Source organism: Hymenobacter yonginensis (assembly GCF_027625995.1).
Lineage (GTDB): Bacteria > Bacteroidota > Bacteroidia > Cytophagales > Hymenobacteraceae > Hymenobacter > Hymenobacter yonginensis.
Map to the genome: position 1 here is coordinate 1,767,428 of NZ_CP115396.1, position 57,366 is coordinate 1,824,793.

Consider the following 57,366-nt stretch of genomic DNA (forward strand, 5'->3'; position numbering starts at 1 on the left):
GTGATGCTGGCCTATCTATTTGGGCGGCGCGCCTGGCTGCTGCTGCCGCTACTGGGCGCCAGCGTGGCCCTGGCCGACGTAATATCCAGTCGCCTGTTCAAGCCCTACTTCGCCCGCCTCCGCCCCTGCCACGACCCCGACCTGTCGGCTACGCTGAACCTGATCAACGGCTGCGGCGGGCAGTTCGGGTTTATGTCGTCGCACGCGGCCAACGCCTTTGCCCTCACCGTGTTTATGAATCTGGTACTGCCCCGGCGCTACCGCGTGGCTAAGTGGCTGCTGCTGGGCTGGGCGATGGTGGTGAGCTACAGCCGCATGTACCTGGCCGCACACTTCCCGTCGGACGTGCTGGCCGGCGCGATACTGGGCAGCCTGCTGGCCTGGGGCAGCGCCACGCTGTTCCGGCGGCTGGATGCGCGCCTGTTTCCGGCCCACAAACTTTCCGAGCCCACCCACTCCATTTCCGAGAAAGCACCAGTCGGCCGGTAGCGACTTAGGCGTACCCGGTAGCAGGCCTCAGCGGCTGGTTACGCCGACAAGCACGCCCAAGTCGCCGTCGGTCTGCGTCCAGCCCTGCGCCGGCAGATAGGCGCGGGATACGAAGCCATCCAGATACAGGGCGTTACGGCAGCCCTGCTGCTGAAAGTACCGCGCGAAATCGTAGAAGTTGACCGGCTCCCGCGACAGTACGCACAGCACCCGCCCATCGGGCAGCACCCCCACGCCGTTGCGGATCTGCCGGTTTGCGGAGCCGGCCCGGAACGCCGGGTGCAGCTGCCCATCCAGCACCAGCATCGGCCCCGACTGGGTGGCGTAGCGCACAGAACGCTGGCGAAGCAGCCGCGCAAAATCGGCCGTGCGGCACACGCCGGCCTGGTTATCGGGGGTGAGGTAGAAAACGCCGTTGGGCTTGAGGTAGAAGTTGCCGGCTCCGGCCCCGGTGTCCAGAGGCGTTATCAGCCGCCCGTTTTCGATGTAGAGCCCGAGCGGCGCGTTGCCGGGCCGAAACATACCGCCGTTCATGGCAAACTCCAGCGTATCGCCCCGGTCGGCCAGCCAGCGGCGCAGCCGGCCCAGGCTGCGTAGCGGCCGGCGTTGCTCGTCCAGCCAGAAGAGGCGCAGGTGCTGCCGGCTCAGGTCAACCCGGTAGCTGAGAAAGCGCCCGACCGGGTCACGGGGCTGCGGGCGGGCCATAAAAAAGGCTCCACCCGCTATTCCCAGCAACAGTCCGGCCAGTAGCAGCCGCAGGATTCTGACGTTCATGGGCAATGACCAAACTCGCAGCGGCGACCAGAAGATGCTGGGGTGGGCTGAGGCCTAGTAGGCAAGCGTCAGGTTCAGGACCGGAACGTGCACGGTCTGGCCCTGCCGATGCTCGTCAAAAGTAAGCGCTAGGCAATTGGCCGTCGCGGGCCCGAACGCCAGCTGCGGCTGGCCCGCCAACTGCTGCAGCAGCAAGTCAGCGGCCTCGTATTTCGCCAGCCCGAACGCAGCGTGGGTGAGGCGACGCAGACCGGCCGGGTGCTGCGTAGGCTCGGTGGTGGCGGCTTGGGGGCCTTTGAAGGGCAGCCGAAACGTCCAGGGCAGGCTGGGATTGTGGGCGTGGGGCAGCACCTCTATGGGCAGGCCCGCCGGAAAGTACACCGGCTGATACGCCAAAGCCGCCGTGAAAACTGGGTCTGTATCGGGGGTATTGCGCAAACACAGGCCGTAGGGCGAGGTGCCCGTGGTGGCGTAGCGGGCCCGCTCCCACAGCCGCGTAGGCTGCAGCAGTGGGCTCGTGATTTCCGCTTCGTCGTGCACCCACAGAATCTCCAAAAAGAAATTCTCGAAGTAAAACTTCCGGTTGGTGGTGCCCTGCCCGGGGTGCACGCGGCTGCTCCCTTCGATCAGGCCCAGGGCCCGCAACTCCTCGGCAACGGCGTGCGGCGAGTCGGAGAAGATGAAGAGGTGGTCAATTTCCATCACCGTAACAGGATTACAATGTAACCGACAAGCACACCAGCCCGGGCGCCTGGCCCGCCAGCCGGCAGTATGCGCCTACTTGCCCAGCAGCTTGGCCACGTACTTGCCCACAATGTCGAACTCCAGGTTCACGCGGTGGCCGGGCTGCAGGTCCTGGAAAGTGGTATGCTCGTAGGTATACGGGATAATGGCCACCGAAAAACCGTCGTCGGTGCTGTTGAAGCAAGTGAGGCTGGTGCCATTAATGCAGATGGAGCCTTTTTCCACGGTTACGCGGCCGGCGCCGGGCTCGTGGCGGAAGCGGTACAGCCAGCTACCGTTCTGGTCTTCCACGGCCTCGCACTCAGCCGTGAGGTCGACGTGGCCCTGCACGATGTGGCCGTCGAAGCGGCCGTTGGCGGCCAGGCAGCGCTCCAGGTTCACCCGGCGGCCGGGCGCCCAGGCGTTCAGGTTGGTTTTCTGCAGCGTCTCGTCGATGGCCGTTACCACGTGGGTGCCCGCCATGCCGTCTACGGCCACCACGGTCAGGCACACGCCGTCGTGGGCCACGCTCTGGTCGATTTTCAGCTCCTGCGCGAAGCCCGACTGCACGGTGAAGTGGATATTGGAGTTTTCGCGGCGCACGTCCGTGATGGTGCCGAGGGTTTCGATGATGCCGGTGAACATGAAGGAAGCGAAAGTCTGGTGATAAGGGAAGCGCGGCCGGATTAGTCGCGCAGTACGTCGTACAACTCGCCTTGCTGGTGCATGTTTACAAGTTTGCTGAGGGGCACCGCATATTGGTTGGGCTGATAGTTGTTGGCGTCGTGCGAATGCTGGTAGGCTTTGAAGCTGCCTTCGGCGGCCTTGCTTGGCGACACATACACGCTGTCGGGCACCACTTTCTGCACGCGCAGCAGCATTACGTTGCCTTTATCAGCCGTGTTCAGCACGTACACGTCGCCGACCTGGGGCTGGCGCAGGCGGGCCAGTTCCTCCTTGTCCTGCTCATCCTTGGGCTTGGACGTGAGGGCGGCCACTGCAAAGAACGCCACGGCCGCGCCTACCAGCATCAGGCCGATAAACTGCCACCACGGCCGGCCGGTCTGCTTTTGCAGATGTTTCGCCGACGGCAGCAGGCTGGCCGGAATGGCGCTTTCCGAGCCACTCTGCCGGCAGTTGGCGCAGACCACCTGCATCCGGCGCGAAACCGGAAACAGCGGCACGAAAAACAGGTGGGCGTAGCGGCTGAAAAACAGCAAGCTCAACGCTTCGTTGTTGGCACAGGCCGTGCATGCGTGGCCGGGCGTGGGGATGGTGCGCAGGTGCGACTCACGCGTTCCGAAAATGAAGATCATGCGCTATTAGATATAAGATTGAAAATCAAGCAACAGCAATAAAATTTAGTTTGCCGGTGTGCAGCCCATCCGACGTAATGCGGCGGGCCGGCCCGGCAGATGGCGGAGTGAACATACTGGTAAAAGGCAGCAGTATCGATATTCTGCTACTTACCGCGGCCTTCAATGATAATCTTGAGCGTGTAGAGCAGCACCCGGAAGTCCATGGCCAGGCTCATGTTTTCGATGTAGAGGATGTCGAACTTGAGGCGTTCGACCATCTGGGCCACGGTTTCGGCGTAGCCGTATTTCACTTGGCCGAGGCTGGTGAGGCCGGGCCGCACGCGGTGCAGGTGGCGGTAGTGGGGCGCAATCTGCACAATCTGGTCGATGAAGAACTGCCGCTCCGGCCGCGGCCCCACGATGCTCATGTCGCCCTTGATGACATTCCAGAACTGCGGCAGCTCATCGACCCGCACCTTGCGCATAAAGCGGCCCCAGGGCGTGATGCGCGGGTCGTGGTCGGAGCTGAGCGAAGGGCCCTGCTTCTCGGCGTCCACGTACATCGAGCGGAACTTGTAGATGCGGAACGGCTGGCCCAGCCGCCCGATGCGCTCCTGCGAGTAGAACACCGGCCCCGGCGAGGAGAGCTTCACCATGATGGCCGTGAACAGGTAGCCCGGCCAAGCCAGCAGCAAAAACACGCTCGACGCCACCACGTCAATCACCCGCTTGAGCACCTTCTGCCACACCGGCAGCAAATCCTGCTTGATTTCGATGAGGGGCGTGCCGAACACGTGGCTCACCTTCACCGAGCCCAGCAGCATCTGGTAGAGGTCGGGCAGGATGCTCACGCGGGCCGGCGTGCCTTCCAGCAGCGTCAGAATCTCCTCAATCACGCGGTGCTCACTGGGCTCGATGGCAATGACCACCTGCTCGATGCCGAGGGCCCGGATCAGGGCGGGCAGGCGGCGGTAGGAGCCGCGGGCGGGCAGCTCGGCGGCCAGGGCCTCGTCGATGGCGCCTTCCTCAATCGGCGTGAAGCCCACCACTTTCAGCCCCAGATGGCGGCCGGTGCGGCGCAGCTCCTGAAGCGTATCGAGGGCCAGGGCGTTGGAGCCCACCAGCAGCGTATTGAAGAAGATGGTGCCGTTGCGCACCAAGTGCTGCACGCTGCTCACGGCCCAGGTGCGCAGAATGGCCGTGAGGGTGAAGTGCAGCAGGAAGTAGGCCGAAATGGTTTTGTAGTACGAGCGGTAGTTCTGCACGCCCTCGTCATCAAGCAGCAGCACGAAGAAAATCACCAGCGCCCCCAGCACCGACACCCGCGCCAGCCGGATAATCTCGGCCAGCCGCGACTTGCGGAAAATGTCGCGGTACTCGCCGATCAGGGCGTAAAGCACAGTCCAGAAGGCGGCAATCATCAGGGCCGAGCCCGAGAGAAAGAACAGCGCGCCTTCCGTGAAGCGGTAGCCTTCGGTGATTTCCTGCAACAGGTACTTGCGCAGCAGAAAGAAGCACACCCAGGCCAGCAAGGCCGCCAGAAAGTCGGCGGCTATCAGCTTCAGTAGTTGGAAGGTGCGAATCAAGGGCAGCGCAATCAAGCCGGCCGCCAGGGCCGGCGCGTGATATTATGGGGGCGAATGGGTAGCTTCGCACCGGATTTAATGCCCTAAAGGGCCTGCACGGCCCGTTTTGGAGCCTCGCAAAGGTAGAGCAATAAACCAGAATCCATACAGCCTCTGTGGCGGGCAGCCTGGCCGCCCCCGGCGTCTGCCGTCCACCACAGGCCTGTCCTTCCCTCCCGTATGCACGCCGACACCTACCGACACCGCGGCCAGCGCCGCACCCTCGTGGAAGAGCTGCGCCGCAAAGGCATCCACCACGAGCGGGTGCTGGCCGCGGTGCTGGCCGTGCCGCGCCACGCCTTCTTCGAAACCGGCTTCGAGGCGCATGCCTACCAGGACAAGGCGTTTCCCATCGGCGAAGGCCAAACCATTTCGCAGCCCTACACCGTGGCCTACCAGACGGCCCTGCTCGACCCCACTCCCGAACACCGGGTGCTGGAGGTGGGCACCGGCTCGGGCTACCAGTGCTGCGTGCTGCTGGAGCTTACGCCCCACGTGTTCAGCATCGAGTACCAGCCGGTGCTGTTTGAGCGCACCTGCCGCCGCCTGGCCCACCTGCACCGCACGGCCCAGCTGTTCTGCGGCGACGGCTCGGTGGGCCTGCCCCAGCACGCGCCCTTCGACCGGATTCTGGTGACGGCCGGCTCCCCGACCCTGCCCCGCCCGCTGCTGCGGCAGCTGCGCGTGGGCGGCTGCCTGGTGATTCCGGTGGGCGACGCGCAGGTGCAGCGCATGGTGCGCGTGACGCGGGTGAGCGAGGAGGAATTCACGCGCGAGGAGTTCGAGGAGTTCCGGTTTGTGCCGCTGTTGGGCCAGGCCGGCTGGGCCAGCTAGGCGCCGTTTCAACCACCAAAAACTAAAGCCGCCTTTCTTTCCTGCCGGAGAGAAGGGCGGCTTTTTTTGTGGGGCGCGGGCGGCGGCGGCACGGCCTGCGAAATGGTTTTGCCCGCATCTTTTGCGGCCGTGTTGTAACTTGTCGGACCATCACTACGCAGCAGCCCAAAACCAGCTGTTGCGCACGCACTTACCCTACTTTCGCCGGCTTGCCGCCGGCCATTCCCGTCGTTATTTCTTCCACCTTTTTTCCTGTTCAATGCGAAACAGATCTTTACTCAAACTATTGCTGCTGCTAACCGGGCTGCTTGGCCAGCTAGGCGCCACGGCCCAGCAGCGCGGCACCCGCTACCCCGAGCAATACTATGGCTTCCGGTGTGCCTCCGACAGCCTGCAGCAGCTGGAATGGGCCCGCAACCCGGCCGCTGAGCGCGAATACCGCGCCTTTATCCGGAGCGTGGCCATGATGCCCGCCGCCGAGCAGGCCCGCCTGCTGGCCGCCCCCGACGTAACGGTGCCGGTGGTGGTGCACGTTATTCATTCGGGCACCGGCAACAACATCACCGAGGCGCAGGTGAACGATGCCATCCGCATCCTGAACGAGGACTTCAGCAAAACCAACCGCGACACGGCCGACGTGATTCCGGAGTTTCAGCCACTATATGCCAACGTGGGCTTCCGGTTCCGGCTGGCCAAGAAAGACCCCGACGGCAACTGCACTACCGGCATCACGCGCACCTACTCCACCCAAACCAACGTCGGCGATAACAACGTGAAGAACGTGATTCGCTGGGACCCCAACCGCTACCTCAACATCTGGGTGGTGGAAGTGGCCAACGGGGCCGGCGGCTACGCCTACCTGCCCTGCGCCGGCACCGCCCTCGACGGCATCGTGATTCGCAACGGGCAGTTTGGCAGCACGGGCCGCTCCTGCGGCAGCAACTTCTGCAACCGCTCGCTCACCCACGAAGTAGGCCACTACTTTGGCCTGCCCCACACCTGGGGCCCTTCCAACACGCCCGGCACCGCCTCCAACTGCGGCCTCGACGACGGCATTGCCGACACGCCCAACACGTCGGGCGTTTCTTCCGGCTGCCCTTCCACCACCTACCGCCCTTGCAACGCCGACGGTACCGGCAGCACCACGCCCAACAACAACCCCACCGGCATTCTGGCCAACGTGCAGAACTACATGGACTATGCCACCTGCGCCAAGATGTTCACGCTGGGCCAGAAAACGGTGATGCGCGCCTCGCTCACCCGCTTCTGCCGCTCCACGTTGGTATCGGCCCAGAACCTGCTGGATACCGGCACCAACGACGGCTATCAGGGCGGCATCTGCGCGCCAGTGGCCGCCTTCCGGCCTTCTACCAGCAGCGTGTGTGAAGGCGGCAGCATCACCTTCACCGACTACTCCTACAACTACAACTACGTGGCCGCCACCACCCAGTTCGACTGGCGCTTCACGGGTGGCACGCCGGCCACCAGCACGGCCCGCAACCCCGTGGTGACCTATCCCACGGCTGGCACCTACGACGCCACGCTCATCATCATCACCCCGAACGGGCGCGATACGCTGAAGCTGGATCGGGTAGTGCAGGTGCTGGGCGCCAACTCCGGCGAGCAGGCCCCACTGATTGAGTCGTTTGAAAATGCCGACTTCCCCAACAACTACGCCGGCACCCCGGTCCGCAACTGGACCATCACCTCCTCCATACCCGGCGCAAACCCCTTCAGCTGGCAGCGCGCCAACGGCACGGCAGCCACCGGCGTAGCCTACCTGCTGGCCCCCAACCCGTCGTTGCCGGATGGTACGTTGAGCACGCTCACTTCGCCCAACATCAACCTGAGCAGCATCGGCACCACCCCCACCTTGAGCTTTGAGCGTGCCTATGCCCGCCGCTCGGCCACCATCAACGACGTGCTGCGCATCTCGTTCAGCACCGACTGCGGGGCTACGTGGTCGGCACCGCTGACCTACAACGCTGCCGCCCTCGACACCAAGAACGGGGCCATCATCACCAACTTCGTGCCTACCAGCCGCGCCGATTGGCAGACCACGACCATTCCGCTGCCGCTGGCTTACCAGGGTGCTACCAAGTTCCTGGTGCGGTTTGAGGCAGTGAGCAACGTGGGCAACCGTATCTGCCTCGACAACGTGCGCCTGCTCGACCCGCAGGCCCCGCTGGCCAACCAGGAGGCCGAACTGGCCCGCCGCGGCATCAGCGTGTTCCCGAACCCGCTGACCGCTGAAACCGCCGTGCATTTCACCCTGACCACCGCCACCCGCGCCGCCGTACGCCTCACCGACATGCTGGGCCGCGAAGTAGCGCAGGTAGCTGCCAAAACCTACGGCACGGGCGCCCAGAGCATCCGCCTGCAAGGCGCGGCCGGCCAGCCGTTGACTTCCGGCGTGTACCTGGTGCACCTCACCCTCGGCGACCAGACCTTCACCACGAAGGTGCTGGTGAATTAGCCGGTTCCACTACCTTTTGAAGCCCCCGGTGCCAGTTGGCGCCGGGGGCTTTTTTTGATGCCTGTCAGCGCTGAATCGGCAGACTGATGACCGCGCCGGGTCTGTGCCTATCTTTGGGGCTTCATTCCTGATTCACTTTTTCCGCATGATGCGCAAACAGAAGCCCGTCAAAGACTCGTTCGTGATTATGACCGAGCTGGTGCTGCCCAACGACACCAACACGCTCAACAACCTGATGGGCGGCCGGATGATGCACCTGATGGACATTGCCGCCGCCATTGCCGCGCAGAAGCACTCCAACCGCATTGTCGTGACGGCCTCCGTCGACAACGTGTCGTTTCGGGAGGGCATCCGGCTGGGCAGCGTCGTGACGCTGCAGGCCCAGGTGACGCGGGCATTTGCCTCCAGCATGGAAGTGCACATTGATGTGTGGGCCGAGGACATTCCGAGCGGCACCCGCATCAAAAGCAACGAGGCCTTCTTCACCTTCGTGGCCGTCGACCAGTCGGGCCGCCCGATTGACGTGCCCGAGGCCCTGCCCGAAACGCCCGAGGAAATTGCCCTTTACGATGGCGCCCTGCGCCGCCGCCAGCTGCGCCTGGTGCTGGGCGGCCGCATGAAGCCCGAAGAAGCCACCGAGCTGAAGGCTTTGTTCGCCATGGAGTAGCCGGGCGGCGGGGCCATCCAGCCCCGCGCAGCTACCTGCGCCGTTTCCTGGACGCTTTCCCCTATCTTCCAACCTATGGATACTGCCGCTTCCCTCGCCTTCTTCCAGAACTTCTACACCGACGTGTCGCTGTACGTAGTGCCCGATTCGCAGCCCGCCGCGCCAGCGGAGTCGGCAGTTGCGCCGGCAGCGTCTGCGCTACCGCAGGCAGTGGCAGCGGCTGCGGCGCCCGTAGCAGCCAATCCAGCGCCGGCAGCGGCGGCTAAACCCACCGTTCAGGCAGCCCCGGCACTACCCGCCACGCCGCAACCAGCGCCGGTTGCGGCGGCAGTGCCTCCCACTCCAGCGCCACCAGTACCGGCCCCGGCACCCGCGCCGGTGGTGCCGCCCGTTAAGGTGCCGGTTGACGCGGGGCCGCTGTTCAACTCGTTCACGCTGGCCGAGCTGCCGGCCGCGCCGGTGGCGCCGCCTTCGCAGCCGGGCCGGGTGCAGCCCACGCCTACTCAGTCGCCGGTGGCGCACATTCCGTTTTCCACCATGGGCAGCAACCCCAACGGCCTGCTGATTCTGGTGCGGGTGTCGCCCGATGAGTTCCGGAAGCTGCCCCGCAACGTGTTCCTCAACAACATCCTCAAGGCCATCCGGCTGGTGATGGAAGACGTGGTGCTGGTGAACGTGGAGCACGAGAAGTTTCCGGTGGCGCTGTGCAGTTTGCGCCAGCATCTGGCCGCCCGGCAGTTTCTGGCCTTCGGCAAAAACCTGCTCGACGTGGCCGTATACACCACTCAGCCCTACGAGCCGGTGTTGCTTTACGGCGACACGGCCTTCCTCGGCGCCAGCGAAATTAAGATGCTGGAGTACGATGCTGGCCGCAAAAAGCAGCTCTGGCAGTCCATGCAACGGATGTTTCTGGGGTAACCGCCAGCCGCTGTCGTTTCAGCTACAAAGCCTCTTTGCCGCTCCCATGCGGCAAAGAGGCTTTTTTTATGTCAAACAACTGAATTACAACATATTATCAACTAAGAAAATATCATCTAAAAACAGGCTAATGCGCGTTAGCTCAGGAAAAAAGGCGGCGCTTTAGTTGAATGAGCCGGTGGTGTAGCCTAACTTACTGTTTCGCAACGACTTCGGGCAGCCTGCCCGCCTTCCGGTTATCTGCCTATGACTTCCGACACCGCCCAGGGCCTGTACCGCCCCGAATTCGAGCACGATGCCTGCGGGACTGGCTTCATCACCTACCTCAACGGCCGCAAAACCCACCAGACCGTCATCGACGCGCTGACCATGCTCGAAAACATGGAGCACCGCGGCGCCTGCGGCTGCGATACCGACTCCGGCGACGGGGCCGGCCTGCTCATTCAGATTCCGCACTGGTTTCTGCTGGAGGAGTGCACCGCCCTCAGCATCCGCCTGCCCGAGCCGGGCAGCTACGGCGTGGGCACGGCCTTTTTGCCCAAGGATGACAAGCTGCGCGCGGCCTGCCATACGGTGATAAACGGCGCGGCGGCGCGGCTGGGCTTTCCGCTGCTGGGCTACCGGCCGGTGCCGGTGAACCCGGCCGGTATCGGCCCCACGGCGCTGGCCGCCGAGCCGGTGATGGAGCAGGTGTTTTTCGGCCGGCCGGCCGGCATTGTCACCACCGAGGATTTTGAGCGCAAGCTCTACGTGCTGCGGCGGCTGATTTTCAAGACGGTGCGCGAGACCGTACCGGCCGCGATGGACGTGTTTTACTTCGCCTCGCTCTCCTGCAAAACCATCGTGTACAAGGGCCAGCTCACCACCTACCAGGTGCGCGGCTACTTCCCTGATTTGAGCGACGAGCGGGTGGTGTCGGCCTTCGGGCTGGTGCACTCGCGGTTTTCGACCAACACCTTCCCGAGCTGGAAGCTGGCCCAGCCTTTCCGCTTCCTGGCGCATAATGGTGAAATAAACACCCTGCGCGGGAATCTGAACTGGTTTTACGCGGGGCTGCGCAACTACGTGTCGCCCTACTTCTCGGCCGAGGAGATGGACATGCTGCTGCCGGTGGTCGATGCCGGGCAGTCGGACTCGGCCTGCCTCGACAACGTGGTGGAAATCCTGCTGCACTCGGGCCGGCCGCTGCCGCACGTGATGATGATGCTGGTGCCCGAAGCCTGGGACGGCAACACCCAGATGGACCCGCTCAAAAAGGCCTTCTACGAGTTCCACGCCACGTTTATGGAGCCCTGGGACGGTCCGGCCGCCCTCATTTTCACCGATGGCCAGCAGATTGGAGCCATGCTCGACCGCAACGGCCTGCGCCCCCTGCGCTACCTCGAAACCACCGACGGCCGCGTGCTCGTCGCCTCCGAAGCCGGCGTGCTCCCCATCGACCCCGCCACCGTGGTGCAGAAAGGCCGCCTGCAGCCCGGCAAAATGCTGCTGGTCGACACTGTGGCCGGCCGCATCGTCACCGACGAGGAGCTGAAGGCCCAGGCCGCCGGCCGCCAGCCCTACGGCGCGTGGCTGAACGAGTACCAGATTCGCCTCGAAGAGCTGCCCGAGCCCCGCCAGATGTTCACGGACCTGGCCGCCGACGCGGTGTTCAAATACCACCAGGTGTTTGGGTACACCCGCGAGGACATCGACGTGCTCATCACGCCCATGGCCGTGGAGGGCAAGGAGCCCATCGGCTCGATGGGCGTGGACGTGCCCCTGGCCGTGCTGAGTGACCAGCCCCAGCACCTGAGCAGCTACTTCAAGCAGTTTTTCGCGCAGGTCACCAACCCGCCCATCGACCCCATTCGGGAGCGGCTGGTGATGAGCCTGGCCACCTTCCTGGGCAACAACGGCAACATTCTGGATGAGGACAAGCACCACTGCCACTGCGTGGCCCTGCGCCAGCCCATCCTGAGCAACCACGAGCTCGAAAAGCTGCGCAGCATCGACACCGGCATGTTCAATGCCAAGACCCTGCAAACGTATTTCAAGGCCGACGGGCTGCCCGGCGCGCTCGAGCGCGGCCTCGCCCGCCTCTGCCGCTACGCCGAGGATGCGGTGAACGACGGCTTCGAGGTGCTGATTCTGTCGGACCGCGCCGTGGACTCCGAGCACGCGCCGATTCCGTCGCTGCTGGCCGTTTCGGCCGTGCATCACCACCTGATTAAGCTCGGTTTCCGCGGCTCGGTGGGCCTGGTAGTGGAGGCCGGCGACGTGTGGGAAGTGCACCATTTCGCCTGCCTGCTCTCGTTCGGGGCTACGGCCATCAACCCCTATCTGGCCCTCTCCACGGTGCGGACTATGCGCGAGGCGGGCCACCTGAACACCTCGCTCGACCAGGCCCAGCTCACTTACAACTACATCAAAGCCGTGTGCGACGGGCTGCTGAAGATTTTCTCGAAGATGGGGATTTCGACTTTGCAGAGCTACCACGGCGCGCAGGTATTCGAGATTCTGGGCCTGAACCAAGCCGTGGTGGACGCCTATTTCTGCGGCGCGGTCACGCGCATCGGCGGGCTAGGGCTCGATGAAATAGCCCGCGAAACGCTGTACAAGCACTTTCAGGGCTTCAAAACCAGCACCCCCGAAGAGCAAGTGCTGCTGCCCGACGGCGGCCTCTACCACTGGCGGCGGCGCGGCGAGGCCCACATGTTCAACCCCGAAACCGTGCACCTGCTGCAGCTGGCCACGCGCACCAACAACTACGCCACTTACCAGCGCTACGCCAAGCTGGTGAACGAGCAGCCCGAGCGCATGTTTACGCTGCGCGGCCTGCTGGATTTTGCCCGCCACCGCGAGGCTATTTCGATTGAGGAGGTGGAGCCGGCCGAGGGCATCCTGAAGCGCTTTGCCACCGGGGCCATGTCGTTTGGCTCGATTTCGCACGAGGCGCACAGCACGCTGGCCATTGCCATGAACCGCATCGGCGGCAAGAGCAACACCGGCGAGGGCGGCGAAGACCCCATGCGCTACGAAATGATGCCCAACGGCGACTCCATGCGCTCGGCCATCAAGCAGGTAGCGTCGGCCCGCTTCGGCGTCACGGCCCACTACCTCACCAACGCCGACGAGCTGCAAATCAAGATGGCTCAGGGTGCCAAGCCCGGCGAGGGCGGCCAGCTCCCCGGCCACAAGGTGGACGAGTGGATTGCCAAGGTGCGCCACGCCACCCCCGGCGTCGGCCTGATTTCGCCCCCGCCCCACCACGACATCTACTCCATCGAAGACCTCGCCCAGCTCATCTTCGACCTGAAAAACGCCAACCGCGCCGCCCGCATCAACGTGAAGCTGGTGAGCAAGGCGGGCGTGGGCACCATCGCGGCTGGTGTGGCCAAGGCCCACGCCGACGTCATCCTCATCGCCGGCTACGACGGCGGCACGGGTGCCTCGCCCATCAGCTCCATCAAGCACGCCGGCCTACCCTGGGAGCTGGGCCTGGCCGAAGCCCACCAGACCCTGGTGCAGAACCAGCTCCGCAGCCGCGTAGTGCTGCAGGCCGACGGCCAGCTGAAAACCGGCCGCGACCTAGCCGTGGCTGCCCTTTTAGGGGCCGAAGAATGGGGCGTGGCCACCGCCGCGCTGGTAGCCGGCGGCTGCGTGATGATGCGCAAATGCCACCTCAACACCTGCCCCGTGGGCGTGGCCACGCAAGACCCCGAGCTGCGCAAGCTCTTCACCGGCCAGCCCGAGCATATCGTGAACCTCTTCCGCTTCCTGGCCGAGGAGTTGCGCGAAATCATGGCCGAGCTGGGCTTCCGGACGATAAATGAGATGGTGGGCCGCCCCGAGTTCCTGAAGGTGCGCGAAGGCATCACCCACTGGAAAGCCCGCCACCTCGACCTGAGCGGCATGCTGCACCCGGCCGCCAACAGCTCCGGCGGCACCCTGTATCAGAGCGAAGCGCAGGACCACGGCTTGGCCCACATCCTCGACTGGCAGCTGCTGGAGCATGCCCGTCCGACCCTGGACCACCAGACGCCGGTGTTCGGCGATTTCGAGGTGCAGAACACCGACCGCACCATCGGCACGCTGCTTTCGAATGAGATTGCCAAGCGCTACCACGCCGCCGGACTGCCCGCGAATACCATCAACTACCGCTTCCGCGGCTCGGCGGGGCAGAGCTTCGGGGCCTTCAGTGTGGCGGGCCTCTCGTTCGCGCTCGAAGGCGAGGCCAACGACTACGTAGGCAAGGGCCTGAGCGGGGCGCGGCTGGCCATTTTCCCCTCCCCCGCCGCCCACTTCGTGCCCGAGCAAAACATCATCATCGGCAACGTGGCGCTGTACGGGGCCACCTCGGGCGCGCTGTTCGTGCGCGGGCAGGCCGGCGAGCGGTTTGCGGTGCGCAACTCGGGTGCCACCGCAGTAGTCGAAGGCGTGGGCGACCACGGCTGTGAGTACATGACCGGCGGCCGCGCCCTCATCCTGGGCCAGACGGGCCGCAACTTCGCCGCCGGCATGAGCGGCGGCATCGCCTGGATTTACGACCCCAACGGCACCTTCCCGGCCAACTGCAACCCAGAAATGGTGGAGCTCGACCCGCTCGACACGGAGGACGAAGACCAGATTCAGACGCTGCTCCGGCAGCACGCGGAGCTGACGGGCAGCCAGGTAGCAGCCTTCCTGCTGGGCAACTGGGCGGAGGAGGCCGGGAAATTTGTGAAGGTGTTTCCGAGCGAGTACAAGAAGGTGCTGGCGAAGGCGCGGTATGCGACGGTGGGGTGAACAATGTAGAGACGCATACTTGCGTCTCGTCGTCCGCGCCGCCAGAACGAGGTAGAGACGCGACACTTCGCGTCTCGTCGTTGAACGACCGGAACCGCGCATAACCGCACAGCAATAACAACATCAGCAACGGCGAGACGCAACATATTGCGTCTCTACATCGCCCAACTATCAGCAACGATTGAGACGCAAATATGCGTCTCTACACAGTTCTAGAACATGGCCAACCCCACCGGTTTCAAACAATACGCCCGCGAGCTGCCGCCCAAAGCCGCCCCGCAGGAGCGCGTGGCCCACAACCGCGAGTTCGTGGGCACCTACGCCGAAGACCAGCTCACCCGGCAAGCGGCGCGCTGCATGGATTGCGGCATTCCCTTCTGCCATTCGGGCTGTCCGCTGGGTAACATCATCCCTGAATTCAACGACGCCGTGCGCGAGGAGAAATGGGAAGATGCCTACCAGATTCTCAGCGCCACCAACAACTTCCCGGAGTTCACCGGCCGCATCTGCCCCGCGCCCTGTGAGGCGGCCTGCGTCCTGAGCATCCACAGCAGCCCGGTGGCCATCGAGGAAATCGAGAAGCACATTATTGAAATTGCCTTCGCCAAAGGCTACGTGCAGCCGACGGCGCCGGTGCTGAAATCGGGCCGCACGGTAGCCGTGGTGGGCTCCGGTCCGGCGGGGCTGGCGGCAGCGGCGCAGCTGGCGCGGGCCGGCCACACCGTTACCGTGTTCGAGCGCGACGACCGGCCCGGCGGCCTGCTCCGCTACGGCATCCCCGATTTCAAGCTTGATAAGTGGGTCATTGACCGCCGCATCAAGCTGCTGGAGGACGACGGCATCACCTTCCGCTGCGGCGTCGAAATCGGGCGCGACATTTCGGGGGCCGAGCTCACCGCCGGCTTCGATGCCGTGGTGCTGGCCGGCGGGGCCAGCGTGCCGCGCGACCTCGCCATTCCTGGCCGCGAGCTGCCGGGCATCCACTTCGCCATGGACTACCTCACCCAGCACAACCGCCGGGTGAGCGAGCTGGGCATCGAAGACGCTGAAATCTGGGTGGAAGGCCAAGACGTGGTGGTGATTGGCAGCGGCGACACCGGGTCCGACTGCGTGGGCACAGCCAACCGCCAGCGGGCCCGCTCGGTCACGCAGTTTGCCCTGATGCACCAGCCTGGCACCGAGCGCCCCGCCCACACGCCTTGGCCGCTGGAGCCGCACATTTTCCGCAGCAGCACCTCGCACGAGGAAGGTTGCCAGCGCTACTGGGGCATCAATACCAAAGCTTTCCTGGCCGACGAGGCCGGCCAGCTCCGCGCCCTGCGCGTGAGCGACGTGACCTGGGAAACCGACGTGCTGGGCCGCCGCCTGCGCTTCGAGGAAGTGCCCGACTCCGACCGCGAAATCCCCTGCCAGCGGGTGATGCTGGCCCTGGGCTTCAGCGGCCCCCGCGTGTCGGGCCTGGTGGCGGAACTGGAACTGGCCCTAGACGAGTACGGAAACGTGCGCGCCGACGAGCGCGCCTACCGCACCTCCCGCCCCAATGTGTTCGTGGCCGGCGACATGCGCCGCGGGCAGTCGCTGGTGGTCTGGGCCATCTCGGAAGGCCGCGAGGCGGCGCGGGAAGTGGATGTGTTCCTGACGGGCAAAACGGCCCTGCCGAGCAAGAATGCGGTGGCGATGTTCAACTAGACGACCGCCCTACTCGACTCTGCCTGATATACTTATCGGATTACGGCTTTCCTCCTGGCTCTGAGAGCAAGCGCGAAGTGGTACGTCGCGGCAACCGCATAAAAAAAGCCGGCCCCCATCAGGAGCCGGCTTTGCTGCTTCTACTACGTGGCTGCTACTTCAGCACCGAGGCCAGCTTGGCTTCCAGGGCTTCGCCGCGCAGGTTTTTGCCGATGATGCGGCCCTGCGGGTCGAGCAGCACCGAGGCCGGGATGGACTTAATGCTGTAGGTCTGGCCGGCGGCCGACTCCCAGCCTTTCAGGTCCGAGACGTGCTTCCAAGTGAGGCCGTCGGCTTCGATGGCCTTCAACCACTTGCCGCGGTCCTGGTCGAAGCTCACGCCGTAGATTTCGAAGCCTTTGCCTTTGTACTTGTTGTAGGCGCGCACCACGTTGGGGTTTTCGCGGCGGCAGGGGCCGCACCAGCTGGCCCAGAAGTCAATCAGCACGTACTTGCCGCGCAGGCTGCTCAGCGGCAGCGGCTTGCCATCGGGCGCCAGCAGGCTGATTTCGGGGGCGGCGGCGCCTACGGCCGTGCTGCGCATAGGTTCGATTTTGGCCACCAGCGCCTTGGTATAGCGCGAGTCGGGCAGCGTGGTTTTGAATTGCGTGGTCATGGAATCCACGAAGCCGAACTGCTCCTCTGGGTTGATCAGGTTGGCCACCACGAAGGCCGACACCACCGACTTGGGGTTCTGCTGCACCAGCGCCTTGATGCCCTTGGTGCTACGGGCCTGCGCATCGTAGAACTTCTTCTCGATGGCCTGCATGGAATCGGTGCGATTGGCGGCGGCGTTCTGGTTGTAGCGCGCCTCCAGCTGGCTCATCTGGCCCTTCGACTGCTGCATGGTGCGGTTGAGCTGCTGCAGCAGCTCCGAGTCTTTGGAGCCCTTCACGGTGTAGGTTTCAGCCAGCTTCTGGGCGTCACCGGACAGCTCTATGCTGCTGCCGTTGCTCAGGGCCAGCAGCACCTGGCTCTGGTCGGTGGTTTTCACCTGGTAGAGGCCGGGCTCGGGCACGGTGCCCGTGAACCGGAAGTTGCCCTTGTCGTCGAGGGTGGCCGTGTCGCGCGAGATGAACTGGGTGTCGCCCAGCTCGGCCAGGTAGAGCTTGGTGCCGGCCGGGGCGTTGGTGAGCTGGCCGCTCAGCTGGTAGCCGACGCCCTCGGTGGTGCCGGCGGTGGGCGGCGTGTTTTTGGTGCAGGCATTAGCCATGCCCAGCACAGCGCCAACAATCAGCAGACTCTTCATTTTCAACATATTCAGAAGAAAAACCGGCCGGGTGCCGGCAGTTAGGTAGGCAAAGGACAGCCAAAGCCGCCGCAAGTTGCCACTTTCAGCCGGATTTGGGAAAAGGTCGGCTGGTTGAGGCCCACAACAGCGGCCAGGGTTTCCGGGTTTCCTGAAGCTCTGGGAAACCCGGAAACCCCGGCCGCTTAACTGCACACTTATCTGGCGCACCGCTGCCCGGGCGGTGCTGGGGCACCTAGGGCAGCAGCTCCGCCAGCTTTTTGGTCAGGTCTTCGCCGCGCAGGTCTTTGGCAATAATGCGCCCCTGCGGATCAAGCAAAAACGACGAAGGAAACTTGTAGATGTTATACACGGTGCTGGCCACGCTGGTGTCGGAGGGCTCGTCGCGCACCTGCGGCCACGGCAGGCCATCTTTCTGAATGGCAGCCAGCCAGGCGTCTTTCTTACTGTCGGCCGACACGCCGTAGATTTCAAATCCTTTGCTTTTGAACCGCTGGTACGTGCGAACCAGTTCGGGATTTTCCTGCCGGCAGGGGCTGCACCAGCTGGCCCAGAAGTCAACCAAAACGTACTTGCCGCGCAGGCTGCTCAGGGCCAAAGGCGGGCCCTCGGGTGTGGGCAGCTGCATAGCCGGCGCCAGCTGGCCAAGGGCCGTGCGCTGGCGCATGCGTTGGTAGCGCAGCAGCTGCTGCGTGTGCGGCGAGGCCGGCCACTGCCGCTCGTAGCGGGTGGTAGCCGAATCCAGAAACGCTACTTCGGCCGGCTCCTCGGTGCCGCTGAGCAACGTCGCGGCCACGTAGGGCGCCACATACGACGCCTGCCCAGCCACGCGCCGGGCGGCCGCCCGGAACGCCGCGAAAGTGGCATCCCACTCCTGCCCGATGCGGCGTAGCGCGGCCGTGTCGGTGGTGGTGGAGCGCCGCTGGGCCAGGGTGTCGATGTGGGACATCAGCCGGAACTGCTCCTGATTCATGCGGGCCAGCATGGTGGCTTCCGTGGTGCCCGTGATGTCGCCGGTGCGCCGGAGCTGGGTGGCGTCGGCGCGCAGCTGCAGGCGGCTGCCGGGCGCCAGCGCCACGTCAGTCGTCCAGCGCTGGCCGTCTACCCGCAGGCTATGTACTCCCGGACTCGCCACCGTGCCTCGCAGCTGGAAACGGCCTTTCGCATCCGTTCGGGCCGAGTCTATCGGCAAGGCTTGCCCGGTTTGGTCGTCGATGAGAAGCACCCGCGTACCAGCCGGGGCGTTGGTGAGCTGGCCACGCACCTGATAATTGGGAGCCGGGCGGCGGGGCGCCTGCGCAACGGCTTCAGTAGACGCTGCCACCAGGGAGGCCAGCGCTATCAATGGGATAAAATACTGCATCTGGGATAAGAATCAAACCAAGTAAAAAAACACCCCCTATCAACTGAGTTAATTGATAGGGGGTGCGTTGCATGTGCACCGGATTTAGCCCGGCTTAGGCGTCGAGCTTCTGGCGCAACAGCTGGTTGGCCATTTTTGGGTCGGCTTTGCCGCCGGTGAGCTTCATCAGCTCGCCCATAAACATACCCGTGAGGCTCTTTTTGCCGGCGCGGTACTCGGCCACCTTGGCCGGGTTAGCGTCGAGCACCTGCTGAATCATGGCTTCCAGCGCGCCGGAATCCGACTGCTGGAGCAGGCCCTGCGCCTCGGCGGCGGCGGCGGCGGTGTGCGTGGGGTTGTCGAGCAGGAACGGGAACAGCTGCTTGCTGGCTACCGAGTGGCCCACCTTGTTGTCGTCGATGAGCTGGATGATGTCGGCCAGGTGCTGCGGGCTGAGCGGGAACTGGTCGAGGGTGAGGGCGCGCTCGTTGAGGTAGGCTTTCACCGGGCCGGTTACCCAGTTGGCGGCGGCTTTGGCGTTGGGCGTCAGGCGGGTCAGGGCATCAAAGTAGAGCGCCACTTCCTTTTCGGCCGTGAGCACCGTGGCGTCGTAATCCGAGAGGCCCAGCTCGCCGGTGAAGCGGGCGTAGAGCTGCGCCGGCAGGGCCGGCAGCTCGCTCTGCACGCGGTGCAGCCACTCGTCGGAAATGATAACCGGCGGCAGGTCGGGCTCCGGGAAGTACCGGTAATCGTTCATGGTTTCCTTGCTGCGCTGGCCGTTGGTGGTGCCAGTGGCCGCGTCGAAGCCGCGGGTTTCGGAGTCGATGATTTCGCCGGCTTCCACCAGCGCAATCTGCCGCTCAATCTCGTACTCGATGGCCCGCTGCACGTTGCGGAAGGAGTTCATGTTCTTCACCTCCACCTTCACGCCAAACTGGGTGGCGTCTTTGCGCATCACCGAAATGTTGGCGTCGCAGCGCAAAGAGCCCTCTTCCATGTTGCCGTCGCAGATGCCGAGGTACTCCACCAGCTTCTTGATTTCGGCCAGGTAGGCGTAGGCTTCCTCGGCGGTCCGGATGTCGGGCTCACTCACGATTTCGATGAGCGGCACGCCGGCGCGGTTCAGATCCACGAGGGTTTCCACCTCGCCGGCCAGGTGCATGCTCTTGCCCGCGTCCTCCTCCATGTGGATGCGGGTGATGCCGATTTTCTTCACCGAGCCATCGGCCAGGCGGATATCCACGTGGCCTTCGGTGCAGATCGGGGTTTTGTCCTGCGTAATCTGGTAGCCCTTGGGAAGGTCGGGGTAGAAGTAGTTTTTGCGCGCAAACAGGTTGTCGCGGCGGATGTGGCAGTTGGTGGCCAGGCCCATTTTCATGGCAAACTCCACGGCCGAGTAGTTCACGCGCGGCAGCGTGCCGGGGTGGCCCAGCGTAATGACGCTCAGGTTGTTATTGGGCAAAGCGCCGTACTCGTTTTCGTCGGAAGAGTACATCTTGCTGCGCGTGAGCAGCTGGGCGTGTACTTCGAGGCCGATGACGGGCTGGTATTTGGATTTGATGCTGTCGTCCATAAGAGGGAATTGGGCGGGTTGGCCGCCGGGGCCGCAAGTTAAAACTATCTGCCCGAGAAAAAGCGCCGGCACCGACCAGATGGTCGGTGCCGGCGGTAATATCCCGGACGGGGCTATTCGGTCTTCCCTACCGGAGCTTTCGTCCACTGCCGGCCGTGGTGCCACAGCCAGTACAGCAGCCCGAAATGGAGAAACCAGTAAAACAAATGGCCCATTGCCCGGCCTGCGCCAGCCGCATCCAGGCGGCCGCTGAAGATGAACAACACCCCACCTATGGCTTGCAGCAGCGCCTGAACCTGGCCAACTGCCGCCAGCGCCAATACCACTGCCAGTCCTATCAATACATATCCCAGCACTCGCTTCATACGTCGGCAGGCTTAGTCGTTGAAGACCGGGATGTAAGCGGCCTGGAAGTTGTTGGCGGCGCGGTTGTAGGCATCCATCAACTTGCTGTTCTGGGCGTTGTAGGCCTTGATGTAGCCGTTGAAGGTGTCCACGTCCACTTTGGTGAGCTTGTCCTTGTTTTCGATCAGCTCGGTCATCTTCTTGAACTGGTTGGCGCTCCAGATCAGGTAGAACTTGGCGTAGTCGCGGGTGGCGTCGCGGTACTGGGTGTCTTTGCCGCGGAAGGCAGGCACGGCGTTGAGCTCGGCCAGGGCTTTGTCGGTTTCGGCGGCCAGCAGCACGCGGGCAGCCTCGAAGTCGGCGGCGTTCTGGGCGTTGAGGCCGTCGGTGAGCTTGGCATTGGCCTTTTCCACCCGGAAGAACGCCAGAAACACCTTGTGCTGGTAGGTGTTCACCTCCGACACCTGCCGGATGACGGCGCTCATCTTGCGGGCCTCGGCGTCTTCGCTCATGGTCATCTTGTAGCGGGCAGCAAAGCGCTTCTGCGCGGCTTCCATACTGTCGCCGGCCACTTCCAGCTTCTGCTCGGCGGCTTCCACGGCGTCGAAGTAGCGCTGCATGGCTTCCAGGCTCTGCGTGCGGCTGGCGGCCAGCGAGTTTACCTGCTTGTAGTCGGCGGCATACACGTCCAGCATCTGCTGAAACGCGGCTTTGGCCCGGTCGCGGAACTCAGTGTTGCCCTCGTAGCCGGGCATGTGCGAGATTTTAGCCAGCGAGGCCTTATTCTGGGCTACCACGTCCTGGCGGCGGGCCTCAATCTTGCGCTCGTTTTCGCTGTGGGCCGCCTTGCTGATGTAGCGCAGGTTTTTCTTCTGCATGATCAGCTGCTCGGCCACAATGGCGTTGTTGTAGGCGCCCGGGTCGGTGAAGGCCTGCCCCAAAGCGGTGGTGGAAACGGCCGCCAACAGGATGGCCGCAGCGAGAGTAGAAATGCGCATAGCGTAACAGTGAGGGTGAGAAAACGGAAGAAATCAGCGAAGGGCAAATGGCGACTTTGTTACTTAAGCGCAAAGTTGATGGGCACCGTGTAGCTGACGCGTACTGGTTGGCCATCCTTCCGGCCGGGCTGGAAACTGCGTAGCTGGCGCACTACCCGCATGGCTTCGGCATCGGTTTCAGGGGACAGCGACTGAATGACGCGGACGTTTTCAATTTCCCCCTTCGCACTCAATACAAAACCAACCTGCACCTTGCCCTGCACTTTGTTGCGAAGCGCCGTACCTGGGTAGCGCACGTTGTGGGCAATAAAACTGAGCAGCGCGTCCTGCCCGCCCCGGTACACGGGCAGCTGCTCGTACTCGAAATAGGCAACCGGCTGCCCATCGGCATCGAAACACTCCCCGGCCGTGCGACGGCCTTCCACAAACTGGTCGCGACGGCGCAGTTTGCCATCGGGATAGTACACCAACAGTTCGCCGTGCCGCTTGCCCGCCACGTAATCCTCTCGGGTGTGGGGCTTGCCGTTCTCGTACCAAGTGGTGCAGGTGCCGTGCAGCTGGCGCTTCTTCAGATCAGCGAAGAAGAGCACTCCCAGGAGGCTGCCGCTGGGGTAAAACTCGCGCACGATGCCGCCCAGACTGTCGCGGCGGATGGTTTCAACACGGTGATGGGCGTTTTGCGCCGACGGCAGCTTCTCCCCGTCCTCAGAGTAATACTCGACTGTTGTGGCTGGTGCCGGGCCGGCCGGGGCCTGCTGGGCATAGGCAGCGCTGCTGCCCGTCAGCCACAAGGCAAATAGAATTCGTTTCACGCGGGCAATACTGGATAATAATAGACACAGCAGGAGTTGCGGCCAACTGGCCCGGTGTCCCCTGCTCAGCCAAAATTACAGTGTTACCGCCAAACTGCAAACCCGCCCGAAGACGCTGCAACGCCACACTCAACCGGCCGGAAACAGCAGCGTGAACGTGCTGCCGCGCCCCAGCTCACTGGCCACGGCCAGCTCAATGCCCAGCAACGCGCAGGCCCGCGCCACGATGGACAGGCCCAGCCCGGTACCGCCGATTTCCTTGTGCGCCAGGGCGTCGGAGCGATACAGCGGGTCGAAGATGCGGCCCAGGTCTTCGGGCCGGATGCCGATGCCCTCATCGGAAATGGTGCAGCGCTGGCGGGCGCCGGCCTCATCCAGCGCTACCGTGATGGTGGAGCCGGCCGGCGAATATTTCACGGCGTTATCCAGCAGGTTGTCCAGAATCAGGTCTACCAGATAGGGGTCGGAGTGGATGGGCGGCGTGTCGGCGTCCTGCACGTCTACCCGGATGCGGCGGGCTTCCAGGGCAGCGCGGCGGCGGTGCAGCACGTCGTGCACGCTGCTGAGCACTGGCAGCTCCTGCCGGTGCTCAACCTGCGGGGCACTGTCAAAGCGGGCCAGCAGCAGCAGCTGGTCCACGAGGTGCGTGAGGCGGTCTATTTCCTGAACGCTGAGCGTGATGTTCTCGACGTACTCGGCGGCGCTGCGGGGCTTGCGCACCAGCACTTCCAGCGTGCCCTTGAGCACGGCCAGCGGCGTGCGCAGCTCGTGCGAGGCGTCGGCCGTGAACTGCTTTTCGCGGACCACGGCTTTTTCCATGCGCTCCAGCAATTGGTTGATGGCCGAGGCCAGCGTGTGCAGCTCGTCGGGGCGGGGCGGCAGGGCAATGCGCTCGGCCAGGTTGCTCTGGGTGATGCGGTTGGTGGTAGCCGTAATGGCCGCAATGGGCGAAATACTGCGCCCCGCCAGCAGCCGCGCAATGCCAAACAGCACCAGCAGCACCACTGGAAACGAGCCCAGCAGCACCGTTTCCAGACTTTGCAGCACGTGCATCGCCGACTCCGAGGAAATGGCGGCCAGCAGGTAGCCCACCGGCCGGCCGTTGCGCAGCACCGGCTCCTGCACCTGCCGGATAGCCTCGCCGCGCAGCAGCGCGTTCAGCGGCACGTGGCCGTCGGCGGCCGGGTCGAACACCAGGCGGGCATTGTTGAGGTTGGGCGAGCGGTCCATGGGGCGGCCCTGCAGGTCGGCCACCTGAATAAACACCGGATTCACTTGCACCTCACGGTGCTCCCGCTCCTGCCATTCTTCCTTGCGGGCAAACCGAAACCGGCCGTTTTCCACCACCAGCTCCCTCATGTGCTTGGCCGCCTCGAAGCGCAGGCTGGCATCCAGATCGGCATACACCTGGTTTTTCACCACGCCATACACCATGCCATACACCACCGCCACCAGCGCCGCCGTAGCCAGTATGTAGTGCAGCGCAATCCGGTTTTTGAAGGTGAAGGGCATTTTTGTTTGTGATGAGGTGATGAGGTGATGAGGTGATGAGGTGATGAGGTGACAGGTGACAGGTGACAGGTGACAGGTAAAGAAAGAACGTCATTCCGAGCGGAGCGAGGAATCTCGCGTGCTGACGTTGCAATGCTTTTCATACGTCAGCACGCGAGATTCCTCGCTCCGCTCGGAATGACGGCCTGACGTTTCACCTCATCACCCCATCCCCTCTTCACCCCATCACCCCAACAAAAAAACCTAATCCCGGGCGACGTAGCCGATGCCGCGGATGGTTTGCAGGTAGTCGTCGTCTTTGCTGAAGCCTAGCTTCTTGCGCAGCGCGTTCATGTACACGTCGATGACGCCGGTGTTGTATTCGAAGTGAATATCCCAGACGTTTTCGATGATACTCTGGCGGCGGCAGACTTTGCCTTTGTGGCGCAGCAGGTATTCCAGCAGCGCAAACTCCTTCTGAGTCAGGGCAATTTCCTGCTGGTCTTTGTAGACCTGGTGCGTGCCCACGTCCAGAACGACGGGGCCGACCGTGAAACGCTCGGTTTCACCAGTGGGCGCGGGTGCGGGGCGCAACTGCACCCGGATACGCTCCAGCAGCTCCTCGAAATGAAAGGGCTTCTTGATGTAGTCGTTGGCGCCGGCCTGCAGGCCCGCCACAGTGTCGGGCACGGTGTCTTTGGCGGTGAGGAAGATGAGGGGCGTGGCCTGGTGGGCCGCGCGCAACTGCCGGCACAGCTCCAGCCCAGTGAGGCCGGGCAGCATCCAGTCCACGAGCAGCAGGTCGTAGGCACCGGCCAGCGCGCGGGCCAGGCCGGTGGTGCCGTTGTCGGCCACGTCCACGGCAAAACCTTCTTCCTCCAGGCCCTGCTTCAGAAAGCGCGCAATGCCGGGCTCGTCTTCGATTACCAGAATATGCATGAGGCCCGGGAGTAGCGAAATGGCGCACGGCAACGGCCGGCCGCCGCGAAACAGTCTGCGAACCTAACCACAAACCAGGCGGCAAGATGCCGGCCAGCAGTGGCAAAATGGCATTTTAAGAAAACTTTAAGTTGGTTGTAAGGCCCCGCTAAGGCGCGGTGCCGTTCTTTGCAGCATCAAATCCGGCCCGGCCGGGCCCGTCTTTGGTATGAGAAGTCTCGTTTCCCTGTTGCTGAGTGTGCTGATGCTGGCCAGCAGCCTGCTGCCGCGCCACGACCTGGCCGAGCTGGGCCGGCTGCCGCGCCTGCTGGAGCACTACCGCCAGCACCAGGCCCTGCCCGGCTCTCTCAGCTTCGGCGAGTTTCTGGTGCTGCACTACAGCAGCACCGGCCGCCAGACGCACACCGGCCGCACCCCCACCGAGCACCAGGACCTGCCCCTGCACGACTGCCACCACGCCGCCGTGCCGGTGCTGTGCGTGCTGCCCACCGTGCTGGTGCTGCCCGTGACTTTTGCCAGCTGGCCCGCCCCGGCCTATCAGCCGGCCGCCCACCCCTGCTGCCCCAGCGGCCACGCCTCGGGCCGCTGGCAGCCGCCCTGCGCCTAGCGCCGCGTGCCCGCCGCCGCTTTGGTGGCGCCTCCCTCCTCCCGTTTTATTTCTTGCTGTCTGCGTTTCTTCGGGGTCTACCCGTAGAGCAGTCTGCCCCTGAGCGCGCCCCGCTGTTGCGCTAAGTGGCTGAGCGGCTGCGGCAACTCCGCTGCGGCTCTTGGTCGCGCTTATAGAGCTGTGCCGGCCGGCTGCCCGTGCTCCGGCCAGCTTCTTTCCCTTCTTCTATCCGACTTCTGATGCTTTCTAAAATCATAGCTGCCAGTATCCGCAACAAGCTGATGGTGGTGCTGATGCTGGTGGCCCTGGTGGGCTGGGGCGGCTACTCGGCCCTGCACCTGCCCCTCGATGCCATTCCCGACGTGACCAACAACCAGGTGCAGGTCATCACCCAGAGCCCCGCGCTGGCCGCTCAGGAGGTGGAGCAGCTGCTCACGGTGCCGCTGGAGCTGCAGCTGCGCACCATTCCCGGTGTCACCGAAATCCGCTCGATTTCCCGCTTCGGGCTATCGGTGATTACCGTGGTGTTCGACGACGACGTGCCCACGCTGCAGACCCGGCAGCTGGTGGCCGAGAAGCTCACCACCGCCCAACCCGACCTCGGCGACAACGCCCGCCCCCAGATGGCCCCGATTACCACCGGCCTGGGCGAGATTTTTCAGTACAGCATCCGGGTGAAGAAGGGCTACGAAGGCCGTTACTCGCTGGCGAAGCTGCGCGACGTGCAGGACTGGCTGGTGAAGCGCCAGCTGGCCGGCGTGCCCGGCGTGGTAGACGTGAGCAGCTTCGGCGGTATGGTGCGCCAGTATGAGGTGAGCGTCAGCCCCGACCGCCTCAACGCCGCCGGCGTGACCATGCCCGAGCTGTTCCAGGCCCTGCAGGACAACAACGCCAACACCGGCGGCAGCTACCTGGAGCGCGGCCCCAACGCCTACTTCATCCGGGGCGAAGGCCGCGTAAACTCACTGCAGGACATCGGCACCATCGTCATCAAGCAGGCCAGCCAGAACGCCCCGCTGCTGGTACGCGACGTGGCCGACGTGCGCTTCAGCCACTCCGTCCGCTACGGCGCCATGACCCGCAACGGCCAGGGCGAAACCGTGGGCGGCATTGTGCTGATGCTGAAAGGCGCCAGCTCCGAGCAGACCATCAAGGGCGTGAAGGAGCGGGTAGATGAAATCGAGAAAACCCTGCCCGCCGGCCTGGAAATTCTGCCCTTCCTCGACCGCACCAAGCTCATCGACAAGGCCATTGCCACCGTGAGCCGCAACCTGCTGGAGGGCGCCGTGATTGTGCTGGTGGTGCTGCTGGTGCTGCTCGGCAACGGGCGCGCCGGGCTGGTGGTGGCCTCCATGATTCCGCTGTGCATGCTGTTTGCACTGGGCATGATGCGCACGTTTGGCGTGTCGGCCAACCTGATGAGTTTGGGCGCGCTGGACTTCGGGCTGATTGTGGACGGGGCCGTGATTATCGTGGAAGCCATGATCTTCCACATCGTGCACTTCCGCACTCAGACCGCGCACGAAACCATGGACCAGGTGGCCGAAACCGCCGCCACCCGCCTGATGCGCTCGGCCCTGTTCGGGCAGCTCATCATCCTCATCGTGTACTTCCCCATTCTTGCCCTCACCGGCATCGAGGGCAAGATGTTCCGGCCCATGGCCCTGACCGTGAGCTTCGCCATTATGGGCGCCATGCTGCTGTGCCTCACCTACGTGCCGGCGGTGTCGGCGTGGGCGCTGCGCAAGGACATCAAGGAGGAAGGCACCCTCGCCGACCGCATCATGAAGTTTCTGTACCGCGGCTACAAGCCGCTGATAGAGGGCGCCCTGCGGATGCGGGTGGCGGTAGTGGCGGCGGCCGTGGCGCTGCTGGTGCTGGCCGGCTGGCTGTTTTCGCGCATGGGCGGCGAGTTTATTCCGCAGCTTGACGAGGGCGACTTCGCCGTGAACGTGACTTTGGCCCCCGGCTCGTCGCTGGCCCAGAGCATTGCCACCACCACCCAGGTGCAGCAGATTCTGCTGAAAAACTTCCCCGAGGTCCTTCAGGTGGTGGGCAAAATCGGCACCTCCGAAATCCCCACCGACCCCATGTCGTTCGAAGACTCCGACCAGATGGTGATTCTCAAAGACCAGAAAGACTGGACCTCAGCCACCTCCCGCGAGGAGCTGGCCAACAAGATGCAGCAGGCCCTGGCCGGCGTGCCGGGCGTGAGCATGGAGTTTCAGCAGCCCATTCAGATGCGTTTCAACGAGCTGATTTCGGGCGCCAAGTCGGATATCAGCATCAAAATCTACGGCGACGACCTGGCCCTGCTTTTCGAGAAGGCCAACCACGCCGCGGCCCTCATCCGCCCGCTGGCCGGCGTCGGCGACCTGAAGGTGGAGCAGATTGCGGCCCTGCCGCAGCTACGCGTGACTTACGACCGCCAGAAAATGGCCCAGTACGGTTTGCGCATCTCTGACCTGAACGCGCTGCTGCGCACCTCGTTTGCCGGCGACGTGGCCGGGCAGGTGTACGAGGGCGAGCGGCGCTACGACCTGGTGGTGCGCCTCGACAGCGCCAGCCGCCAGGGCTTGCAGGATCTGCGCAACCTCTACGTGGATACGCCCACGGGCCAGAAGATTCCGCTGGAGGAAGTGGCCACTGTGGCCTACCGCAGCGCCCCGGCCCAGATTTCGCGCGACGACGCCCGCCGCCGCATCAACATCGGGGTGAACGTGCGCGGCCGCGACGTGCAGAGCCTGGTGGAGGAAATTCAGGGCCGGCTGGACCAGGGTTTGAAGCTGCCCGCCGGCTACACCATCAAGTACGGCGGCGCCTTCGAGAACCTGCAGCAAGCCAAAGCCCGCCTGAGCGTGGTTGTGCCCATTTCGCTGGCCTTGATTTTCCTGCTGCTTTATCTGTCGTTTCAGTCGGTGAAGCAGGCGGCCCTGATTTTTACGGGCATTCCGCTGGCTACCATCGGCGGCATTCTGGCGCTGTGGCTGCGCGGGATGCCGTTCAGCATTTCGGCCGGCGTGGGCTTCATTGCGCTGTTTGGGGTGGCCGTGCTCAACGGCATCGTGCTGGTGGCCAGCCTCAACGAGCTGGCCCTGGAAGGCGTCCGCAAAGTGCGCGAGCGGGTGCTGCGGGCCACTGCCGAGCGGTTCCGGCCGGTGCTGCTCACGGCCTCGGTGGCCTCGCTGGGCTTCCTGCCGATGGCGCTAAGCACCTCCGCCGGCGCCGAAGTGCAGAAGCCGCTGGCTACCGTCGTTATCGGCGGGCTGATTACGGCCACGCTGCTCACGCTGCTGGTGCTGCCCGTGCTTTATACCTTCTTCACCAATGACGACGAGGAAGCGCCGGCTGCCGAAACACACGCGGAGCCAGACGCCCCGACCCCCAATACCGGCGCGGTATCCGCAGTGGCCCTGGGCCTGCTTCTGTTGTTGCTGCCCTTCAGCGGCTTCGCTCAAACCAACCCCGCGCCGCCCGCCCCTACCGGCCCGCTTACCCTGCAGCAGGCGCTGCAAACCGGCCTGAGCCAGAACCTGTCGGTGCAGTCGTCGGCGCTGCAGGTGCAGCAGCAGCGGGCCCTCACCCGCACCGGCTACGACATTCCGCGCACCGTGCTCGACTACCAGCGGGGCCAGATTTCGGGCGGCCTGATTGATCAGAGCTTCAACGTCATTCAGCAAACGGCCCTGCCCACCGTGTACGCCGCCCAGCGCCGGCTGCTGGAAAGCCAGGCCCTCACGGCCGAGCAGCGCGGCCGCGTGCAGCGCCGCGAGCTAAGCCAGAACATCCGCAGCAGCTACTCGCAGCTGCTGCTCACGTACCGCCGCGCCGCCCTGCTACGCCGCCAGGATAGCCTCTACCGCCGGGCCGCCCGGGCCGCCCGCATCCGCTACCAGGTGGGCGAAACCAACCGTCTGGAGCAGGTGTCGGCCGAGGCCCGCTCGCGGGAGCTGCAGAACCGGCTGGCCACCACGGCCACCGAGCTGGCCGTGCGCCAACAGCAGCTGGCGCTGCTGCTGGGCAGCGGCCAACCCGCCGCCATCGACACCAGCGCCAGCCTCGTGGCCCAGCTCAGCCCCGCCGATACGGCCACCCTCTCCCCCGACTCCAACCCCACCCTGGGCCTTTTGCAGCAGGAAGTAGCGCAAAGCCAGCTGCAGACCCGCGTGGAGCAGCTGCGCCGCCTGCCCGACGTGCGGGTGGGCTACTTCAACCAGACCATCAATAAGGAGCGCGGCTTTCAGGTGGTGCAGGGCGGCATTTCGGTGCCGCTGCTGGGTGGCGCGCAGAAGGGCCGCATTGCGGCGGCCCGCCTCGGCGAGCAGGTGGCGGCCAACCAGCTCACCTACGCCACCACCCAGCTTGCCGGCCAGCTGGGCCAGATCCGGCAGCAGCTTGCCCGCGCCCGCGCCTCGCTCAGCTACTACGAGCAGTATGCGTTGCCCCAGGCGAAACTCATTTTGAGCACCGCTGAGAAAAGCTTTCGGGCCGGCGACATCGACTACGTGACCTACGTGGTGAACACCGAGCCGGCCTGGCAGATCCAGCAGGCCTACCTCGACCAGGTGCAGCAGTACAACGAGTACGTTATTGCCCTGCAGGGCCTCAGTGGCGCCGACTGATGCGCCTCTCTCCTTCCCCAGTATCTTCAACAGTTTACCTCGCGCCCAGGCGCTTTTGCCATATGAAATTCGGTTCTTCTTCCCTGACGCTCTTTTTGCTGATGCCCACGCTGGCGGGCCTGCTGGCCGCCTGCAACGGCGGCGCTTCCACCCAGGCCGATGCCGCCGCGCCGCCCGCCCCACCGGCGGCCCCTACCAACCCCGACCTGGTTACGATTTCCGCCGCCCAGGCCCGGGCCGCTGGCATTACGCTGGGCGGGTTTACGCGCCAGAACATGGCCTCCGAGGTGATGGCTAACGGCATCATCGACGTGCCGCCGCAAAACATGGTGTCTATTTCGGCGGTGCTGGGTGGCTATGTGCAGCAGGTGAAGGTGCTGCCCGGTCAGTTCGTGAAAAAAGGCGCGGTAGTGGCCGTGCTGCGCCATCCAGACTACATCAAGCTGCAGCAGGATTACCTGCAGAGCCGGGCCCGCTCCCGCTTTTTGAGCCAGGACCTGGAGCGCCAGCGCATTCTCGATGTGGAAGACGTGGGGGCCAAACGCAAGCTGCAGCAGGCCCAGGCCGACTACGCCACCGAGCAGGCCAGCCAGCGCAGCCTGGCCGCCCAGCTAACCCAGCTCAATATCTCGGCCAGCCGCCTGGCGGCCTCCGGCCAGATTCAGCCCACCGTCACGCTCACCACGCCGCTGGGCGGCTACGTCAAAACCGTGGGCATCAACCCCGGCCAGTTTGTGAACCCCGCCGACGTGCTGGTGGAGGTGGTGGACCGCTCCGACCTGCACCTACAGCTGAAAGTGTTTGAGCGTGACATTGCCCGCGTGCAGCTGGGCCAGCCCATCCTGTTCACGGTGCCGGCCCGGGGTGCTACCGGCCCGGTGCTGCGGGCCCGGGTGTTTCTGGTGGGCAAGGCCTTCGACGACGACGCCCGCACGGTGGCCGTGCACGCCCACCTCGAAGGCAACGACGCCGACAACCTGCTGCCCGGCCAGTACGTGGCCGCCCGCATCCAGACGGCCGGCCAGCGCGTGCGCACCCTGCCCGAAGACGCCATCATTCAGGCCGGGGAGCTGAGCTACGCCTACGTGCAGACCGCCGCCACCGACAGCACCGCCACCTTCCGGCGCATCCAGCTGCGGCCCGGCGCCACCGCTCACGGCGACGTGGCCGTGTCCCTGCTGACACCCGTGCGCGACACCTTGCGCGTGGTGCAGCACGGCGCCTACTTTCTGGCCGCCGAGCACAGCAAAGGCCAGGGCGACGAATAGCACGCACCAAACCTGGTTTTTTAAGTGAATATTAAGGTCTGGTTCACCTGAATTTCACCTGCAACCTCGTTATTCACATAATTCAATTTCCTGCGGCCTCCTTCTGCAATACCTGATTGGCAGCTGGCTGCGCTCCTGCTGTTCATCCGGGCCGCCCCGCTCATCGGCAGTCGGCGTCTGCCGGCCGGTACGGGGTGGTGGGCGCCAACTGCCGGTGCGGTCCTTGCCGGGCAGCAGCGGAAATCCGCACGGGATACTTTCCTCGTTTTTGTTTTAGTTTTTCACTCCCAGCCTTCGCCCCCTATGGCAGCTCCTTCCGCAATGGACCGCAAAGAATTCCTGCAGCTTTTTGGTATGGGGGCCACGGCCCTGGTGGCGTCGGCGTGCCTGGGCCTGGGCGGCTGCGGCAGCAAAAGCGGCGACCCATCGCCCACCCCGGCCACCAACGTCGATTTCACCGTGGACCTGACGGCCAGCAGCAGCGCCGCCCTCAACGACGCTACCAAAGGCTACATCTACGGCCCCAACCGCGACGTGATAGTGGCCAAGACCACGGCCGGCACCTACATTGCCTTCCAGGGCCCCTGCCCGCACGAGGGCACCAGCGTGTACTTCAACCAGGGCCAGAGCCGCTTCATCTGCCCCAACCACAACGCCGTGTTTACGGTGGGGGGCGCCGTGGTGAGCGGGCCGGTGTCGCAGGGCCTCAAGCAGTACACCGTGGTGCAGACCGGCACGTCCCTGCGCATCACGGGCTAGCGCCGCCTTAAAATCAACTTAAGATTGCACCAATCCGGCCTGCGCCTCGTACGGGTAGCACGGTTTATGTTTTAATTTGATTTTAACCTCTCACCTGACCTGTTTCTGCTCATGCGCTTTCTTGCCTTTTGCTTCTCCGCTCTGCTGACTACCGTTGGTGCCCAGGCTCAGGCCCAGACGGCTCCCGCCTCCTGGAACACCGATCTGACGGCCGCCATGCAGCAGGCCAAAGCCACCAATAAGCCCGTACTAGCCGTTTTTTCGGGTTCCGACTGGTGCAAGCCCTGCATCATGCTCAAGCAGGAAGTGTTCGATAAGCCGGAGTTCGAGCAATTTGCCAAAGACCGGTTCGTGCTGGCCCGCTTCGACTTCCCGCGCAGCAAGAAAAACAAGCTGCCCGCCACCCAAACCAAAATCAACGAGCAGGCTGCGGCCCAGCTCAACAAGGAAGGCGCGTTTCCGCTGGTAGTGCTGCTCTCCCCCGAAGGCAAAGTGCTGGCCAAAACCGGCTACCGCCCCGGCGGCGCTACGGCCTACGACGCCTACCTCTCGCAACTGCTGGCTAAAAAATAACTCCGGTGCGCACTCTTCTCACATGGTCCGGCGCTTTCCTTTCGCGGAAAGCGCCGTTGCTGTTCACTTTCGGCAGCCTGCTGGCCGGCTCCTACTCGGCGGGCGCGCAACCGACGGTGGGGAAGGCTCCGGGTACCGGCGCGCCGGCTAAAACGCGCAACTTCACCCGCTCGGCCCACCTGATGGGCTCGCACTTCACGTTCACGGCCGTCTCCGACGACGACTCGCTGGCGTGGCGGGCGGTGCGGGCCGGCATCCGGGAAGGGCAGCGCATCGACCGGCTGTGCTCCTACTGGGATTCCACCTCGCAGATTACGCAGATCAACCGCGCGGCGGGGCTGCGGCCGGTGGTGGTCGACCAGGAAGTGTACGACCTGATTCAGCGCACGCTCAAGCTCTCGGCCCTCAGCGACGGGGCGTTTGATATCACCTTCGCCGGCGGCGAGAAGATCTACAAATTCGACAAGCAGGAGCACGCCGCTTTGCCGGCTCCGGAAGTGGTGAAAGCCTCGGTGCGCCGCATCGACTACCGCAAGGTGCTGCTCGACCCGGCCACACACTCCGTGATGCTGCAGGACAAGGGCATGCGTTTGAACCTGGCCGGCATCCTGCAGGGCTACGGAGTGCGCCGCGCCCAGGCCCTGATGCGGCAGATGGGCATCCGGGGCGGCCTCATCAACGGCTCCGGCGACGTGTCGTGCTGGGGGCGGCAGGCCGACGGCTCGCTGTGGCGCATTGCCATCGGCGACCCGGCCTACCCGCAGTCGGTGTCGTCATGGTTGACGGTGACCGACGTGGCCGTGGTGACGGCCGGCAACTACGAGCAGTATTTCACGGTGAAAGGCCAGTACTACGGCCACATCATCGACCCCAAAACCGGCTATCCGGCCACCGGCCTGCGCTCAGTCACCATCATCTGCCCCGATGTGGAGCTGGCCGATGGCCTCGACGAAGTGGTGTTCGTGAAAGGCCCCGAGGCCGGCCTGGCCTTCATCAACAAGCTCAAAGGCGTGGACTGCACGCTCATCACCAACGACGGCCGCACCCTGGCATCCAAGGGCATGGCCCTGAACTACTACTCCACGCAGCCCGCCAAAATGGCCGCCCCAACCCCATGACCAACCCTATGACTCTCCCCAACTTTGCCCGGCTGGCGCTGGGCGGCCTGCTGCTGGCCGGCGGCAGCGGCCTGAGCAGCTGCGTATCGGTGGCGGCCTACCAGAAAGTGTACCTCAACGACGAAGACATGAAGCTGGCCAACAAGCGCATTGAGGTGTACGAAACCAACTTCGAGAGCTACCGCGAAGGCGCCGGCGGGGCCAACGGCGGCAAAGTCGGCGGCGGCTGCGGCTGCAACTGATTCCACGAGCCATGCGCCGTGCGCCAAGTCGCGCAGCTGCTCACGCCTGACTGCTCCTTCCTCCCTGATTAAGCCCCTCTACATGCACCACACTTCTTCTCCCTTTGTGCCACGCTGCGCCGCGGCCCTGCTGCTGGCGCTGCTGCCCGCGCTGGCCTGGGCCCAGGCCACGCCTACGCCCAACCGCGTAGATGGCTACGGCACGCCCAACACCACCGCGCCCAGCCCGCCCAACCCCAGCAACCACGGTGAAACCGAGCTCAACATCCTCACCAGCTACTACTCGCAGGATGGCAACCGCGGCGCCGTGGAAGGCGGCATCGGCACGCAGCAGCTCACCGACCTCACGCCCACCATCATCCTGAACGTGCCGCTGGACTCGGCCACGCGGCTATCCGCCAACCTGGGCCTGGACTACTACTCCTCCGCCTCCACCGACCGGATCGACCAAGTAAACTCGTCGCCCTCGTCGAGCGACACCCGCTTCCACGCCGATTTCGGCTACTCCCGGGCTTTGGCCGACAAGCGCACCATCGTGGGGCTGGGCGCCGGCGTGTCCAAGGAATACGACTACCTCTCGTTCAACATCACGGGCTCCTGGGCCAAGGCCTCGGCCGATGGCAACCGCGAGCTGAGCGTAGCGGCCCAGGCCTTCTTCGACCGCGCCACCCTGATTCTGCCCGTGGAGCTGCGCACCAACGGCCGCCGCGAAAACGGCTCCGATACGCGCCAGAGCTACAACCTCAACGTCGTGTACTCGCAGGTGCTGAACCAGCGCCTGCAGCTGGCCGTCAGCACCGAGCTGGTGGCCCAGCGCGGGCTGCTAAGCACGCCGTTTCATCGGGTGTACTTCCGCGAAACCGGCGGCGGCTACGGAGCCGCCAAAACCGAGCTGCTGCCCCGCCAGCGCCTGAAATACCCGGTGGGTTTGCGCCTGAACTACTATGCCACCGACCTGCTGCAGGTGCGCGGCTACTACCGCTTCTACAACGACAACTTCGGCATCACGGCCCACACGTTTGAGCTGGAAACGCCCCTGAAGGTGACGCCCTTCTTCGTGCTGTATCCGTTCTACCGCTACCACACCCAAACCGCCGCCGACTACTTCGCGCCCTACCTTTCCCACTCCATCGCCGACGAGTACTACACCTCCGACTACGACCTGGCCAATTTCTCGGCCAACAAAGTGGGCCTGGGGCTGCGCTACTCGCCGGTGTACGGCATCGGCCGTTTCAAAACGCCCTTCGGTGGCCGGGTGGCCAAGTTCAAGGCCCTCGACATTCGCTACGCCTACTACCGCCAGAGCACCGGCCTGACCGCCAACCTCATCAGCGCTGACCTCTCGTTCACGCTGCCCTAGCCTACCGCGGCTTAACGCGGCTCCCGTACCCGACCCGGCAACCCGGGTCGGGTATTTTTTTGCCGAAGCTGTTTGCGGCTTTCAGGCGCCACGATGCCGGAAAAAGCCTCTGCTACCCCTTGCCCATGCTCCGGAATGGAAAAACACTGGAAGCGGCAACTTAAATACATGAAAATATGTTCATATATTTACTCTAATTTCTTTCACATTCTACCGGCCCACCAGCTGCCGGTAGTTATACACGGCCCTGGTGTCGGCTGTTAGCCGGCTGCCGGTTTGCGCTTTCTGCAATGTTGTTGGCTGGCTGCTACTGCCTGGGCTGGAGCAGCATTGCTTTTTTCACAGACAGCTTTGTTATGGGGAGCTGTCCGGTTTTCCCGGGCGGCTTTTGCTGGTGTCTGTCTTTCTTCCATTCTGCCTAGTGGTCTATGCGCAAGCACAGCCCTCCGCAGCTGGTTTTCCTGCATTCTTCTTTCATCCTTTTTTCCTGTTTTATTATGTCCGACATCCTGAAGTCATCGGCTACTGTTGCCTACCGGGACCTGCCCGCAGACCAATTTGCGGCCGGCGTCCGCCAAGCCGGCACGGTGCTCGTTGATGTGCGTCGCCCCGACGAATTCGGTGCCGGCCATCTGCCCGGGGCCCTCAACATTGACGTAACGGGCCTCGATTTTGCCCGGCGCGTAGCCACGCTCAACCCCAACCGCCCCACCTACGTGTACTGCCGCAGCGGCGCACGCTCGGCCAAAGCTGCGGCCCAGCTCAGCGCGGCCGGCTTCGGGCAGGTGCACAACCTGGCCGGCGGCATCCTCGACTGGGCCAGCCCGCTGGTGCGCTAGTTACTGTTTCTGATTCGCTGGCAAGGTTTGATGCAAAGCCCCCGGGCGGCCAACAGTTGGCTGCCCGGGGGCTTTCTGGCTTCAGATTAGACTCAGGCCATCAATCAGGAGCCGCGAAAGAATCTGTATTTTCAGGCCATGCTACTTCAAGCCTTCACCGCTGCTCACTGGCCCGAAGCCCGGGCCATCTACGAGGCCGGCATTGCCACCGGCCAGGCTACCTTCGCCACCGAAGCCCCCACCTGGGACGACTGGGACCGGGGCCACCTGCCCCACAGCCGCCTGGTGGCCCTGAGCGAAACCGGTCAGGTACTAGGCTGGGCGGCTTTGTCACCGGTATCGGGGCGGTGCGTGTACGGGGGCGTGGGCGAGGTGAGCGTGTACGTGGCCGCCGAGGCCCGCGGCCAGGGCGTGGGCCGGCAGTTGCTGGCGGCGCTGGTGGCCGAGTCAGAAGCCCACAACATGTGGACGCTGCAGGCCGGCATCTTCCCCGAAAACGAAGCCAGCGTCCGGCTGCACGAAGCCGCCGGCTTCCGGGTGGTAGGCCGGCGCGAGCGAATCGGGCAGCAGCACGGCCACTGGCGCGATACGCTGCTGCTGGAGCGCCGCAGCACTGCGGTAGGCGTGTAGCTTCCTATCGACATAAAAAGCCCCGTCAGTATCACTGACGGGGCTTTTCGTTTCCTTGCGGGAGATGATTCTAAGCCAGCAGGCCACCAATCAGGCCTTCGGCTTTGCCGATGGCGGCCGGGAGCCCGGCGGCATTTTTGCCGCCGGCCGTGGCGAAGAACGGCTGGCCGCCGCCGCCGCCCTGGATTTCCTTGGCCAGCTCGCGCACCAGGGTGCTGGCGTTGAGCTTGCCGCCTTTGGCCAGCTCGTCGTCGAGCATCACCGCCAACTGGGGCTTACCGTCGATTTCGGCGCCGAGGACGGCTACGAGGTTAGGCACGGCCTGGCGCAGGTTGAAGGCCAGGGTTTTGAGGCCGTCGGCGGAGGTAGCCTGCACCTGGGCAGCGAGGAAGTTTACGCCGTGCAGGGCCTTCACCTGGCCCACCAACTGGTCTTTCTGCTGGTTGATGCTCTGCTGGGCGAAGTTTTCGATCTGCTTGCGCAGGGTGGCAATTTCCTCGGTCTGCTTCTCGATGCCGGGAATCAGGTGCTGGGGGTTGCCGAGGGCCTCGCGAACCTGGGCCAGCAAGTCCAGCTGCTGGTTCACGAAAGCTTCGGCGGCCTCGGCCGTCACGGCCTCGATGCGGCGCACGCCCGCGCCCACGGCGCTTTCACTCGTGATTTTGAAGAAGCCAATATCGCCGGTGGTGCGCACGTGGGTGCCGCCGCACAGTTCCACCGAAAACTCCCGGTCGAAGGTGATGACGCGCACGAACTCGCCGTACTTCTCCCCAAACAAAGCCGTGGCCCCGAGGGCTTTGGCGTCGTTGATGGGCACGTTGCGGCGCTCATCCAGCGGAATCTGCTGGCGGATGCGGGCGTTGACCAGCGTTTCCACCTGGCGCAACTGGTCGTCGGTGACTTTGGTGAAGTGCGAGAAGTCGAAGCGCAGCAGCTTCTCGTTCACGAGGGAGCCTTTCTGCGCCACGTGGCTGCCCACTACCTCACGCAAAGCGGCCTGCAGCAGGTGGGTGGCGGTGTGGTTGCGCTGAATCTGGGCGCGGCGAGCGTGGTCGTAGCGGGCCGTGAACTCGGCGTCGAGGTCCTGGGGCAGCTCGAGCACGGTGTGCACGATGAGGTCGTTTTCCTTCTTCGTGTCGAGCACGCGCACCTTGCTCAGCGGCGACTCCAGGTAGCCGGTGTCGCCAATCTGCCCGCCCGACTCGGCGTAGAACGGCGTCTGGTCGAGCACCACCTGGTACTCGGTTTTGCCTTTGCGGTCGGTGCGGCGGTAGCGCAGGATGCGGGCCGGGGCCTGCTCCTGGTCGTAGCCCACAAAGGCGGGCTGCTCTTCTGATTCGCGCACCACGGTCCAGTCGCTTTGCTCGGTTTCCTGGGCGTTGCGGCTGCGGCTTTTCTGCTGCTCCAGCTCTTTCTTGAAGCCTTCCTCGTCCACGCTCAAGCCCTTTTCGCGGGCAATGAGGGCGGTGAGGTCGAGCGGGAAGCCGAAGGTATCGGACAGCTCGAAGGCGGTTTTACCGTCGATACGGCTACCGTTCTGGCGGAAGCCTTCTTCCAGGGTTTCCAGGCGGCGCAGACCGTTTTCGAGGGTTTTGAGGAAGGCAATTTCCTCTTCCTCTACCACGCGCTGCACAAACTGCTGCTGCTGCTTGAGCTCGGGGAAGATGCCAGCCATCTGGTCGGCCAGCACGGGCACAATCTTGTAGAGGAAGGGCTGCTTCTGGCCCAGCGACGAAAACGCGTAGCGCACGGCCCGGCGCAGAATCCGCCGAATCACGTAGCCGGCCTTCACGTTGCTCGGCAGCTGCCCATCGGCAATGGCGAAGCTGATGGTGCGGATGTGGTCGGCAATGACGCGGATGGCAATGTCCGTTTTCTCGTTCTCGGTGGCCGGCTGGTCGTTCACGGTGGCCGGGGCGGTGCCGTGGTACTCAAGGCCTACCTCGCCGGCAATGAACTTGATCAGCGGCTGGAATACGTCGGTGTCGTAGTTGGACTTCACGCCCGACACGGCCATCATCAGGCGCTCGAAGCCCATGCCGGTGTCCACGCTCTGCTCGGGCAGCTTGATGAGGCTCTTATCGGCCAGGCGCTGGAACTCCATGAACACGTTGTTCCAGATTTCCACCACCTGCGGGTGGTCGGCGTTTACCAGCTCGCGGCCGGGCTTCTGGGCCCGCTCCTCCTCGGAGCGCAGGTCGATGTGGATTTCGGTGCAGGGGCCGCAGGGGCCGGTGTCGCCCATCTCCCAGAAGTTGTCCTTCTTGTTGCCGGGCAGAATCCGGTCGTCGGTGGTGTACTGGCGCCAGAGGTCCTGGGTTTCGGTGTCGGCGGCGGTGCCATCGGCCTTGTCGCCCTCGAAGTAGGTCACGTAGAGACGGTCCTTTTCCAGCTTGTACACGTCGGTGAGCAGCTCCCAGGCCCAGGCAATGGCGTCTTTCTTGAAATAATCCCCAAACGACCAGTTGCCGAGCATCTCGAACATGGTGTGGTGGTAGGTGTCGTAGCCTACCTCTTCCAGGTCGTTGTGCTTGCCGCTCACGCGCAGGCACTTCTGGGTGTCGGCAATGCGCTTGAAGGGCGCGGGCTTATTGCCCAGGAAGTAATCCTTGAACGGGGCCATGCCCGAGTTGATGAACAGCAGCGTGGGGTCGTCCTTCACCACAATGGGGGCCGAGGGCACGATGTGGTGGCCTTTGGAGGCGAAGAAGTCCAGGAACTGCTGGCGGACGTGGGAGGCGGTAGGGAGTGACATAAGAGTAGCGCGGAGGCAGGCTCCGCGACGCGTAGGGTTCGTAAAATTGGCCGCAGCCGGTATTTTGGCTACTTTTCGCAATCAACAGGAATTGCGCCGCCGGCAAAGGTAGCCGACCTGATGTGGAAAGCGAAACCCGGGCAGTAGCGCGAAGCCTTTGCTTCGCGTATTGTCTACTCTGCCGCTGCTTTTCCCGTTCCAGATACACGCGAGGCAAAGGCTTCGCGCTACTGCCCGCCTTATGCCCTACAAAGACCGCGAAATCGAGAAGCAGTACTTCACCATCGGCGAGGTGGCGGCCCAGTTCAATGTGGCCCCGTCGCTGATTCGGTTCTGGGAGACGGAGTTTGAGGAGCTGCGGCCGCGCAAAAGCAAGAAGGGCAACCGCCTCTACACGCCCCAGGACGTGGACGTTTTCCGCACGATTTACCACCTGGTGAAGGAGCGTGGCTACACCATCCCCGGCGCCCGCGACATGCTCAAGCAGAAAGGCCCCCAGCTCAAGGAAAAAATCGACGTCATCCAGAGCCTGGAGAAAATCCGCAAGTTCATGGTGACCATGAAGAAGGAACTGGATGCTATTGGGAAGGCGCAGCAGGGGTAGTTATTATGTAGTCAGGGGTCAATTATTCATTCTGGATATTACTATTCATGCGTGCTTATTACTTATTGCTTGCAGTGGGTGGCTTGGCTGCAAACTTTTGTACTTCTATGCCAAGCGGCATAATCAAGCCCAGTAAAAAAGCTATCCTGCTTGCTCCCTATCAGGTTACGGCCGAACCCGCCGTATTTGAAACCAGCTTTTTTCCGGGGGCGAAGATTCAGCAAGACAGCATTAGCATTGCCTTCACAACTGATTTTTTAGGCAACCTACCCGTGCCTTCTGGTCGCATCGTTGCCACTGATCCGGTGGCAATGCGCACTACGGCTTTCACAACGGAGTTTCCGCATGGCCGCTTTCCGGTAGAACTGGCTATTGCTCGATTCAACGGGGATAGACGAGTAGCCTTTGCGCGCATCCTATTTTCAACCCAGCCTGTGAAAAAATGGGAACTGGCCCTTATTCCGGGGCAGAAGTCCCTTGCTATCCGCGACTCCTCTTATTACGGTTTCTCCGTAGACGCTGGCACCGCACTATTTATTGATGCTGAACACATTGAGCCACTTGGTAAACAACTGACAACTGAAGCAGCGTACGAGCATTTGTTTGTCAAAAGCTTTGAATTGCCCCCCGACAACAAAGCATACCGAACAGGCTTCCTGTACGCGGCGCAAAGTGACACGCTAGCGGCTTTCGAAACAGGCTGGGGTGACGGCAGTTACGCTACGTATGTAGGCTTTGACTCGCAAAACCAACCATGTCGTCTTCTCACTGACTTTCAGGTAATTACCTGGCAATAAACACCAATAGCAACGCTGATTCACTACTCATCATTGTAATTGTCTGATTTCTTGGTTCTGGCTTCCGTACCGATGCTTATTCCTACCGACGATACCCTCCTCCACGAAGTCGCCTTAACGCTTTTCCCCAACATCGGGCCGCAGCTGACGCGGCAGCTGATGAGCTACGGGGGCTCGGCCCGGAACGTGCTGCACCTGCCGCCGGGCAAGCTGCTGAAGATTCCGGGCGTGGGGCCGGCTACGGCGGCTATTCTGACCGGGGCGGAGCGCGGCAACGCGTTGCGGCAGGCCGAAGCCAGTCTGCGCCGGGCGGAGAAGGACGGCGTGCAGCTGCTGTTCTACACCAGCAAGCAGTTTCCGGCCCGCCTCAAGCAGATTCCCGACGTCCCCGCCCTACTCTACTACCAGGGCACCGCCGACCTCAACCAGCCCAAAACCCTAGCCCTGGTAGGCACCCGCCAGGCCACCGACTACGGCCGCGAGCAAACCGAGCGGCTCATCAAAGGCATAACCCCGCACAAACCGCTCATCGTCAGCGGACTGGCATACGGCATCGACATTGCCGCCCACCGGGCTGCCCTGCAGGAAGGGCTGGAAACGGTGGGCGTGATGGCCACCGGTCTGGACGTGCTCTACCCGGCCGTGCACCGCAAAACCGCCGAAAAGATGCTCACCCAGGGCGGCCTGCTCACCGAATTTCCCTTCGGCACCCAGCCCGACAAGTACAACTTCCCGTCGAGGAATAGAATTATTGCCGGCCTCTCCGACGGCACCGTAGTAGTGGAAGCCGCCAGAAAAGGCGGCGCCCTCATCACCGCCGACTTGGCCCTGGGCTACGACCGGGACGTGCTAGCCGTGCCGGGCTCGCTGGGCTCCCCCGCTTCCGAAGGCTGCCACGACCTGATCAAAACCAACCGCGCCGCCCTCTACACCGAGCCCGCCGACATCGAGCAGCTGCTTAACTGGGACCTGGCCCTGCACTTCACCGGCAAGCCCAAAAGCCCCACCACCTACGACCCAATCGATTTCACGGCAGAGGAGTTTCAACTTCTACTGGTGCTACAAGCCGCTCCAGGCCGCGAGGAACATCTCGATACGCTGGCCTGGAAGGCCCAGCAGCCGGTGCACCAGGTGGCGTCGTTGCTACTGGGGCTGGAATTCCGGAGCGTGCTGAAGGCCCTGCCGGGCAAACGGTTTGGGCTGTTGTAGAGCTTAAAAACAGTAGCTAAAAATCGTGGAACACCAAAATGTTCCACGGGGAACCTTGTGCCGGAAAACCTACTTTTTCTGCCGGAAGCGCAAGTTTTCAGCGCATTACCAATCAGGAAATAAATCCGTTTTTTTCATCAAGCGGGAGCCAAAGGCCCAGCAGACACGCTGAATGGGGCAGCTCGATGACCAATGAGTGGGTGCAAGCAGCGCCAACCGAAACCGGCTTGACCCGCGTGTTCCGGCCGGGGCTGCTTTCTTTGCGAGCATGATGGTGCTTTATAACGGCGAGTTACTGCCGGCCGACGTGGTGCGCTTGCCGCTGCCCAACCGGGGCCTGTACTTCAACGACGGATTCTTCGAAACGCTGGTATGGGAACCAGCGGGCCTGCGCTACCTCCCCCACCACCTGGCGCGCATGCAGCGGGCAGCCGCCGCCCTGGGCCTGCAGTTGCCCGCCACCCTGGCCACCGGCGCTACCCTTACCGCCACCGTGCGGCAGCTGGCCGCTACTGCGCCAGAGCTGCAGCGCATCCGGCTGCAGCTCTGGCGCAGCGGCGGCGGCCTCTACGCCCCCACTACCCCGCAAACCGACTGGCTGTTGACTACCCAGCCCTTCACGGCCCTGGAAACACCCATTCAGCAGTGCAACTTCGCGGAAACCGTGCGCACGCACGCCTCGCCGGTGTCGTTCTGCAAGGGCCCCAATGCCCTCACGTACATATTAGCGGCGCAGGAGCGGGAGCGGCGCGGACTGGATGAGGTGATTCTGCTCTCACATGAGGGCTACGTGGCCGAAACGGTGGCGGCTTGCATTGGCTGGATCCGGGCCGGCAGCCTCTACGTGCCGGCCGAAGCCGCCGGGGGCGTAGCCGGGACCCGGTTGGCCCACTTGCGGGGGGCAGCCGCTTCGTTGGGGGTTTCCTGGCAGGAAGGAATATATCAGCCTGAGGAGCTATTGCGGGCGGAAGCGGTATTTACGGCCAACATAGCTGGCATCCGGCCCGTGCAGGCAATTCATGGCCACTTATTCGACTCGACGGCACACCCGCTGCTGCGGCGGCTACAGGAGGCGGAGCGTTTGTAGCGCCTTGCTGTTCCTTGTCTGCGTTGCCATGCTTTCAGCAGAAATTCACTGCTGTTTCGTTGCTTCAATGGCTCTCCGCTATGCCAAAGTATTTTACCTATAGCGCACTATGTAATATTAAAATAATCACACTTTAATACAAAAGCAAAAGTACCTTATTCGTAACGTCGTTCATGGCTTATGCTGCCGCCTCGGCTACACGGCCTCGTAATTGAAACCAGCTGTCGAAGAATTCCTGCAAATCAGCTTCCGTAACATCGTTCTGGCGCAACACCTCACGCCGGTCACAATGAGTGCTGTCGAGCACGTACAGCGCAATCCAGGCGCGGTGGCGGCGGCTAAGCGCAGGAGCTGGCGGGGTCTGGCGACCGGGCAGGGTCATGGCGTAAAGGGGTAGTGTAGAGAGATATAGCATACCTCAGATACGCAACCCATTTGGCCGCCGGATTTGGTGGCCAGATGCCAATTATCCTATTTCCCGTATTGAAAATTCCCTTACCGGCGCCGCAATGCAATCCTTTCCTGCAGCCGCAACCAACCCGGCGTATGCGCAGCCAGGTCGGCCTCCGTTACGTTGTTCTGCGCCAGCACGTCCCGGCGGCTCAAAAAGCTCGTTTGCAGTGAATACAGCGCCACCCAGGCCCGGTGCTGCCGCGACAGGCCCGCAGCGGGCAGACTCATCGGCGGGGTGTGATTAATAGGAAGTAGCGTAGCCATCATGCCGGTACTTACGACCCAGTTCCTGTTTTTAGATTTAAAGATTCTCAGATTGAGCTAAAAAAACCTGCCTGATGGAACTTTTCTAAACAAAGCAGCTCCAATTATTAAGCAGGCTATTTGCCGCAGAGCCAGTGACATCCATACACACTAGCAACCCCAGGATGCTAGACGGCCACCGGGGCCTTGATGGCGGGCCAGGGGTCGTAGTTTTCCAGAGTGAAGTCGTCGTACTGGAAGGCGAAGATGTCCTGCACGGCCGGGTTCAGGCGCATAGTGGGCAGCGGGCGGGGCTCCCGGGTGAGCTGCAGGCGGGCCTGCTCCAGGTGGTTGCTGTAGAGGTGGGTATCGCCGCCGGTCCAGATGAACTCGCCGGGCTCCAGGCCGGTTACCTGAGCCATCATGAGCGTGAGCAAGGCGTAGCTGGCAATGTTGAAGGGCACGCCCAGGAACACGTCGGCGGAGCGCTGGTAAAGCTGGCAGCTGAGGCGGCCGTTGGCCACGTAGAACTGAAACAGGGCGTGGCAGGGCGTCAGGCGCATCAGCGGCAGCTCGGCCACGTTCCAAGCCGATACCACCATGCGGCGCGAATCGGGCTGGGTGCGGAGCAGGTGCACCATCTGGCTGATCTGGTCGATGCTCTGGCCGTCGGGCGCGGCCCAGCTGCGCCACTGCTTGCCGTAGATGGGGCCTAGGTCGCCGTTCTCATCGGCCCACTCCCGCCAGATGGTCACGCCCACGTCTTCCAGCGACTGGTTGCTGGTGTCGCCGCGCAGAAACCACAGCAGCTCATGGATGATGCTTTTCAGGTGCACCTTCTTGGTGGTCACCAGCGGAAAGCCCTGCTGCAAATCAAACCGCATCTGGTAGCCGAACACCGAGAGCGTGCCGGTGCCGGTGCGGTCGGTTTTCTGGGTGCCGTGGTCGAGGATGTGTTGGAGCAGGGTGTGGTACTGGTTCATGGAGCGGATGGTAGCGTAAGCTTTAGCGTGCGCCGAAGCGGACAAGCCGCCAAAAATAGAAAAAGCCTCCCGGTTCGGGCGGCTTTTCTGGCCGGATGGCTTTCGGGGAAAACGCGGCGCGTCTACCGCTTGCTGATTTTGTTGTGGGTGATGCTGCGCTGCTGGTTGCTTTTGAAGCCGTCCACGTCGTCGGAGCGGAGGGCGCGGTGCTTGGTGGCGCGGCCGCTCATGCGGGCCCGCCACATCCGGAACGAGGACGCCTTCATTTCGCGGCGCATCAGGGTAATGACGTCCTTTTCGGCCAGGCCAAATTGGGTTTCAATGGCCTCGAACGGCGTGCGGTCCTCCCATCCCATTTCGATGATGCGGTCAATGTCGGCGGGGGATAAAGGGGCGTTTTCGGGCATACGGCAGCGGATAGATGCCGGCGTGGGGCGGCCGACGCTTCTGCAACCGTTGGGCTTTGGGGGATGTTTCGGGAGGCGCCGCCGCCGGCCGTTACTGCGGCGGCAGCACTTCGCGCCACTGACCGCTTTCGGCGTAATGCCTGACCACGCGCGCCCGCTCCACCAGGAATTTCCGGAGGTAGCGTTTCAGCACCAGCGCATCCACCGCCCGGCCCAGCCAGCCCAGCGGGGAGGCAAATTCGAACACGTCCCGCATCAGGGTGCCGGCATCCTGCACCTGAAAGTGGTGCTCATGGCGCATACGTTTAAAAGCGCCCCGCTGCATTTCGTCGCAGAAATACCTTGGAGCCTCAAACGCTGTGACTTTGCTCGTCAGCGTCTGCCACACGCCAAAATGCCGCGCCCGGAACGTGACGGAGTCGCCGAGCTGCAGCACGCCGCGACGGACGCCATCGATGATTTCCTCTTGGGTTTGACGGGCCGAAATTGTGTGCAAATCCATGCTTAGCGCCAACTGAAAACAGCGGGCCGCCGGGGCGTTGATGAATGTTTCCAGTATGATTGTGGCCATCAGCTACCGAATTCCAAATGAAATTCTTGCTTCCTCCTAAGTGGCCGCCGCGGCCGGTTCAAAGCGCAGATGCTGCAGAATTTCACGCGTCTGCTGTACTATCTCAGCTTCTCCGCCGGCTCCTGGTGCAATGGTTGTTGTAAGCAACGTGACCTTAACTACCCGGCCGGTGGCGTCAACCGCCAACTGCATCCAGACTTCCCCTTCCGTCTGAGCTCGCAGCGCCGCCGCGGGATACCGGACGGAGCGCCCCACGAAATCGAAATACGGCTGATCCTCGGGCAGTAACTGTCGGTTGCGTATCCGTGGACCGATGCCGCGTTTGAGCGACGGATTCTTTTGCCAGTAGCCGGTCCGGCGGATAGAATCCTGCTGCGCTTTCGTGAACTTAGTCTGGGGCATGGCTACCGGGCGCGCCTCCCAGCGGTTGTACGTAGCCTGCGCATGAGCTTGCCCGGCGGCGGTGAGCAGCAGAATTACAAACACCCAAAATACAGTCGGCAATTTCATCCCCATCAATATGTTATCAATATAAACCCCCTCACGCAGTCAGCTACGAGAGGGGGCTTATTACATTATTAGGCAACAGCTTGAACGATGTAGAGACGCAATATTTTGCGTCTCCTCGTTGAACGATACGTGTAGACTGTCTTGAGCAACGTCAGCAACGAAGAGACGCAAAATATTGCGTCTCTACATCGAAGCGGCAGTATAATGACAACTGCCGGAAGCTATTTACAGCGACTTCACAGCTGGGGCCGGCGTTACGGCGGCGGTTTTGGTGCCTTTCTTCATGCAGCACGAGGGCGTGCCGGCGGTGGCACCGGTTTTGGCGCACTTGGCGGCCATTTCGGTGGAGCAGGCTTCTTTCTTCTTGCCTTTGGCGGCGGCTTTGTCGCCTTCGTGAGCAGTGGCGGTGCCGGCGAAGGCGAACAGGCAGAGGGCGAGCAGGGCGTTTTTCATGGGCGAAGACTTGGAAAACGAGGAAACAAAAGCCCGAAAGCCGGGGTTGGCTTCTGGTTGCCCTAAAGTAGCGCGGATTCGGCAGAAACCCGCGCCGGGGCGGCCCTACCTTTGCGCGGGCTGCCCCGCGGCCTTTTTCCGTTCAACGATGCGCGCGGCCCCGGCGGCGCAGTACTGGTTTCTATGCCCCTTCGCAAACTTGCGCACCTCACGCTGCTGGCCCTCGGGCTCCTCACGGCCCTGGCCGTGTTCTTCGTGGCCCAGCTGCGCTTCAACTACAATTTCAACGACTTCTACCCCGCCGGCGACCCGGACCTGGACTACTACGAGCAGTACGCCGGCCGCTTCGGCAACGACAACGACTATGTGCTACTGGGCCTGGAAGCCCCGGCCGGCCAGACGGTGTTCGAGTCCCGGTTCCTGACCAAGGTCGATTCGCTCACGCGCTTTATCCGGGCGCGGCGGCACGTCACGCAGGTCTCGTCGCCGACCACGGCCAGCAACCCGGTGGTGGAAGGGCTGGGCGTGTTCAACGTGCCCTACCTGCACCCCCAGGAGCCCGAACGGCGCGCCCAGGACTCGGCGCTGGTGTACCGCACGCCGGGGCTGGTGGGCAACCTGATTTCGCGGGATGCGCGGGCCGTGACCATCCTGTTCCAGACCTCGCCCAACCTCAGCAAGCCGCCCGGCGACTCGCTGCTGGCGGCCGTGCGCACGGAGCTGCAGCGCCAGGGCATCCCCGAAAACGAGTACCACCTAGCCGGCAAGATGGTGGCCCAGTCGGTGTTTGTGGACCGGCTGCAGATGGAGCTGCTGGTGTTCATGAGCCTCTCGGTGCTGCTGGTGACGGGGCTGCTGTGGCTCACGTTCCGGACGTGGTGGGGCGTGGTGCTGCCGCTGGTGGTGGTGCTGGGGGCCATTCTGTGGGGGCTGGGCGTGATGTCGGCCTTCGGGGTGAGCATTGACTTGATGACGGCGCTGCTGCCGGTGATGCTGTTCGTGGTGGGCATGTCCGATACCATCCACATCATCACGCGCTACGTCACGGAGCTGGGCTACGGGGCCAGCAAGCGGGATTCGCTGCTGATTGCCCTCAAGGAATCGGGCTTCGGCTCGGGACTGTCGGCCCTGACCACCAGCATCGGGTTTTTCACCTTGATGACCAGCACCATCCGGCCCATCTACAACTTCGGGCTGTTTACGGGCATTGCCGTGCTGCTCACGTTTGCCCTCAGCTTCACGCTGCTGCCGGCCATGCTGGTACTGCTGCGCAAGCCCCAGCTGCGCATTCCGCGCCAGGAAGGCCACAGCTGGGACGGCGTGCTGGGCCGGATGTTCCGCACGGTGCTGGCCCGCCGGCACTGGGTGGTGGCCATCAGCGCCGTGGTGCTGGGGCTGTCGGTGGCCTCGGCCTCGCGCATCCGCATCAACTCGGCGTTGCTCGATGATTTGTCGAAAAACGACCCGGTGAAGCTGGATTTCCGGTTTTTCGAGCGGCAGTTTGCCGGCGTGCGGCCCTTCGAGCTGGACCTCAAGCCCGGCCCCGGCCGCACGATTTACGACCTGCAGGTGCTGCGCCAGACCGAGCAGATTGAAAACTACCTGCAGCGGGACTACGGCCTGAACTTCGTGGCCTCGCCCGTCACGCTCATCAAATCGGTGCGCAAAGCCCTGAACGGCGGCCTGCTGGACGAATACCGCCTGCCCGACTCGGAGGCCGAGCTGCAGCGGCTGCTGCGCAAGGTAAAGCTGTTTCGCAAGAAGCCCGAGTTTCGGGCCCTGGCCCTGCCCGACGGCTCCGAGGGCCGCCTCACCGGCCGCATGCCCGACGTGGGCAGCATCCGGGCCGACCAGCTGAACGCCGGCCTGCGCCGCTTCCTGCGCACGTCCGTGGACAGCACCGTGCTGCAAACCCGCCTCACCGGCTCGGCCAATCTCATCGACAAAAACAACGAAAACCTCACGCTCAACATGATTACGGGCATGAGCATCGACATTGTGATGGTGACGCTGATTGTGCTGCTGCTGTTCCGCTCGGTACGCATGACGGTGGTGGTGCTCATCCCCAACCTAGTGCCCATCCTGATTGTGGCCGGCGTGATGGGCGCGGCCGGCGTGAGCATGAAGGTCAGCACCAGCATCATCTTCACCATTGCCTTCGGTATTGCCGTGGATGATACCATCCACTTCATCTCGAAGCTGAAACTGGTGCTGCTGCAGGAGCCCAGCCTGTTCAAAGCCGTGCGCAAAACCTACCTGATGGCCGGCAAAGCCGTCATCGTCACCTCTCTTATTTTGGTGGGCGGCTTCTCCACGCTGATCTTTTCGTCGTTTGACGGCACGTTCTACGTGGGGCTTTTGATTGGGCTGACGCTGCTGTTCGGCGTGGTGGCCGAGCTGACGTTGCTGCCAATTCTGATTCTGTGGTTCTACCGGCACAAGCCGAAGGAAATACGGCAGCCGGTGCCGGCGTTAGGGGGTTGATTTTTTAGCCCGCAGAGGACGCATTGTTTGGCGCAGAGGGCGCGGAGGTCGTTCTTCTGCGCCTTCTGCGCAACCCTCTACGCCCTCTGCGGGCTAAATCCGTATGCCCCATCTTTGCCCCGTATGACGAAACGCCTTTTGCCCGCTCTGTTTGCCCTGGCCAGCACCGCCGCCCTCGCCCAAACGCCCTCCACCGCCCCCGACGACCCGCTGCCTCGCCTGATTCAGGAGCGCCAGCAGCTGGTGCAGGAGTATGAAGCCGCCGCCGCCCAGCGCAACGCCTTCCTGGCCGATAAGCCCAGCAAAAAAGACCTTCAGGAAGTGGTGGACGCCCTGAAAGGCATCATCCGCAAGGACACTGAGATTGTGCGGGCCGTGCAGGCCGGCACCCTGCGCAAAACCGCCGCCGTGGTGGCCGAAAACCAGCAGGCCCGCCAGCAAATCACCGTGGCCCAAACCGACCAGAGCAGTACCCGGGAGCGGTTCCACGATTTGGAAAGCCAGATTGCCAACCTGCAGGAGCGCGACCGGCAGCGCGAAAAGAAGCTCCAGGACCTGCAAGCCACCGCCGACGAAGCCACTCAGGCCCGCACCAGCCGCGAGCTGCTGGCCGCCGCCCTGGCCGTGTTATCGGCCGGGTTACTGTTCTACGTATTGAAGCTGCGCGGGCAACAAGGCGCGCCGGTGAAGCGGCGGAAGTAAGGCAGAACGACGTAGAGACGCAATATTTTGCGTCTCTACGTTGCTGATGTTGTTTTCCCCGATCGTTCAACGACGAGACGCAAAATATTGCGTCTCTACATTGTTCTCACTCCACCCATGCTCACCCCCGCCGCCCAGTTCCTGACCTACGCCGAGGCGGTGGCGCTGTATAACCAGCTCAAAGAGGCCGATGTGGACGCACTGGTGAAAACCTGCGGCCCGCCCTCCTTTCCCTTCGGCGACGGACTGTTTTACCAGCTGCTGATTGAGGAAGCCGACGTGCCGCAGGCCCAGGCGCTGGTGGAAGCCTTTGAGCAACAGCGCGCCACGCCGCCGGTGCTGCGCTGCCCGCGCTGCCGGGCCGAGGGCGCCGCGCCCCTGCCCCGGCCGGCGTGGTGGCAGCGGCTATACTATGCGGGCACGGTGCTGCACAAATGCCCGCAGTGCGGCGCGGAATTTTCGGTCTGAACCCCTACTTTGCCCCGGTCTATCCTCCGGCCCCGGCCGGCCTAACCGTGCCTCTATCTTGACCTGGACCGAAGAACAGGCCCGCGCCCTTATCCCCGATGCCGGCACCCTGAAACGGGGCCAGGAGCTGGCCGCCCCCGCCCGGTGGCAGAACCTGGGCCGCACCGACACCGCCGCCTGGGGCGAGTGCAAAGGCAGCGGCAGCAAACCCTACCAAACCGGCCTCGACCTCACCGCTCCCGCCTTCAAGTGCAGCTGCCCCAGCCGCGTGTTCCCGTGCAAGCACGGGGCGGGCTTGCTCCTGCTGCTGGCCCGTCAGCCTCAGCTGCTGGGCCCCGCCGAGCCCCCCGCCTGGCTGCAGGAATGGCTGGAAAAACGTCAGCAAACCCAGGAGAAAAAAGCCCCCAAACCCGCCACTACGGCCGGGGCGGAAGGCAACAATTCCCCCGAAACAGCGGCTGGCTCGCCTGCTGCTGAGGAGCAGGCAGCGGGGAGTGAGGCTGCCCGCCAGAAGCGCGAAACCCAGCGCCACGCCCGCATGCAGCGCGGGGCCCAGGAGCTGGAAACCTGGCTGCTGGATGTGGTGCGCACCGGCCTGGCCGCCCTCGACCAGCAGCCGCGCGCCTACTGGGAAAGCCAGGCCGCCCGCCTCGTGGACAACCAACTGCCGGGGCTGGCGGCGGCCGTGCGCGAGCTGCCCGACCTGCGCCACCAGGGCCCCGACTGGCCCGCCCGCCTGCTGGCCCGCCTCGGCGAGCTGTACCTGCTGGTGCGCACGTTCCAGCGCCTGCCCGAGCTAGCCGACGAAGTTCGCGCCGACGTGCTGCAGCTGGTGGGCGTGAACCTGAAGAAGGAAGACCTGCTGGCCACCCAGCCCGCCGTGGCCGACGAGTGGCAGGTACTCAGCCAGACTACCACCGAGGAAGACCGCCTGACCGTGCGCCGCTCCTGGCTGCAGGGCCAGCGCACCGGCCGCTTCGCGCTGGTGGTGGAATTTTCCTTCGGCGGACAGGCCTTCGCCACGCCGTTGCTGCCCGCGGGCCGGTACGCGGGCGAGCTGACGTTTTATGCCGGTCGGGTGCCGCTGCGGGCCGTGCCCGGGCCGCTCACTTTCCAGGGTCTGACATCGGCTACGGCCGCTCCCACTGGCGGCCAGGGCCCCACCCGGCTCCTGAACGACTACGCCGACGCCCTGGCCCGTCTGCCCTGGCTGCGCGAGTGGCCCGCGTTGCTGCGCGGCGGCATTCCTGCCCGCACCGCCACGGGCGGCTGGCAGCTTCAGTTTCCGGCGGCTGATGACGGAATGGAAGCCGGAGAAGCCAACACCGGCCCCGCCGCGGCGGCCGATTCTGTGGCCCTGCCCCTGCTCTGCGACGAGCTGGCGGGCTGGGAGATGCGCGCCCTCAGCGGCGGCCAGCCCCTCACAGTATTCGGGGAGTGGACCGGCCGGGGCCTGCGCCCGCTCGGCAGCTGGCCGGCCGCCCTTCACCCGCTCACTGCCTGACCCATGCCCGACGCCCTGCCCCCTTCCGCCCCCCACCTGCGTCCCGCCGCCGACTGGCAGCAGCTCCAGCGCGTGGCCCTACTGGGCACCCGCCAGAGCACCGAAACCCTGCCCGCCGTGCCCGGCTGCGCCGCGCCTGCCGAATCTGCTGACCACCGCGAGCAGCAGGTGCTGCTGCTGGCCGGGGTGTTGAGTACCGTGCGCAAAGCCGGCTTCCGCCCCCCGCGGGCCGGGGCCGATGCGCCGGAAACCTCCCGGCCCACCCCGGCAACGACATTCTCTGAAGAGAGAACTGCGGCGGCCACCGAAGCCGCGCCGGCCCCTGCTGATTCCGGCCCAGCCCACCGGCCAAGCACGGCGGCAGTTGCCGGGTCCGAAACGGCTGCGCCGCTGGGGCCGCAGGGTGCGCAGCTGCTGCAGCTGATGCTGGAAGGCACCGAGGCCGGCTCGCTCTACGGCTTTCTGGAAGATATGCACCGGCACCAGCGGCGGGTGCCGCCACGGCTGCTGGTGGGCCTGCTGGAAGCTACGCGCACCCGCCGGGAGCTGCACGGCCCCGCCTCCCAGGTACTGGGCCGGCGGGGCGAGTGGCTGGCCGCCCAGAACCCGGCCTGGCAGCCCGTGCTGCTGGCCGGCGCTACTGCTCCCGACCCAGCCACCTGGGAAACCGGCACCCTGGCCGAGCGCCGCACCTACCTCTACCTGCTGCGCGACACCGACCCCACCGAGGCCCGGACGCTGCTGGCCGCTACCCTGCCCCAGGAGCCCGCCCGCACCCAAGCCGAGCTGATCCAGACCCTCGCCCAAAACCCCGACCCCGCCGACGCACCCCTGCTGGAGCAGTACCTGACGGCCAAAAGCAAGGAGGTGCGGCAGGCCGTCCGGCCGCTGCTGGCCCGCCTGCCCGATAGTCCGCTGCTGGCGCGGCTGTGGCAGCGGGCCGAGCCCCTGGTGCGCCTCAAAACCGGCCTGCTCAGCAAAAAGCTGCTTGTGGAGCTGCCCCCGGCCGACTGGGACAAAACCTGGCTCCCCGACGGTATCGAGCAGAAGGACAGCCGGTTTCAGGGCGAGCGGGCCGCGCTATTGGGGCAGGTGCTAGCCCTGCTGCCGCCGGCCCGCTGGGCTGCGCACTGGCAGCTGGCGCCCCGCAAGCTGCTGGAGCTGGCCGCCGCCACCGAGTGGGCCGGGCTGCTGCTCACGGCCTGGGCCGAAGCCGCCGTGCTCCACCAGGACGCCGAGTGGGCCGGGGCCCTGCTGGCTTGGTTCTACGAGAAGCCCCGCCCCCTGCCCGCCACCCTGCCCACCGGCGGCCTGGTGTGGCAGCTCACGCCGGAGCAGGCCGCCGACCTGCTGCTGCCCCTCATCAACGCCACGCCTCATTTCAGCGCCGAGGTGGGCTGGCTGTCGCTGCTGCAGCTGGCCCCCGGCCCCTGGCCCGAGCGCCTCACCCGCCGGGTGGTGGAGGTGCTGCGCGATACTCTCAGCAAGCCCGTGGAGCTGTACCGCATCCAGTATGCGGCCGGGCAGCTGCTCGAGCACATGGCCCGCGCGGTGCCCGCCGCCCAGTACCGCCTCTGCGCCGAGCCCCTGCAGCCCCTGCTCCAGGACGTGCCCTACCTGCACAACAGCCTCGCCCGCCTACTTAACACCCTGCACTTCCGCCAGCAGCTCGCCGAGGTACTACTCGAATGAACGATGTAGAGACGCAATACTTTGCGTCTCACGCCAGAACGGCCGGAACTACCTCACAGAACGATGTAGAGACGCAATACTTTGCGTCTCCCGCCAGAACAACCGGAACTACCGCACTGAACGATGTAGAGACGCGACACTTCGCGTCTCCCGTCAGAGCAACCGGCACCACCTCACAGAATAAGGACCTCCGCCAGAACAACCGGAACCACCCAGGTCAAACAACATCAGCAACGACGAGACCCGAAGTGTCGCGTCTCTATACCCATCAACCCTATGCCTACCACGCCCGAAACCGCCGTCCTGCGCCCGCACGCCGAGGATGTGTACGCCGAAGAGCTGGCCGCTCTGCGCGCCGCCGACCACGACCGGCCCAAACCCCCGAACTGGCACCTCTCGCCCTGGGCCACCGTCACCTACCTGCTGGGCGGCAAGCTGGATAACGGGTTTGAAATCGAGCCCAAGTACATCGGGCAGCGGCGGCTGATGGAAATTGCGGTGGCCACCCTGGCTACCGACCGCGCCCTGCTGCTGCTGGGCGTGCCGGGCACGGCCAAAAGCTGGGTATCGGAGCACCTGACGGCGGCCATCAGCGGCCGGTCGGACTTGCTGGTGCAGGGCACGGCGGGCACCTCCGAGGACGCCATCCGCTACTCCTGGAACTACGCCCGCCTCATTGCCGAAGGGCCTTCTTTGGGCGCGCTGGTGCCCTCGCCCCTGTTCAAAGGCATGCAGGAAGGCCGCCTGGTGCGCCTCGAGGAGCTCACCCGCATCCCCTCCGACGTGCAGGATACGCTCATCACCATGCTCTCCGAAAAAGTGCTGCCCATCCCGGAGCTTTCCACCGAGGTACAGGCCGTGAGCGGCTTCAACGTCATTGCCACCGCCAACGACCGGGACAAGGGCGTGAACGAGCTAAGCAGCGCGCTGCGCCGCCGCTTCAACACCGTCGTACTGCCCCTGCCGACCTCCGCGGAGGAGGAAGTGCGCATCGTGCAGACGCGGGTGGAAAAGCAGGGCAAGGCGCTGCAGCTACCCGCCGAAGCCCCGGCCCTGGAGCAAATCAGCCGCCTCGTGACCATCTTCCGAGAGTTGCGCTCGGGCGTGACGGAGAACGGCAAAACCAAGCTTAAAAGCCCCAGCGGCACGCTCAGCACCGGCGAGGCCATTTCGGTGATGAACAGCGGCCTGGCCCTGGCCGCCTACTTCGGCGACGGCAGCCTCCGCGCCCACGACCTGGCCGCCAGCCTCACCGGCGCCGTGCTCAAAGACCCCGTGCAGGACCGCACCGTCTGGCTCGAATACCTCGAAACCGTGGTAAAAGAGCGGGACGGCTGGAAAGACCTCTACCGCGCCTGCCGGGAGGTGGTGGAGTAGAATTCGATTCGAAACTGAACGTCATGCTGAGCGGAACGAAGCATCTTGCCCGCACTGACCAACCTGTTTTCAATGCACTTCCTACGCACGCACAAGAACCTGATTCCAGTAGTATTGCTGGCCGCCCTTAGTGTTTATACAATTCTCACGGTTCTGTTTGTGCCAGTGTACCAGGATGGAGAAGCGTACCAGCGGGCCTTTACTCCGGCTCATTACGGCGCTTTTGCTGCTGTGCTTCTGAATCTGCTGGCTTACTTCTTTTTCCGCCCGTTCTTCAAACCGGTACTCCTGCTGACCTTGGGCCTTACCCTGTTCAGCATCATCAATTTCTTACCGGATAATGTCCGGTTCAATTTCGGTTTTGGAGACGTAGGAGTAGGTTTTTCGATTCTGGGGCTAGGGCTGGTGCTGCTGTATTATCTCTTGAATAAGCCAGCCGCTCACGCTTTTATCAACCAGCGCATTACCGCCACTCCCACACCCGAGCAAGCAGCCCGCCGCCGCCGACAACGCATTGACCAGTTCAAGCAGAATTTCGCCCGCAAATCCGACGAAAGCCTGCAACTGATGCTTCAGGAGCAAAAAGTGCTGCCGGATGCCTTATCAGCCGCACGGGAGTTGCTGCAGGAGCGGCAGGCTTCAACCGAAATCAGTAAAAAATAGGCAAGGCATTATGTCAAACAAACAGCCTGAATCTTACTGGACAGCGGTTGGCAATATTATTCGGGAACGGCCCTACGGACCGGGCGGAGTTGAAATCCGCTACGGCACGAAGCATTTTGCACCGGGCGCCAAAGTATACATCATCGACTGGTACCCGGGGACGTGTGACGCCGTTACCGTTGTTGGCCACCACCGCAAGTCGCACCAATTAATGAAGCTGGTAGTGCGGGTAGAACATCTGGAGAACTTGCGCGCAAAGGTGTGCTACTCACCGGCCGTAAGCAGCATCATGAAGGAGCATTTTGAAGCGGGCGACGCCCCCTACCGCCTTACCCGGGAATTTGCCGAACAGCTGTGTGCCGTTTTACCCCACTGGAAGGCAGAACAACAACGCGCCAAAAACATCTAATGCCCACCGACCTCCGCCTTTTCGGTATCCGCCACCACGGGCCCGGCAGCGCCGCCAGCCTCGTGCACGCCCTCGACGCCTACCAGCCCGATGTGGTGCTGCTGGAGTGCCCCGCCGATGCGGAGGCCGCGCTGGCCGCCGCCCTGCACCCGGAGATGGTTCCGCCGGTGGCCCTGCTTGTGTACAACCCCAAGCAGCACCAGCAGGCCTCGTTTCTGCCCTTCGCCGAGTTTTCGCCCGAGTGGCAGGCCCTCCACTGGTGCCACCGCCACGGCGCCCACCTGCGCTGCTTCGACCTGCCCATGGCCCTGCGCTTCGGGATGCCGGATGAAGTGCCTGACGTTACGTCTCCCCCCTTGGCCCCCTCGGAACCAGTTCTGGAAGCTGACTTCAACTCAACCACAGAAGCGCCAGAACAGGATGTAGAGCCAGGATTAGAAGCTCGTTCCCCCTCTCTACCGGAGAGGGGGTTAGGGGGTGAGGCACCGGATCAGGACTCAGCGGCTGAGGCCACCCGGGACCCCATCTCCTACCTGGCCGAACTCGACGGCTACGCCGACGGGGAGCGGTGGTGGGAGCTGCGCCTGGAACACGCCCCCGGCCACGCCGACACGTTTGCCGTGGTGCTGGACCTGATGACGGCCCTGCGCGAAGAGCTGAACCTGCCCGAAACCGAGGAAACCCTGCTGCGCGAGGCCTTCATGCGCGAAACACTGCGCGCCACCCTGCGCCAGGGCTACCAGCGCGTGGCGGTGGTGTGCGGGGCCTGGCACGCCCCGGTGCTGCGGCCCGAGCTGCTCAAGAAAGAAGACAAAGCCCGCCTCAAGGGCCTGAAAAAAGTAGCCACCGCCGCCACCTGGATTCCGTGGACGTTTGAGCGCCTGTCTACCGCCTCGGGCTACGGGGCGGGAGTGGGCTCGCCGGCCTGG

At 63.8% G+C, this 57,366-nt stretch carries 51 protein-coding genes (2 of these 51 only partly in view); 30 read left to right on the top strand and 21 right to left on the bottom strand.

The window, feature by feature from the left end:
- Window positions 1–489: the 3' portion of a phosphatase PAP2 family protein gene (locus O9Z63_RS07740; protein WP_270128723.1), read on the top strand. It extends 135 nt beyond the left edge of the window; only the last 489 of its 624 coding nucleotides appear in the window; the start codon falls outside the window, past its left edge; it ends in the stop codon at window positions 487–489.
- A 27-nt stretch (window positions 490–516) separates the two neighbouring features.
- On the opposite strand, the gene O9Z63_RS07745 is transcribed toward O9Z63_RS07740, so the two are convergent.
- From O9Z63_RS07745 to O9Z63_RS07765, 5 genes are all read right to left on the bottom strand, one after another.
- Entirely contained in the window at window positions 517–1,263 is a 747-nt protein-coding gene (locus O9Z63_RS07745; RefSeq protein ID WP_270128724.1) for a phosphodiester glycosidase family protein, read from the bottom strand.
- A gap of 54 nt (window positions 1,264–1,317) precedes the next feature.
- Window positions 1,318–1,965 carry a VOC family protein gene (locus O9Z63_RS07750; protein ID WP_270128725.1) on the bottom strand — a complete coding sequence of 216 codons (648 nt, stop codon included), beginning with the start codon at window positions 1,963–1,965 and terminating at the stop codon, window positions 1,318–1,320.
- A 75-nt stretch (window positions 1,966–2,040) separates the two neighbouring features.
- Window positions 2,041–2,631, bottom strand: a complete 591-nt coding sequence (locus tag O9Z63_RS07755) for a riboflavin synthase (RefSeq protein ID WP_044017603.1) — start codon at window positions 2,629–2,631, stop codon at window positions 2,041–2,043.
- 41 nt (window positions 2,632–2,672) lie between these two features.
- Window positions 2,673–3,302, bottom strand: a complete 630-nt coding sequence (locus O9Z63_RS07760) for a hypothetical protein (protein WP_270128726.1) — start codon at window positions 3,300–3,302, stop codon at window positions 2,673–2,675.
- Window positions 3,303–3,448: 146 nt separating this feature from the next.
- Complete coding sequence (locus O9Z63_RS07765; protein ID WP_044019020.1) at window positions 3,449–4,870, bottom strand: sugar transferase; 1,422 nt, start codon at window positions 4,868–4,870, stop codon at window positions 3,449–3,451.
- Window positions 4,871–5,089: 219 nt separating this feature from the next.
- Here O9Z63_RS07765 and O9Z63_RS07770 point away from each other — a divergent pair, with 219 nt between their 5' ends.
- From O9Z63_RS07770 to O9Z63_RS07795, 6 genes are all read left to right on the top strand, one after another.
- Window positions 5,090–5,743 carry a protein-L-isoaspartate(D-aspartate) O-methyltransferase gene (locus O9Z63_RS07770; RefSeq protein WP_270128727.1) on the top strand — a complete coding sequence of 218 codons (654 nt, stop codon included), beginning with the start codon at window positions 5,090–5,092 and terminating at the stop codon, window positions 5,741–5,743.
- 286 nt (window positions 5,744–6,029) lie between these two features.
- Complete coding sequence (locus O9Z63_RS07775) at window positions 6,030–8,219, top strand: M43 family zinc metalloprotease (RefSeq protein ID WP_270128728.1); 2,190 nt, start codon at window positions 6,030–6,032, stop codon at window positions 8,217–8,219.
- A 148-nt stretch (window positions 8,220–8,367) separates the two neighbouring features.
- Window positions 8,368–8,886, top strand: a complete 519-nt coding sequence (locus O9Z63_RS07780) for an acyl-CoA thioesterase (protein WP_408613893.1) — start codon at window positions 8,368–8,370, stop codon at window positions 8,884–8,886.
- 75 nt (window positions 8,887–8,961) lie between these two features.
- Entirely contained in the window at window positions 8,962–9,804 is an 843-nt protein-coding gene (locus O9Z63_RS07785; protein ID WP_270128730.1) for a hypothetical protein, read from the top strand.
- A 246-nt stretch (window positions 9,805–10,050) separates the two neighbouring features.
- A complete protein-coding gene (gltB, locus tag O9Z63_RS07790) occupies window positions 10,051–14,571 on the top strand; it encodes a glutamate synthase large subunit (protein WP_270128731.1) in 4,521 nt (1,506 codons plus the stop codon).
- A gap of 219 nt (window positions 14,572–14,790) precedes the next feature.
- Window positions 14,791–16,260: a glutamate synthase subunit beta gene (locus tag O9Z63_RS07795; RefSeq protein ID WP_270128732.1), complete on the top strand. Its 1,470-nt coding sequence runs from the start codon at window positions 14,791–14,793 to the stop codon at window positions 16,258–16,260.
- 154 nt (window positions 16,261–16,414) lie between these two features.
- Here the strand turns inward: O9Z63_RS07795 and O9Z63_RS07800 are convergent, their stop codons facing one another.
- The 8 genes from O9Z63_RS07800 to O9Z63_RS07835 all read right to left on the bottom strand — a co-directional run bounded on the left by O9Z63_RS07800 (window position 16,415) and on the right by O9Z63_RS07835 (window position 25,048).
- A complete protein-coding gene (locus O9Z63_RS07800) occupies window positions 16,415–17,557 on the bottom strand; it encodes a TlpA disulfide reductase family protein (protein WP_270128733.1) in 1,143 nt (380 codons plus the stop codon).
- A gap of 226 nt (window positions 17,558–17,783) precedes the next feature.
- A complete protein-coding gene (locus O9Z63_RS07805; protein ID WP_270128734.1) occupies window positions 17,784–18,911 on the bottom strand; it encodes a TlpA disulfide reductase family protein in 1,128 nt (375 codons plus the stop codon).
- 94 nt (window positions 18,912–19,005) lie between these two features.
- Window positions 19,006–20,463, bottom strand: coding sequence for an Asp-tRNA(Asn)/Glu-tRNA(Gln) amidotransferase subunit GatB (gene gatB, locus O9Z63_RS07810; protein WP_044017598.1), 1,458 nt, complete (start codon window positions 20,461–20,463; stop codon window positions 19,006–19,008).
- Between the two features lie 113 nt (window positions 20,464–20,576).
- Window positions 20,577–20,828, bottom strand: coding sequence for a hypothetical protein (locus O9Z63_RS07815; protein ID WP_270128735.1), 252 nt, complete (start codon window positions 20,826–20,828; stop codon window positions 20,577–20,579).
- Between the two features lie 12 nt (window positions 20,829–20,840).
- On the bottom strand, window positions 20,841–21,806 hold the full coding sequence (locus O9Z63_RS07820) for an LIC11966 family surface protein (protein WP_270128736.1): 966 nt from the start codon (window positions 21,804–21,806) through the stop codon (window positions 20,841–20,843).
- Between the two features lie 59 nt (window positions 21,807–21,865).
- Entirely contained in the window at window positions 21,866–22,618 is a 753-nt protein-coding gene (locus O9Z63_RS07825) for an energy transducer TonB (protein WP_270128737.1), read from the bottom strand.
- A 129-nt stretch (window positions 22,619–22,747) separates the two neighbouring features.
- On the bottom strand, window positions 22,748–24,130 hold the full coding sequence (locus O9Z63_RS07830; protein WP_270128738.1) for a sensor histidine kinase: 1,383 nt from the start codon (window positions 24,128–24,130) through the stop codon (window positions 22,748–22,750).
- Window positions 24,131–24,373: 243 nt separating this feature from the next.
- Window positions 24,374–25,048 carry a response regulator transcription factor gene (locus tag O9Z63_RS07835; protein WP_270128739.1) on the bottom strand — a complete coding sequence of 225 codons (675 nt, stop codon included), beginning with the start codon at window positions 25,046–25,048 and terminating at the stop codon, window positions 24,374–24,376.
- A 208-nt stretch (window positions 25,049–25,256) separates the two neighbouring features.
- On the opposite strand from O9Z63_RS07835, the gene O9Z63_RS07840 reads away from it, so the two are divergent.
- The 10 genes from O9Z63_RS07840 to O9Z63_RS07885 all read left to right on the top strand — a co-directional run bounded on the left by O9Z63_RS07840 (window position 25,257) and on the right by O9Z63_RS07885 (window position 37,066).
- A complete protein-coding gene (locus tag O9Z63_RS07840) occupies window positions 25,257–25,655 on the top strand; it encodes a hypothetical protein (protein ID WP_270128740.1) in 399 nt (132 codons plus the stop codon).
- A gap of 239 nt (window positions 25,656–25,894) precedes the next feature.
- Window positions 25,895–30,277, top strand: coding sequence for a CusA/CzcA family heavy metal efflux RND transporter (locus tag O9Z63_RS07845; RefSeq protein ID WP_270128741.1), 4,383 nt, complete (start codon window positions 25,895–25,897; stop codon window positions 30,275–30,277).
- A 62-nt stretch (window positions 30,278–30,339) separates the two neighbouring features.
- Entirely contained in the window at window positions 30,340–31,545 is a 1,206-nt protein-coding gene (locus tag O9Z63_RS07850) for an efflux RND transporter periplasmic adaptor subunit (RefSeq protein WP_270128742.1), read from the top strand.
- A gap of 303 nt (window positions 31,546–31,848) precedes the next feature.
- Window positions 31,849–32,304 (top strand): QcrA and Rieske domain-containing protein, encoded by a 456-nt coding sequence (locus tag O9Z63_RS07855; RefSeq protein WP_270128743.1) that lies wholly within the window; start codon window positions 31,849–31,851, stop codon window positions 32,302–32,304.
- A gap of 111 nt (window positions 32,305–32,415) precedes the next feature.
- Window positions 32,416–32,877, top strand: coding sequence for a thioredoxin family protein (locus tag O9Z63_RS07860; RefSeq protein WP_270128744.1), 462 nt, complete (start codon window positions 32,416–32,418; stop codon window positions 32,875–32,877).
- A 56-nt stretch (window positions 32,878–32,933) separates the two neighbouring features.
- Window positions 32,934–33,995, top strand: a complete 1,062-nt coding sequence (locus O9Z63_RS07865; protein WP_270128745.1) for an FAD:protein FMN transferase — start codon at window positions 32,934–32,936, stop codon at window positions 33,993–33,995.
- An 8-nt stretch (window positions 33,996–34,003) separates the two neighbouring features.
- On the top strand, window positions 34,004–34,237 hold the full coding sequence (locus tag O9Z63_RS07870) for a DUF4266 domain-containing protein (RefSeq protein ID WP_270128746.1): 234 nt from the start codon (window positions 34,004–34,006) through the stop codon (window positions 34,235–34,237).
- An 82-nt stretch (window positions 34,238–34,319) separates the two neighbouring features.
- The gene (locus O9Z63_RS07875; protein ID WP_270128747.1) at window positions 34,320–35,597 is read left to right on the top strand and encodes a DUF3570 domain-containing protein; all 1,278 of its coding nucleotides are present in this window, start codon (window positions 34,320–34,322) and stop codon (window positions 35,595–35,597) included.
- 497 nt (window positions 35,598–36,094) lie between these two features.
- Window positions 36,095–36,436, top strand: a complete 342-nt coding sequence (locus O9Z63_RS07880) for a rhodanese-like domain-containing protein (protein ID WP_270128748.1) — start codon at window positions 36,095–36,097, stop codon at window positions 36,434–36,436.
- 138 nt (window positions 36,437–36,574) lie between these two features.
- Entirely contained in the window at window positions 36,575–37,066 is a 492-nt protein-coding gene (locus O9Z63_RS07885; protein WP_270128749.1) for a GNAT family N-acetyltransferase, read from the top strand.
- A gap of 70 nt (window positions 37,067–37,136) precedes the next feature.
- Here the strand turns inward: O9Z63_RS07885 and alaS are convergent, their stop codons facing one another.
- Complete coding sequence (gene alaS, locus O9Z63_RS07890) at window positions 37,137–39,821, bottom strand: alanine--tRNA ligase (RefSeq protein WP_270128750.1); 2,685 nt, start codon at window positions 39,819–39,821, stop codon at window positions 37,137–37,139.
- A 241-nt stretch (window positions 39,822–40,062) separates the two neighbouring features.
- Here alaS and O9Z63_RS07895 point away from each other — a divergent pair, with 241 nt between their 5' ends.
- From O9Z63_RS07895 to O9Z63_RS07910, 4 genes are all read left to right on the top strand, one after another.
- Complete coding sequence (locus O9Z63_RS07895; protein WP_270128751.1) at window positions 40,063–40,425, top strand: MerR family transcriptional regulator; 363 nt, start codon at window positions 40,063–40,065, stop codon at window positions 40,423–40,425.
- A 47-nt stretch (window positions 40,426–40,472) separates the two neighbouring features.
- On the top strand, window positions 40,473–41,222 hold the full coding sequence (locus tag O9Z63_RS07900) for a DUF4241 domain-containing protein (protein WP_270128752.1): 750 nt from the start codon (window positions 40,473–40,475) through the stop codon (window positions 41,220–41,222).
- A 72-nt stretch (window positions 41,223–41,294) separates the two neighbouring features.
- Window positions 41,295–42,431, top strand: coding sequence for a DNA-processing protein DprA (gene dprA, locus O9Z63_RS07905; RefSeq protein WP_270128753.1), 1,137 nt, complete (start codon window positions 41,295–41,297; stop codon window positions 42,429–42,431).
- Window positions 42,432–42,699: 268 nt separating this feature from the next.
- Window positions 42,700–43,518: an aminotransferase class IV gene (locus tag O9Z63_RS07910; RefSeq protein ID WP_270128754.1), complete on the top strand. Its 819-nt coding sequence runs from the start codon at window positions 42,700–42,702 to the stop codon at window positions 43,516–43,518.
- A 178-nt stretch (window positions 43,519–43,696) separates the two neighbouring features.
- Here the strand turns inward: O9Z63_RS07910 and O9Z63_RS07915 are convergent, their stop codons facing one another.
- The 7 genes from O9Z63_RS07915 to O9Z63_RS07945 all read right to left on the bottom strand — a co-directional run bounded on the left by O9Z63_RS07915 (window position 43,697) and on the right by O9Z63_RS07945 (window position 47,138).
- On the bottom strand, window positions 43,697–43,900 hold the full coding sequence (locus tag O9Z63_RS07915) for a hypothetical protein (RefSeq protein WP_270128755.1): 204 nt from the start codon (window positions 43,898–43,900) through the stop codon (window positions 43,697–43,699).
- Between the two features lie 113 nt (window positions 43,901–44,013).
- Window positions 44,014–44,199 carry a hypothetical protein gene (locus O9Z63_RS07920; RefSeq protein WP_270128756.1) on the bottom strand — a complete coding sequence of 62 codons (186 nt, stop codon included), beginning with the start codon at window positions 44,197–44,199 and terminating at the stop codon, window positions 44,014–44,016.
- Between the two features lie 203 nt (window positions 44,200–44,402).
- Window positions 44,403–45,197, bottom strand: a complete 795-nt coding sequence (locus tag O9Z63_RS07925) for a thymidylate synthase (RefSeq protein WP_270128757.1) — start codon at window positions 45,195–45,197, stop codon at window positions 44,403–44,405.
- A 122-nt stretch (window positions 45,198–45,319) separates the two neighbouring features.
- Window positions 45,320–45,604 (bottom strand): TIGR03643 family protein, encoded by a 285-nt coding sequence (locus tag O9Z63_RS07930; protein WP_270128758.1) that lies wholly within the window; start codon window positions 45,602–45,604, stop codon window positions 45,320–45,322.
- Between the two features lie 91 nt (window positions 45,605–45,695).
- Window positions 45,696–46,175, bottom strand: coding sequence for an SRPBCC family protein (locus O9Z63_RS07935; protein WP_270128759.1), 480 nt, complete (start codon window positions 46,173–46,175; stop codon window positions 45,696–45,698).
- 36 nt (window positions 46,176–46,211) lie between these two features.
- The gene (locus O9Z63_RS07940) at window positions 46,212–46,685 is read right to left on the bottom strand and encodes an energy transducer TonB (protein WP_270128760.1); all 474 of its coding nucleotides are present in this window, start codon (window positions 46,683–46,685) and stop codon (window positions 46,212–46,214) included.
- 225 nt (window positions 46,686–46,910) lie between these two features.
- Window positions 46,911–47,138 carry a hypothetical protein gene (locus O9Z63_RS07945; protein WP_270128761.1) on the bottom strand — a complete coding sequence of 76 codons (228 nt, stop codon included), beginning with the start codon at window positions 47,136–47,138 and terminating at the stop codon, window positions 46,911–46,913.
- Window positions 47,139–47,321: 183 nt separating this feature from the next.
- On the opposite strand from O9Z63_RS07945, the gene O9Z63_RS07950 reads away from it, so the two are divergent.
- The 9 genes from O9Z63_RS07950 to O9Z63_RS07990 all read left to right on the top strand — a co-directional run.
- The gene (locus tag O9Z63_RS07950) at window positions 47,322–49,622 is read left to right on the top strand and encodes an efflux RND transporter permease subunit (protein WP_270128762.1); all 2,301 of its coding nucleotides are present in this window, start codon (window positions 47,322–47,324) and stop codon (window positions 49,620–49,622) included.
- Window positions 49,623–49,745: 123 nt separating this feature from the next.
- Entirely contained in the window at window positions 49,746–50,324 is a 579-nt protein-coding gene (locus O9Z63_RS07955; RefSeq protein WP_270128763.1) for a hypothetical protein, read from the top strand.
- A gap of 117 nt (window positions 50,325–50,441) precedes the next feature.
- On the top strand, window positions 50,442–50,792 hold the full coding sequence (locus O9Z63_RS07960; protein WP_270128764.1) for a hypothetical protein: 351 nt from the start codon (window positions 50,442–50,444) through the stop codon (window positions 50,790–50,792).
- A gap of 58 nt (window positions 50,793–50,850) precedes the next feature.
- Entirely contained in the window at window positions 50,851–52,296 is a 1,446-nt protein-coding gene (locus O9Z63_RS07965; RefSeq protein ID WP_270128765.1) for a hypothetical protein, read from the top strand.
- A gap of 3 nt (window positions 52,297–52,299) precedes the next feature.
- Window positions 52,300–53,988 carry a DUF5691 domain-containing protein gene (locus tag O9Z63_RS07970; protein WP_270128766.1) on the top strand — a complete coding sequence of 563 codons (1,689 nt, stop codon included), beginning with the start codon at window positions 52,300–52,302 and terminating at the stop codon, window positions 53,986–53,988.
- A gap of 276 nt (window positions 53,989–54,264) precedes the next feature.
- Complete coding sequence (locus O9Z63_RS07975; RefSeq protein WP_270128767.1) at window positions 54,265–55,365, top strand: ATP-binding protein; 1,101 nt, start codon at window positions 54,265–54,267, stop codon at window positions 55,363–55,365.
- Window positions 55,366–55,410: 45 nt separating this feature from the next.
- Window positions 55,411–56,028 (top strand): hypothetical protein, encoded by a 618-nt coding sequence (locus O9Z63_RS07980; protein WP_270128768.1) that lies wholly within the window; start codon window positions 55,411–55,413, stop codon window positions 56,026–56,028.
- A gap of 10 nt (window positions 56,029–56,038) precedes the next feature.
- Complete coding sequence (locus tag O9Z63_RS07985) at window positions 56,039–56,437, top strand: hypothetical protein (protein WP_270128769.1); 399 nt, start codon at window positions 56,039–56,041, stop codon at window positions 56,435–56,437.
- A protein-coding gene (locus O9Z63_RS07990) for a DUF5682 family protein (protein ID WP_270128770.1) crosses the window boundary here: on the top strand, window positions 56,437–57,366 show its 5' portion. Its footprint extends 1,416 nt past the window's final position; only the first 930 of its 2,346 coding nucleotides appear in the window; the start codon lies at window positions 56,437–56,439; the stop codon falls past the right edge of the window. The genes O9Z63_RS07985 and O9Z63_RS07990 overlap by 1 nt, the downstream gene beginning before the upstream one ends.

Excerpts from the sequence above, each read along its gene's own strand:
- O9Z63_RS07745 (WP_270128724.1), bottom strand. The coding sequence starts at position 1,263 with ATGAACGTCAGAATCCTGCGGCTGCTACTGGCCGGACTGTTGCTGGGA.
- O9Z63_RS07750 (WP_270128725.1), bottom strand. The coding sequence starts at position 1,965 with ATGGAAATTGACCACCTCTTCATCTTCTCCGACTCGCCGCACGCCGTT.
- O9Z63_RS07755 (WP_044017603.1), bottom strand. The coding sequence starts at position 2,631 with ATGTTCACCGGCATCATCGAAACCCTCGGCACCATCACGGACGTGCGC.
- O9Z63_RS07760 (WP_270128726.1), bottom strand. The coding sequence starts at position 3,302 with ATGATCTTCATTTTCGGAACGCGTGAGTCGCACCTGCGCACCATCCCC.
- O9Z63_RS07770 (WP_270128727.1), top strand. The coding sequence starts at position 5,090 with ATGCACGCCGACACCTACCGACACCGCGGCCAGCGCCGCACCCTCGTG.
- O9Z63_RS07780 (WP_408613893.1), top strand. The coding sequence starts at position 8,368 with ATGCGCAAACAGAAGCCCGTCAAAGACTCGTTCGTGATTATGACCGAG.
- O9Z63_RS07785 (WP_270128730.1), top strand. The coding sequence starts at position 8,962 with ATGGATACTGCCGCTTCCCTCGCCTTCTTCCAGAACTTCTACACCGAC.
- gltB (WP_270128731.1), top strand. The coding sequence starts at position 10,051 with ATGACTTCCGACACCGCCCAGGGCCTGTACCGCCCCGAATTCGAGCAC.
- O9Z63_RS07795 (WP_270128732.1), top strand. The coding sequence starts at position 14,791 with ATGGCCAACCCCACCGGTTTCAAACAATACGCCCGCGAGCTGCCGCCC.
- O9Z63_RS07800 (WP_270128733.1), bottom strand. The coding sequence starts at position 17,557 with ATGTTGAAAATGAAGAGTCTGCTGATTGTTGGCGCTGTGCTGGGCATG.
- O9Z63_RS07805 (WP_270128734.1), bottom strand. The coding sequence starts at position 18,911 with ATGCAGTATTTTATCCCATTGATAGCGCTGGCCTCCCTGGTGGCAGCG.
- gatB (WP_044017598.1), bottom strand. The coding sequence starts at position 20,463 with ATGGACGACAGCATCAAATCCAAATACCAGCCCGTCATCGGCCTCGAA.
- O9Z63_RS07815 (WP_270128735.1), bottom strand. The coding sequence starts at position 20,828 with ATGAAGCGAGTGCTGGGATATGTATTGATAGGACTGGCAGTGGTATTG.
- O9Z63_RS07820 (WP_270128736.1), bottom strand. The coding sequence starts at position 21,806 with ATGCGCATTTCTACTCTCGCTGCGGCCATCCTGTTGGCGGCCGTTTCC.
- O9Z63_RS07830 (WP_270128738.1), bottom strand. The coding sequence starts at position 24,130 with ATGCCCTTCACCTTCAAAAACCGGATTGCGCTGCACTACATACTGGCT.
- O9Z63_RS07835 (WP_270128739.1), bottom strand. The coding sequence starts at position 25,048 with ATGCATATTCTGGTAATCGAAGACGAGCCCGGCATTGCGCGCTTTCTG.
- O9Z63_RS07840 (WP_270128740.1), top strand. The coding sequence starts at position 25,257 with ATGAGAAGTCTCGTTTCCCTGTTGCTGAGTGTGCTGATGCTGGCCAGC.
- O9Z63_RS07845 (WP_270128741.1), top strand. The coding sequence starts at position 25,895 with ATGCTTTCTAAAATCATAGCTGCCAGTATCCGCAACAAGCTGATGGTG.
- O9Z63_RS07850 (WP_270128742.1), top strand. The coding sequence starts at position 30,340 with ATGAAATTCGGTTCTTCTTCCCTGACGCTCTTTTTGCTGATGCCCACG.
- O9Z63_RS07855 (WP_270128743.1), top strand. The coding sequence starts at position 31,849 with ATGGCAGCTCCTTCCGCAATGGACCGCAAAGAATTCCTGCAGCTTTTT.
- O9Z63_RS07860 (WP_270128744.1), top strand. The coding sequence starts at position 32,416 with ATGCGCTTTCTTGCCTTTTGCTTCTCCGCTCTGCTGACTACCGTTGGT.
- O9Z63_RS07870 (WP_270128746.1), top strand. The coding sequence starts at position 34,004 with ATGACTCTCCCCAACTTTGCCCGGCTGGCGCTGGGCGGCCTGCTGCTG.
- O9Z63_RS07875 (WP_270128747.1), top strand. The coding sequence starts at position 34,320 with ATGCACCACACTTCTTCTCCCTTTGTGCCACGCTGCGCCGCGGCCCTG.
- O9Z63_RS07880 (WP_270128748.1), top strand. The coding sequence starts at position 36,095 with ATGTCCGACATCCTGAAGTCATCGGCTACTGTTGCCTACCGGGACCTG.
- O9Z63_RS07885 (WP_270128749.1), top strand. The coding sequence starts at position 36,575 with ATGCTACTTCAAGCCTTCACCGCTGCTCACTGGCCCGAAGCCCGGGCC.
- alaS (WP_270128750.1), bottom strand. The coding sequence starts at position 39,821 with ATGTCACTCCCTACCGCCTCCCACGTCCGCCAGCAGTTCCTGGACTTC.
- O9Z63_RS07895 (WP_270128751.1), top strand. The coding sequence starts at position 40,063 with ATGCCCTACAAAGACCGCGAAATCGAGAAGCAGTACTTCACCATCGGC.
- O9Z63_RS07900 (WP_270128752.1), top strand. The coding sequence starts at position 40,473 with ATGCGTGCTTATTACTTATTGCTTGCAGTGGGTGGCTTGGCTGCAAAC.
- dprA (WP_270128753.1), top strand. The coding sequence starts at position 41,295 with ATGCTTATTCCTACCGACGATACCCTCCTCCACGAAGTCGCCTTAACG.
- O9Z63_RS07910 (WP_270128754.1), top strand. The coding sequence starts at position 42,700 with ATGATGGTGCTTTATAACGGCGAGTTACTGCCGGCCGACGTGGTGCGC.
- O9Z63_RS07915 (WP_270128755.1), bottom strand. The coding sequence starts at position 43,900 with ATGACCCTGCCCGGTCGCCAGACCCCGCCAGCTCCTGCGCTTAGCCGC.
- O9Z63_RS07920 (WP_270128756.1), bottom strand. The coding sequence starts at position 44,199 with ATGAGTCTGCCCGCTGCGGGCCTGTCGCGGCAGCACCGGGCCTGGGTG.
- O9Z63_RS07925 (WP_270128757.1), bottom strand. The coding sequence starts at position 45,197 with ATGAACCAGTACCACACCCTGCTCCAACACATCCTCGACCACGGCACC.
- O9Z63_RS07930 (WP_270128758.1), bottom strand. The coding sequence starts at position 45,604 with ATGCCCGAAAACGCCCCTTTATCCCCCGCCGACATTGACCGCATCATC.
- O9Z63_RS07935 (WP_270128759.1), bottom strand. The coding sequence starts at position 46,175 with ATGGCCACAATCATACTGGAAACATTCATCAACGCCCCGGCGGCCCGC.
- O9Z63_RS07940 (WP_270128760.1), bottom strand. The coding sequence starts at position 46,685 with ATGAAATTGCCGACTGTATTTTGGGTGTTTGTAATTCTGCTGCTCACC.
- O9Z63_RS07945 (WP_270128761.1), bottom strand. The coding sequence starts at position 47,138 with ATGAAAAACGCCCTGCTCGCCCTCTGCCTGTTCGCCTTCGCCGGCACC.
- O9Z63_RS07950 (WP_270128762.1), top strand. The coding sequence starts at position 47,322 with ATGCCCCTTCGCAAACTTGCGCACCTCACGCTGCTGGCCCTCGGGCTC.
- O9Z63_RS07955 (WP_270128763.1), top strand. The coding sequence starts at position 49,746 with ATGACGAAACGCCTTTTGCCCGCTCTGTTTGCCCTGGCCAGCACCGCC.
- O9Z63_RS07960 (WP_270128764.1), top strand. The coding sequence starts at position 50,442 with ATGCTCACCCCCGCCGCCCAGTTCCTGACCTACGCCGAGGCGGTGGCG.
- O9Z63_RS07970 (WP_270128766.1), top strand. The coding sequence starts at position 52,300 with ATGCCCGACGCCCTGCCCCCTTCCGCCCCCCACCTGCGTCCCGCCGCC.
- O9Z63_RS07975 (WP_270128767.1), top strand. The coding sequence starts at position 54,265 with ATGCCTACCACGCCCGAAACCGCCGTCCTGCGCCCGCACGCCGAGGAT.
- O9Z63_RS07985 (WP_270128769.1), top strand. The coding sequence starts at position 56,039 with ATGTCAAACAAACAGCCTGAATCTTACTGGACAGCGGTTGGCAATATT.